General features: G+C 69.0%; 54 protein-coding genes (2 of these 54 only partly in view). 35 read left to right on the forward strand and 19 right to left on the reverse strand.

What is annotated here, in order from left to right; all coding sequences use genetic code 11:
• Positions 1 to 1318, reverse strand: the 5' portion of a protein-coding gene (locus tag AB0F51_RS02325) for a hypothetical protein (RefSeq protein ID WP_360272773.1). The gene continues 767 nt to the left of window position 1, outside the view; 1318 of the gene's 2085 nt are visible here — the first part of the coding sequence; it begins with the start codon at positions 1316 to 1318; its stop codon lies off the left edge, out of view.
• Positions 1319 to 1457: 139 nt separating this feature from the next.
• Here AB0F51_RS02325 and AB0F51_RS02330 point away from each other — a divergent pair, with 139 nt between their 5' ends.
• The gene (locus AB0F51_RS02330; protein WP_360272775.1) at positions 1458 to 2126 is read left to right on the forward strand and encodes a class I SAM-dependent methyltransferase; all 669 of its coding nucleotides are present in this window, start codon (positions 1458 to 1460) and stop codon (positions 2124 to 2126) included.
• Between the two features lie 148 nt (positions 2127 to 2274).
• On the forward strand, positions 2275 to 2706 hold the full coding sequence (locus AB0F51_RS02335) for a DUF805 domain-containing protein (RefSeq protein ID WP_360272778.1): 432 nt from the start codon (positions 2275 to 2277) through the stop codon (positions 2704 to 2706).
• A gap of 117 nt (positions 2707 to 2823) precedes the next feature.
• On the opposite strand, the gene AB0F51_RS02340 is transcribed toward AB0F51_RS02335, so the two are convergent.
• Together AB0F51_RS02340 and AB0F51_RS02345 are read right to left on the reverse strand one after the other, a co-directional pair.
• Positions 2824 to 4233 (reverse strand): metallopeptidase TldD-related protein, encoded by a 1410-nt coding sequence (locus AB0F51_RS02340; RefSeq protein ID WP_360272781.1) that lies wholly within the window; start codon positions 4231 to 4233, stop codon positions 2824 to 2826.
• Positions 4230 to 5747 carry a TldD/PmbA family protein gene (locus AB0F51_RS02345; RefSeq protein ID WP_360272784.1) on the reverse strand — a complete coding sequence of 506 codons (1518 nt, stop codon included), beginning with the start codon at positions 5745 to 5747 and terminating at the stop codon, positions 4230 to 4232. Before AB0F51_RS02345 ends, AB0F51_RS02340 begins: the two co-directional genes overlap by 4 nt.
• A gap of 92 nt (positions 5748 to 5839) precedes the next feature.
• Between AB0F51_RS02345 and AB0F51_RS02350 the strand changes: the two genes are divergently transcribed.
• The 8 genes from AB0F51_RS02350 (at position 5840) to AB0F51_RS02385 (ending at position 13600) form a co-directional block, all read left to right on the forward strand.
• Complete coding sequence (locus AB0F51_RS02350) at positions 5840 to 6397, forward strand: sigma-70 family RNA polymerase sigma factor (protein ID WP_360272787.1); 558 nt, start codon at positions 5840 to 5842, stop codon at positions 6395 to 6397.
• Positions 6394 to 7077, forward strand: coding sequence for a hypothetical protein (locus AB0F51_RS02355; RefSeq protein ID WP_360272790.1), 684 nt, complete (start codon positions 6394 to 6396; stop codon positions 7075 to 7077). Before AB0F51_RS02350 ends, AB0F51_RS02355 begins: the two co-directional genes overlap by 4 nt.
• A gap of 59 nt (positions 7078 to 7136) precedes the next feature.
• Positions 7137 to 7856 carry a hypothetical protein gene (locus AB0F51_RS02360; protein ID WP_360272793.1) on the forward strand — a complete coding sequence of 240 codons (720 nt, stop codon included), beginning with the start codon at positions 7137 to 7139 and terminating at the stop codon, positions 7854 to 7856.
• Positions 7857 to 7995: 139 nt separating this feature from the next.
• Positions 7996 to 8925: an ABC transporter permease gene (locus AB0F51_RS02365; protein WP_360272796.1), complete on the forward strand. Its 930-nt coding sequence runs from the start codon at positions 7996 to 7998 to the stop codon at positions 8923 to 8925.
• Entirely contained in the window at positions 8925 to 9923 is a 999-nt protein-coding gene (locus AB0F51_RS02370) for an ABC transporter permease (protein WP_360272798.1), read from the forward strand. The genes AB0F51_RS02365 and AB0F51_RS02370 overlap by 1 nt, the downstream gene beginning before the upstream one ends.
• Positions 9916 to 10917 (forward strand): ABC transporter ATP-binding protein, encoded by a 1002-nt coding sequence (locus tag AB0F51_RS02375; protein ID WP_360272801.1) that lies wholly within the window; start codon positions 9916 to 9918, stop codon positions 10915 to 10917. The genes AB0F51_RS02370 and AB0F51_RS02375 overlap by 8 nt, the downstream gene beginning before the upstream one ends.
• Positions 10914 to 11924: an oligopeptide/dipeptide ABC transporter ATP-binding protein gene (locus AB0F51_RS02380; RefSeq protein ID WP_360272804.1), complete on the forward strand. Its 1011-nt coding sequence runs from the start codon at positions 10914 to 10916 to the stop codon at positions 11922 to 11924. Before AB0F51_RS02375 ends, AB0F51_RS02380 begins: the two co-directional genes overlap by 4 nt.
• Positions 11921 to 13600 carry an ABC transporter substrate-binding protein gene (locus tag AB0F51_RS02385; RefSeq protein ID WP_360272807.1) on the forward strand — a complete coding sequence of 560 codons (1680 nt, stop codon included), beginning with the start codon at positions 11921 to 11923 and terminating at the stop codon, positions 13598 to 13600. Before AB0F51_RS02380 ends, AB0F51_RS02385 begins: the two co-directional genes overlap by 4 nt.
• A 15-nt stretch (positions 13601 to 13615) precedes the next feature.
• On the opposite strand, the gene AB0F51_RS02390 is transcribed toward AB0F51_RS02385, so the two are convergent.
• A complete protein-coding gene (locus AB0F51_RS02390; protein WP_360272810.1) occupies positions 13616 to 14113 on the reverse strand; it encodes an HAD family acid phosphatase in 498 nt (165 codons plus the stop codon).
• Positions 14114 to 14120: 7 nt separating this feature from the next.
• Positions 14121 to 14678, reverse strand: a complete 558-nt coding sequence (locus tag AB0F51_RS02395; RefSeq protein ID WP_360272813.1) for a GNAT family N-acetyltransferase — start codon at positions 14676 to 14678, stop codon at positions 14121 to 14123.
• A gap of 128 nt (positions 14679 to 14806) precedes the next feature.
• On the opposite strand from AB0F51_RS02395, the gene AB0F51_RS02400 reads away from it, so the two are divergent.
• From AB0F51_RS02400 to AB0F51_RS02415, 4 genes are all read left to right on the forward strand, one after another.
• A complete protein-coding gene (locus AB0F51_RS02400; protein ID WP_360272815.1) occupies positions 14807 to 15955 on the forward strand; it encodes a DNA repair exonuclease in 1149 nt (382 codons plus the stop codon).
• A complete protein-coding gene (locus AB0F51_RS02405) occupies positions 15952 to 18726 on the forward strand; it encodes an AAA family ATPase (protein ID WP_360272817.1) in 2775 nt (924 codons plus the stop codon). The genes AB0F51_RS02400 and AB0F51_RS02405 overlap by 4 nt, the downstream gene beginning before the upstream one ends.
• A gap of 42 nt (positions 18727 to 18768) precedes the next feature.
• The gene (locus AB0F51_RS02410) at positions 18769 to 19176 is read left to right on the forward strand and encodes a MerR family transcriptional regulator (RefSeq protein ID WP_360272820.1); all 408 of its coding nucleotides are present in this window, start codon (positions 18769 to 18771) and stop codon (positions 19174 to 19176) included.
• Positions 19177 to 19264: 88 nt separating this feature from the next.
• Complete coding sequence (locus AB0F51_RS02415) at positions 19265 to 20263, forward strand: aldo/keto reductase (RefSeq protein ID WP_360272823.1); 999 nt, start codon at positions 19265 to 19267, stop codon at positions 20261 to 20263.
• On the opposite strand, the gene AB0F51_RS02420 is transcribed toward AB0F51_RS02415, so the two are convergent.
• The 4 genes from AB0F51_RS02420 to AB0F51_RS02435 form a co-directional block, all read right to left on the reverse strand.
• The gene (locus AB0F51_RS02420) at positions 20264 to 20998 is read right to left on the reverse strand and encodes an anti-sigma factor (RefSeq protein WP_360272826.1); all 735 of its coding nucleotides are present in this window, start codon (positions 20996 to 20998) and stop codon (positions 20264 to 20266) included.
• Between the two features lie 5 nt (positions 20999 to 21003).
• Entirely contained in the window at positions 21004 to 21600 is a 597-nt protein-coding gene (locus tag AB0F51_RS02425) for a sigma-70 family RNA polymerase sigma factor (protein WP_360272829.1), read from the reverse strand.
• Between the two features lie 112 nt (positions 21601 to 21712).
• Complete coding sequence (gene fdhD / locus AB0F51_RS02430) at positions 21713 to 22540, reverse strand: formate dehydrogenase accessory sulfurtransferase FdhD (RefSeq protein ID WP_360272832.1); 828 nt, start codon at positions 22538 to 22540, stop codon at positions 21713 to 21715.
• Between the two features lie 17 nt (positions 22541 to 22557).
• Complete coding sequence (locus tag AB0F51_RS02435; protein WP_360272835.1) at positions 22558 to 23562, reverse strand: phosphotransferase; 1005 nt, start codon at positions 23560 to 23562, stop codon at positions 22558 to 22560.
• 67 nt (positions 23563 to 23629) lie between these two features.
• Between AB0F51_RS02435 and AB0F51_RS02440 the strand changes: the two genes are divergently transcribed.
• Positions 23630 to 24247, forward strand: coding sequence for a trimeric intracellular cation channel family protein (locus tag AB0F51_RS02440; protein ID WP_360274549.1), 618 nt, complete (start codon positions 23630 to 23632; stop codon positions 24245 to 24247).
• Here the strand turns inward: AB0F51_RS02440 and AB0F51_RS02445 are convergent.
• Both AB0F51_RS02445 and AB0F51_RS02450 read right to left on the reverse strand, forming a co-directional pair.
• Positions 24230 to 25138, reverse strand: coding sequence for a MerR family transcriptional regulator (locus AB0F51_RS02445; RefSeq protein WP_360272838.1), 909 nt, complete (start codon positions 25136 to 25138; stop codon positions 24230 to 24232). The two genes, AB0F51_RS02440 and AB0F51_RS02445, sit on opposite strands and share 18 nt — an antisense overlap.
• 40 nt (positions 25139 to 25178) lie before the next feature.
• A complete protein-coding gene (locus AB0F51_RS02450) occupies positions 25179 to 26378 on the reverse strand; it encodes an MFS transporter (RefSeq protein WP_360272841.1) in 1200 nt (399 codons plus the stop codon).
• A gap of 77 nt (positions 26379 to 26455) precedes the next feature.
• Here AB0F51_RS02450 and AB0F51_RS02455 point away from each other — a divergent pair, with 77 nt between their 5' ends.
• The 4 genes from AB0F51_RS02455 (at position 26456) to AB0F51_RS02470 (ending at position 29894) form a co-directional block, all read left to right on the forward strand.
• Complete coding sequence (locus tag AB0F51_RS02455; RefSeq protein ID WP_360272844.1) at positions 26456 to 27589, forward strand: ferrochelatase; 1134 nt, start codon at positions 26456 to 26458, stop codon at positions 27587 to 27589.
• Positions 27586 to 28386, forward strand: a complete 801-nt coding sequence (locus AB0F51_RS02460; protein ID WP_360272846.1) for an inositol monophosphatase family protein — start codon at positions 27586 to 27588, stop codon at positions 28384 to 28386. The genes AB0F51_RS02455 and AB0F51_RS02460 overlap by 4 nt, the downstream gene beginning before the upstream one ends.
• 277 nt (positions 28387 to 28663) lie before the next feature.
• A complete protein-coding gene (locus tag AB0F51_RS02465) occupies positions 28664 to 28963 on the forward strand; it encodes a DUF4193 domain-containing protein (RefSeq protein WP_012921380.1) in 300 nt (99 codons plus the stop codon).
• A 136-nt stretch (positions 28964 to 29099) separates the two neighbouring features.
• Positions 29100 to 29894, forward strand: coding sequence for a DUF427 domain-containing protein (locus AB0F51_RS02470; protein WP_360272849.1), 795 nt, complete (start codon positions 29100 to 29102; stop codon positions 29892 to 29894).
• Here the strand turns inward: AB0F51_RS02470 and AB0F51_RS02475 are convergent.
• A complete protein-coding gene (locus AB0F51_RS02475) occupies positions 29891 to 30166 on the reverse strand; it encodes a DUF4235 domain-containing protein (protein WP_360272852.1) in 276 nt (91 codons plus the stop codon). The genes AB0F51_RS02470 and AB0F51_RS02475 overlap by 4 nt on opposite strands.
• A gap of 39 nt (positions 30167 to 30205) precedes the next feature.
• Positions 30206 to 30661 carry a DUF3093 domain-containing protein gene (locus AB0F51_RS02480; protein WP_360272855.1) on the reverse strand — a complete coding sequence of 152 codons (456 nt, stop codon included), beginning with the start codon at positions 30659 to 30661 and terminating at the stop codon, positions 30206 to 30208.
• Between the two features lie 52 nt (positions 30662 to 30713).
• On the opposite strand from AB0F51_RS02480, the gene dut reads away from it, so the two are divergent.
• The 5 genes from dut (at position 30714) to AB0F51_RS02505 (ending at position 33546) form a co-directional block, all read left to right on the forward strand.
• Positions 30714 to 31166, forward strand: coding sequence for a dUTP diphosphatase (gene dut, locus AB0F51_RS02485; RefSeq protein ID WP_360272858.1), 453 nt, complete (start codon positions 30714 to 30716; stop codon positions 31164 to 31166).
• A 136-nt stretch (positions 31167 to 31302) separates the two neighbouring features.
• The gene (locus tag AB0F51_RS02490) at positions 31303 to 32007 is read left to right on the forward strand and encodes a DUF3710 domain-containing protein (protein ID WP_360272861.1); all 705 of its coding nucleotides are present in this window, start codon (positions 31303 to 31305) and stop codon (positions 32005 to 32007) included.
• Positions 32008 to 32061: 54 nt separating this feature from the next.
• Complete coding sequence (locus tag AB0F51_RS02495; RefSeq protein WP_360272864.1) at positions 32062 to 32451, forward strand: OB-fold nucleic acid binding domain-containing protein; 390 nt, start codon at positions 32062 to 32064, stop codon at positions 32449 to 32451.
• Positions 32444 to 33307 (forward strand): DUF3159 domain-containing protein, encoded by an 864-nt coding sequence (locus AB0F51_RS02500; RefSeq protein WP_360272867.1) that lies wholly within the window; start codon positions 32444 to 32446, stop codon positions 33305 to 33307. Before AB0F51_RS02495 ends, AB0F51_RS02500 begins: the two co-directional genes overlap by 8 nt.
• A 68-nt stretch (positions 33308 to 33375) precedes the next feature.
• Positions 33376 to 33546, forward strand: a complete 171-nt coding sequence (locus AB0F51_RS02505) for a hypothetical protein (protein WP_360272870.1) — start codon at positions 33376 to 33378, stop codon at positions 33544 to 33546.
• A gap of 35 nt (positions 33547 to 33581) precedes the next feature.
• Here the strand turns inward: AB0F51_RS02505 and dapA are convergent, their stop codons facing one another.
• Complete coding sequence (gene dapA / locus AB0F51_RS02510; protein ID WP_360272873.1) at positions 33582 to 34478, reverse strand: 4-hydroxy-tetrahydrodipicolinate synthase; 897 nt, start codon at positions 34476 to 34478, stop codon at positions 33582 to 33584.
• A 74-nt stretch (positions 34479 to 34552) separates the two neighbouring features.
• Between dapA and AB0F51_RS02515 the strand changes: the two genes are divergently transcribed.
• Positions 34553 to 35461, forward strand: coding sequence for a LysR family transcriptional regulator (locus AB0F51_RS02515; RefSeq protein WP_360272876.1), 909 nt, complete (start codon positions 34553 to 34555; stop codon positions 35459 to 35461).
• A 61-nt stretch (positions 35462 to 35522) separates the two neighbouring features.
• Complete coding sequence (locus AB0F51_RS02520; protein ID WP_360272879.1) at positions 35523 to 36794, forward strand: hypothetical protein; 1272 nt, start codon at positions 35523 to 35525, stop codon at positions 36792 to 36794.
• 12 nt (positions 36795 to 36806) lie between these two features.
• Here AB0F51_RS02520 and AB0F51_RS02525 read toward each other — a convergent pair whose 3' ends face one another.
• A complete protein-coding gene (locus AB0F51_RS02525) occupies positions 36807 to 37475 on the reverse strand; it encodes a TrkA family potassium uptake protein (RefSeq protein WP_360272882.1) in 669 nt (222 codons plus the stop codon).
• A complete protein-coding gene (locus AB0F51_RS02530) occupies positions 37475 to 38137 on the reverse strand; it encodes a TrkA family potassium uptake protein (RefSeq protein ID WP_360272885.1) in 663 nt (220 codons plus the stop codon). Before AB0F51_RS02530 ends, AB0F51_RS02525 begins: the two co-directional genes overlap by 1 nt.
• A 95-nt stretch (positions 38138 to 38232) precedes the next feature.
• Between AB0F51_RS02530 and AB0F51_RS02535 the strand changes: the two genes are divergently transcribed.
• The 8 genes from AB0F51_RS02535 to AB0F51_RS02570 all read left to right on the forward strand — a co-directional run bounded on the left by AB0F51_RS02535 (position 38233) and on the right by AB0F51_RS02570 (position 53542).
• Positions 38233 to 40260: an APC family permease gene (locus AB0F51_RS02535; protein ID WP_360272888.1), complete on the forward strand. Its 2028-nt coding sequence runs from the start codon at positions 38233 to 38235 to the stop codon at positions 40258 to 40260.
• Entirely contained in the window at positions 40257 to 41426 is a 1170-nt protein-coding gene (locus tag AB0F51_RS02540) for a TRAM domain-containing protein (RefSeq protein WP_360272891.1), read from the forward strand. Before AB0F51_RS02535 ends, AB0F51_RS02540 begins: the two co-directional genes overlap by 4 nt.
• 77 nt (positions 41427 to 41503) lie before the next feature.
• Positions 41504 to 46825 carry a hypothetical protein gene (locus AB0F51_RS02545; RefSeq protein ID WP_360272894.1) on the forward strand — a complete coding sequence of 1774 codons (5322 nt, stop codon included), beginning with the start codon at positions 41504 to 41506 and terminating at the stop codon, positions 46823 to 46825.
• A 10-nt stretch (positions 46826 to 46835) separates the two neighbouring features.
• Positions 46836 to 47768, forward strand: a complete 933-nt coding sequence (locus tag AB0F51_RS02550; RefSeq protein WP_360272897.1) for an LLM class F420-dependent oxidoreductase — start codon at positions 46836 to 46838, stop codon at positions 47766 to 47768.
• Between the two features lie 102 nt (positions 47769 to 47870).
• Positions 47871 to 49265, forward strand: coding sequence for an FAD-binding oxidoreductase (locus AB0F51_RS02555; RefSeq protein WP_360272900.1), 1395 nt, complete (start codon positions 47871 to 47873; stop codon positions 49263 to 49265).
• 230 nt (positions 49266 to 49495) lie between these two features.
• Positions 49496 to 52276 (forward strand): aconitate hydratase AcnA, encoded by a 2781-nt coding sequence (gene acnA, locus AB0F51_RS02560; protein ID WP_360272903.1) that lies wholly within the window; start codon positions 49496 to 49498, stop codon positions 52274 to 52276.
• Positions 52277 to 52360: 84 nt separating this feature from the next.
• A complete protein-coding gene (locus AB0F51_RS02565; RefSeq protein WP_360272906.1) occupies positions 52361 to 52951 on the forward strand; it encodes a hypothetical protein in 591 nt (196 codons plus the stop codon).
• A gap of 33 nt (positions 52952 to 52984) precedes the next feature.
• Complete coding sequence (locus AB0F51_RS02570) at positions 52985 to 53542, forward strand: HEAT repeat domain-containing protein (protein WP_360272909.1); 558 nt, start codon at positions 52985 to 52987, stop codon at positions 53540 to 53542.
• On the opposite strand, the gene AB0F51_RS02575 is transcribed toward AB0F51_RS02570, so the two are convergent.
• Positions 53539 to 54030, reverse strand: coding sequence for a hypothetical protein (locus tag AB0F51_RS02575; RefSeq protein ID WP_360272912.1), 492 nt, complete (start codon positions 54028 to 54030; stop codon positions 53539 to 53541). The genes AB0F51_RS02570 and AB0F51_RS02575 overlap by 4 nt on opposite strands.
• Before the next feature lie 250 nt (positions 54031 to 54280).
• On the opposite strand from AB0F51_RS02575, the gene AB0F51_RS02580 reads away from it, so the two are divergent.
• On the forward strand, positions 54281 to 55921 hold the full coding sequence (locus tag AB0F51_RS02580; RefSeq protein ID WP_360272915.1) for an alkaline phosphatase D family protein: 1641 nt from the start codon (positions 54281 to 54283) through the stop codon (positions 55919 to 55921).
• Between the two features lie 19 nt (positions 55922 to 55940).
• On the opposite strand, the gene AB0F51_RS02585 is transcribed toward AB0F51_RS02580, so the two are convergent.
• Both AB0F51_RS02585 and AB0F51_RS02590 read right to left on the reverse strand, forming a co-directional pair.
• Entirely contained in the window at positions 55941 to 56357 is a 417-nt protein-coding gene (locus tag AB0F51_RS02585) for an HIT family protein (RefSeq protein ID WP_360272918.1), read from the reverse strand.
• Positions 56357 to 57065, reverse strand: partial view of a Na+/H+ antiporter gene (locus AB0F51_RS02590; protein ID WP_360272921.1) — the final stretch only. Its footprint extends 1199 nt past the window's final position; the window shows 709 of its 1908 coding nt (coding positions 1200-1908); its start codon lies off the right edge, out of view; its stop codon occupies positions 56357 to 56359. Before AB0F51_RS02590 ends, AB0F51_RS02585 begins: the two co-directional genes overlap by 1 nt.

The following is a 57065-nucleotide window of genomic DNA, read 5'->3' on the forward strand; positions in this document are numbered from 1 at the left end:
CGGCGGTGACCGAACCCGCCAGCCTGTTCATCCGCTGGCGCCAGACGGCGACGACGGCCAACGCGGCGGCGATCGCGGAGATCAGGCCGAGTTGGACGACGTCCGCGACGAGCAGGCAGAACAAGAGGTTGACCATGGCAACGACCCCGGCCGCGGTCCAGGCCACAGCAGCCCGTACGCCGGTCCGATTGGGCATCAGCAGGACGGTGAGCGTCAAGGCGGTGGCGAGGGCGGTGTCCAGCCAGCGGCCGGCAGTGGGGAGCTGCGGCAGACAGGCTGCCACCGCGAAGGCGGCGGCCGCAGTACAGGTGGATTCGCCGAGAGCCGGTGGTAGGGCGCGGGGGAGTGGGACCGTGCGGAGTAGGAAGATGCCGGTGGCTCCGGCTAGGACGACGACGAGGGTGGTGAAGAGGACCGGGGAGAGTGCGGTCAGGGAGCCGTCGAAGAAGTCGCCGAAATCTGCGCGGGCCTGGGGTGAGTAGTGGGCAGCGAGGCTGAGGTAGATGCGGGCGGTGCCGGTGATCAACAGGGCCCAGAAGACCAGGGCTGCGCAGATGGTGCCGGTGAGGTGGACGACCTTCGTTCCCGCGGCGGACCAGTAGACGGTGATGGTCACCTGGAGGAGCAGGCCGAACAGGAAGAGGGCCAGGCCGGTCTGCCCGGCCAGGATGAAGGGCAGCGCGAACTGGCCGATGATGATGGTGGCGACACCGTACGTGACGACGGTGGGTGCGATGCGTGACATCAGAAGGTTGGCTGCGGCAACTAGTGCGGCGGCGAGGCCGATGTAGGCGAGGCCGTCGACGGCCTTGGCGGGGTCGAGGCCCAGTGCGTGGGCGCCGTACAGGTCGACGGCTAGTAGGCCGGTGCCGAGGATGGCGAGGGCTTCGGCTGTGCCGGCCAGTTTGTGGCGGGATGCCGGGACGGAACCGGCTAGGGCTAGGGCGGCCAGGGTGGCGATGATCGAGGCCTGGACCGGGATGGAGAGGCTGTCCCAGGTGACGGCGAGGAAGGTGACGCCGGCGGCTAGCAGGAGCAGTACACCGAGGCTGAGAAGGGTTGCCTGGGGGCTCAGGCGCCTGCGTGGCTGCTTGGGTTTCGGCGGTGCCGGTTGGCGCAGAGAGCTTTGGTATGTAGGCGGTGCTGCGCGCGTGGGTCTTGGGGCTGCTGTAGCAGGTCGTGGCGGTGTGGGCGGAGGCGCTGCGGGTTGCGGTGGTGTGGGTTGTGGGAGGGGGTTAGGGGGTGGGGGTAGGTGGACGTCTAGGTGGAGGGGGGTTTGGCAGGCGGGGCACTTGAAGGGGGTGGGGTGGGCGTTCATTTGGCGTCCTCCTCGATGGTCAAGCTCACTATCGCCAGGTGGAACGGGTGCACGCTTGAGTACGTCTACTCAATTCGTCGCGTAGGCTGCTGCGGGTCTGCCGGTTGATCAGAGCGGCGAGGCGAACACGGGGAGCAAGATGAAGACTGGATACGTGGAGCTCGCGAGGGCTCAGCAAGAGCGGTGGCAGGCGGCGTACGCACAGGATCCGAGCCTGCATGGCGCGGCACCATCGGCGGCCGCCCGCTGGACGGCCAAGCTGTTCGGTGCCGCAGGCATCGATGATGTCCTGGAGCTCGGCGCCGGGCAGGGACGCGACGCGTTCTACCTTGCCAGGCAGGGCTTCAGCGTCCACGCCACCGACTTCAGCGAGGCGGCTCTCGACCGGCTCCGCCTCGAAGCGCAGCGCGAGGGACTGGACGACCGCGTCACCGCGGCGCTGCACGACGTCCGCGATCCGCTGCCACCGGCCGACGCGACGGTCGGCGCGGTGTACGCCAACGTCGTCCTGAACATGGCTTTCTCGCGGGCCGAACTACGGGCCCTGGTCAACGAGATTCGCCGGGTACTCCGGCCGGGTGGGCTGTTTGTCTACACGGTGTGGTCGACCGATGACAGCCGTTTCGGCAGCTGCCAGGAAATCGGCGACGGTCTGTACGCCAAGGACGGATTCGCCGGCCGGTTCTTCGACCTCGCCCTGGTGCACGAACTGGCCGACCGCTGGGAGCTCGGCGGCGCCGACGCGTACACCGAGGACGGCCGCAGCCTCTGGCGAGTCACCCAGGCAAAACCCGCACCCACAACCTGAATCCGACCTAAAGCCAACTCTAGCTGCGGCGCGCCGTGTTGCGGTGTGGTCACCAAAGCGAAATGTTGCATTGACGAACCCGGTGTGTTCCGACAGGCTCGGTCCGCGTCTCACCTTCAAGCTATGGAGTCACCTCATGCATTGGTTTATGGACCCTCTCAAGAAGTACGCGCAGTTCAGTGGCCGGGCGCGGCGTAAAGAGTTCTGGATGTTCGTGCTGTTCAGCTGGATCATCAGCATGGTGATCGGCATCGTCGACCGGATTCTCGGTACGACGAACAGCACCGGCAACGGGCTGCTCGGCACGATCTTCAGCCTCGCCATCCTGATCCCGTCGCTGGCGGTCGCCGCCCGGCGTCTGCACGACACCAACCGTTCCGCGCTGTGGCTGTTGCTGATCTTCGCCATCGTGATCGGCTGGATCGTCCTCATCGTGTTCTACGCGCAGGAGGGCAACGCCGGCGACAACCAGTACGGCCCCGACCCGAAGGCCGCCGAGCGGTTCGGCGCCATGGGTGGCCACGGCGAGCCGGGCTACCCGGGGTACCCGCCGGCGCCGCAGGGCGGCCCGCAGGGCTGATCGACACCTGCTGATCCGCGAACCTGGTTGAGAGACGCCGGCTCGCGAGTCGTCTGGGTTTACAAAGGCCCGGCATCCCGTACTACGGGGTGCCGGGCCTTCGTGTTGGGCAAAAGGTCAGGAAGCCTGGCTGACGCTGGACATGTTGAAGTCGGGCACCAGCAGCGGCGGGGTCGCAGTACGGGAGAAGTCGTCGCCCCACTCGCGGGAGAACGACGGGACCGTGGCGCCGGCCGCCGTGAAGCGGGCCAGCAGGTCGACCGGGCTCTCGTTGAACCGGAAGTTGTTCACCGCACCCGTGACCTCGCCACCCTCGACCAGGTAGACCCCGTCGCGGGTCAGGCCGGTCAGCAGCAGGGTCTGCGGGTCGACCACGCGGATGTACCACAGACAGGTGAGCAGGAGGCCGTGGTCCAGCCCGGCGACCAGGTCGTCCGTCGTACCGGTGGCGCCGTCGACGGAGAGCACGTAGTTGTCGATCGACGGGGTCACCGCGGGCGCGCCGGTCAGGTCGGCGGTGAAGCGGCTCTGCATCAGGTTCTCGAGCTTGCCGCCGCGGATCCAGTCGGTCGCGCTGAGGGTCAGGCCGTTGTCGAAGACGCTCGACGAGCCGCCTGACGATCTCGCCACGGCGAACGGGAAGGTCTCCAGCCCGGACAGGTTCGGGTCGGAGCGCAGTCCGATCGGATGCGGAGACAGGACGTCACCGATCCGGGTCCCGCCGGAAGGCTTGGAGAAGACGCTGCGGCCTTCGTACGCGTCGCGGCCCTCGAGACGCCAGTACAGGAAGGTGACCAGGTCGGCGACCGCGGCAGGCGGGAGCACTGTCGGGTGCCGGCTTGCGTCGACCGAGACCGTCCGGCCGGCCCAGCCGAGCCGGCGGTTGAGCTCGGTGTCGATCGCCAACGGGTCGATGTCGCTGAAGTCGCGAGTGGCCGCACCGACCCAGGCCGACTGGCTCAGGTCGCCGGACTTGCCCGTTGCCGAGACGAAGCCGCGCGGCAGGCTCTGGCGCAACCGGAGTCCGGTGGACGACCCGACGTACAGGGTGACGACCTCGTGGTCGGCGAAGCCGTAGAGCCAGCGGTTCTCCTGGCCGGCCTTGCGGAGTGCCTCGCCGAGTGCGGGGGCGAAGTCGCCGTACACGTTGACGGAGGTCTCGTCCGGCTCTGCATCCCAGTCCGGGCTGACAGTGCCATCTACCAGCGGTCGTGCGTCCTCCGCGGGGCTGGACTCGCGTGCTGCCGCTACAGCCGCGGACACGAGCTCTCCGAGGCTGGAGTCGGTCGTAGACGAACGCCCGACCACGCCGGCCGCAGTACCCTCGCCTGCGCCGACAGTGGCGATCACGGTCACCGTGGAGCCGCGCATGGCGCCGTTGGTGGTCAGGGTGTTGTTGGCCCAGCGCAGGTTGGCACTGGAGGTCTCAGCGACCAGTACTACGCACCCCGACGCCCCTGCGGCAGCGGCCAGGTCCAGGCCGCGCTCGATGGTGTCCTGCGGGCTGAGCTGAATGGCGGTCGTCACCGGCCGGCCTCCTGCGTGGTGTTGAGAATGCGGACGTCACGGAACAGTGCGGACGGGCAACCGTGGCTGACCGCGCCACTCTGGCCGGGCTGGGCCTTGCCGCAGTTGAGGGCGCCGTGCAGCTCGTACGTCTGGGGGCCGCCGACTGCTTCCATGGAGCCCCAGAAGTCGGTCGTGGTCGCCTGGTAGGCGACATCGCGCAACTGCCCGGCCAGCTTGCCGTCGGTGATCTTGTAGAACCGCTGCCCGGTGAACTGGAAGTTGTACCGCTGCATGTCGATCGACCAGGACTTGTCGCCGACGATGTAGATCCCGTTCTTCACCCGGCTGATCAGCTCCTCGGTCGAAGGGCCGTCCGGCGCGGGCTGCAGGGACACGTTGGCCATCCGCTGGATGGGGATGTGCCCGGCGGAGTCGGCGTACGCGCAGCCGTTGGAGCGGGGTGTGCCGAGCAGGTCCTCGTTCACCTTCGCCATCCGGCGGTCGACCTGGTAGCCGACCAGGATGCCGTCCCTGACCAGGTCCCACTGCTGCCCGGCGACACCCTCGTCGTCGTACCCGACAGTGGACAGGCCGTGCTCCGCAGTGCGGTCGCCGGTGACGTGCATGATGGGGGAGCCGTACTGCAGGTTGCCCAGCTTGTCGATGGTGGCGAAGCTCGTACCGGCGTAGTTGGCCTCGTACCCGAGTGCGCGGTCCAGCTCGGTGGCGTGGCCGATCGACTCGTGGATGGTGAGCCACAGGTTGCTCGGGTCGATCACCAGGTCGTAGGTCCCGGCCTCGACGCTCGGAGCGCTCATCTTCTCGGCCAGCCAGCCGGGGATCTTGGCCAGCTCCTCATCCCAGTTCCAGCCGGTACCGGTCATGTACTCCCAGCCGCGACCGACCGGAGGCGCAGTACTGGCCATGGAGTCGAACCGGCCGGTCTCGGTGTCCACGGCGATCGCCTGGAGCTCCGGGCCCAGCCGGACGCGCTGCTGCGTGGTGGAGGTGCCTTCGGAGTTCGCGTAGAACTTGCACTCGTGTACCAAGGCGACGTGGGCGGTCACGTGCGAGACACCATCCGCCTGGAGCAGCCGGTTGCTGTAGTCGGTGAGGAGCGCGACCTTCTCCCCTCGCGGCACGGTGAAGGGGTCGACCTCGTACGACGAGATCCAGCTGACGTCGTCGTACACCGGCTCGTCCGCGAGCTCGATCGGCTCGGAGTTGATCGGCCGCGACACCTGAGCCAGGTGGACCGCCTGCTCGGCGACGCGGACCGCCTCGTCGGTGGTCAACGCGACACCGGCGGCGAATCCCCAGGTGCCGTCGTGGATCACCCGGACGGCGAGCCCGAGATCCTCGTCGTCACTGGCACTCTCCAGCACGGCATCCCGGAGCGTGATCGACTCCGACCGGATGCGCTCGAGCCGGAACTCGGCGAAAGTGGCCCCGAGATCCTTGGCCCGCTGCAAGGCAGCACCGGCAAGTTCGTGACGGGGAAGGTCTAGGAAGGAAGCATCGACTTCTGGCACAACCTCGACCTTATGACAGCCGACGCCGACACCCCAGACGATTTGATGGAACCAGAAGGATGTCCGAGGTGTAGAGACAGTGCGGGGATCGGATGGGAGGCGTAATCAGCGCAGGGGATGAGGCGGCGGTTCTGGCTCGGGTGCGGGGTGGGGAGACTGCCGCGTACGGCGAGCTGGTGGTGCTGCACGCCCCGGTGGCGAAGCGGGCCGCTGTTTTCCTGGGTGCCGGTGCGGATGCCGACGACGTCGTCCAGGAGTCGTTCGTCAAGGCGTACCGGGCGCTGGACACCTTCCGTGAGGGGGCGGCCTTCCGGCCGTGGCTGTTGCGGATCGTGGCCAACGAGACGCGCAACGTCCTGCGATCGCGAGGTCGCCGGGCGCGTCGGGAAGAGTCGGCGGTGCTGCACGACGCAGTGCTCGATCCGGCCGACCAGGCCTTGTCCAATGAGCGGAGAGCCGAGCTGCTGGCCGCAGTACAGGCGCTACCCGACCAGTACCGGCTGGTGGTGACCTGTCGCTATCTGCTGGAGCTGGATGAGCAGGAGACGGCCACTGTGCTGGGTTGGCCGCGGGGCACGGTCAAGTCGCGGTTGCATCGGGCGTTGGGGCGCTTGCGGGCGCAGTTGCCGGACAAGGAGGTGCAGCGATGAGCTCGTTGGAAGACGAACTCCGCGCACTCGGCCGCAGCGCTGTCGTTCCACCTGTCGCCGACGGGCTGGCCGCGGCGGTGCTCGAGCGAGTTGCGGAGCCTCCTGTACGCCGTACCTTCGTCGCGACCGTCAAGGAGAAGTGGCGCGCGTTGCTGGCGCTCGTGGCTCTGCTGTTGGCCGGTGCTCTGGTTGCGCCGCCAGTGCGAGCTGCAGTGGCGGAGTGGCTCAACATCGGGGGAGTGGGGGCCGTGCAGGTCCCCAGTGGACCGTCCAGCGCACCTGCTCCGCCGACGGTGGCTGGGCACATGACGTTGGCAGAGGCGTCGAAGGTTGCCGGCTTCACGCCGGTCGTCCCGGCTGCGCTGGGAACACCGACGGCGATAGAGGCCAAACCTGGTTTCGTAGCCATGAGTTGGCGGTCGGGCGGCGTACGGCTGGAGCAGTTCCAGGCGGAGCCGTCGCCGATGTACCTGAAGAAGTACTACTCGGAGCTGGAGTACCTGCCGGCCGCCGACGCGTTCTGGTTCAGTACGCCCCATGAACTCGTGCTGCTGAAGACCACCGGTGACGAGCAGCGAGTCAGGGTCGCCGGGCCGACGCTCGTCTGGGTGCGGGACGGTGTGACGTTCCGCCTCGAAGGCGTGCCGGACAAGGCGCGAGCGGTCGCTTTGACCAGGTGAAGCGGAACCAGCCAGCGGGCGGCGGTGTACCAGGGGCAGTCGAATGACAGGAGACCGCCATGAGGCGATGGGTACGCCGTACCGTCTTGCTGATCGTGCTGGGAATCGTCGGGGTGGGCGTGATGCCGGCTCATGCCGGCGGGCCGACCAGTGTGCTGCTGAGCGCGTCGGACGTGGGCAAAGTGGTTGCCACCGGCTACCAGGACAAGGCCTACGAGGAACTGCGACGTCTGCTCGACACTCAAGCGGCAGGGGAAGCCGGGCCACACGACATCGGGCCGGCCATCCGGGCGACCTGGCTCATCCACGACGTGACGCCGTGGCGGACCGACGTGATCTATCCGGATGCGCCGGGTGGACCGTGGATCTCGACTGTCCTGGATCTGGACAGCGCCGACGGGCTGACTGGCGCGAGGTTCTGGCACCGCGCCGCCGACTCCGTCCAGCTGATCAAGCTGCTGGTCTCACTCGATCTGCTCCACGGCAAACCAGCGAACGGCCGCCAGCCGACCACCGCACCAGCGACCACTGCACCGCCGACCACCGCACCAGCGACCACTGAGCCAGCGACCACTGAGCCGGGGGCCACCGCGCCGGTCGTCCCGGAGCCGGACGGGGCGGCCGCCGGCGACACGCCGGTCACCGCGCTGAAGATCGAGGAGAAGCCCCTGCTCGGATGGCGCTGGTCGATCCCCGGCTTCCTGCTGGGCGCAGCCGCCGCCTACCTGGCACTTCGCTACCTCCCCCGCCGCAACTGGCAACTGATCGACGAGGAGTAACTGCCTGGGAACAGCACCCCCGGGCAAACCCTTGTGCGTGGACTGACATTCTCATCATTCAAGATGTGGGCTGATGGTGGGAGACTCTGGCCTACCGTCGTTCGGCTGGCGTCTCAGTCCATCGTTGTCAGGAGTGCACGTGAGTTCCTCGGTCCCTGCGGCCGTCTCGCCGACCCGTCAGGCTCTGCGTCGCGTCCGGCGGGACCGGAGCGCGCGGGTGGGAGCTTGGCTGGTGTTCGCGCTGGTCCTGGTGGCGGCAGCAGCGCCCTTGCTGGTCAGGCTGGCCGGTCAGGATGCCTATACCTACAACATCAACCTGCTCGACCCTGCCCGCGGCAACGCGCCGCAGGGGGTGGCCGGTGGGGTCAGCGCCGACCACTGGTTCGGGGTCGAGCCGCTGACCGGCCGGGACCTGTTCTCGATCGTCGTCCTCGGTCTTCGCACGTCGCTGTTCATCGCCGCCGTGTGCACGGTGGTGACCACGGTGATCGGCACCCTGGTCGGGATCAGCGCGGCGTACTTCGGTGGCTGGTACGACGCGGTCGTGTCGCGGCTGCTGGACTTCCTGTTCGGCTTCCCGCAGCTCGTCTTCATGATTGCCTTGGGCATCATTGTGCCGGCCAGCTTCCCGCGCTGGTTGCTGCTGATCCTGGTGATCAGCGTGTTCGGCTGGGCCGGTCTGGCCCGGCTGATCCGCAACCAGGCCAGGTCGCTGGTCACCCGCGAGTTCGTCGAAGCCGCCCGCAGCGTCGGCTCCAGCGGCTGGCACGTGATCGCCCGCGAGCTGCTGCCCAACCTGCTCGGCCCGGTGCTCGTGGTCGCCACCATGGCCATCCCGGGCTTCATCGGGCTGGAGGCTGCTCTGTCGTTCCTGGGCGTCGGAGTTCCACCGCCGACACCGAGTCTCGGGCGGTCGATCTCGGACTCCATCGCCTGGGTCTATACCGGCGCTGACCCGTGGTTCTTGTTGTTCCCGGGCGCGATGCTGTTCCTCGCGGTTCTCGGCTTCACCTTGCTGGGCGACGGAGTACGGGATGCGTTCGACGTGCGGCTGCGGAGGGCGAACTGATGCCTGACCTCGTCTGGTTCCTGATCCGCCGGCTGTTCGCGACCTTGCTGGTGCTGCTCGCGCTCAGCTTCGCGGTCTACCTGATCTTCTACGCGCTGCCGGCCGATCCCGCCCGGCTCGCCTGCGGCAAACCCTGTACTCCGGACCGGTTGGAGCAGGCGCGGCACTTCATGCAACTCGACCAGAGCACGATCCAGCAGTACTTCGCGTTCCTGCGCGGTATCGTCGCCGGCCGGACCTACGGCGACGGCGCCGCGGCCGTGCAGTGCAACGCCCCCTGCTTCGGGTACTCGTTCCCGCTGGCCCGGCCGGTCACCACGCTGATTCTCGACCGGCTGCCGATCACCGCGTCGATCGCGCTCGGCGCCGCGGTGATCTGGCTCGTGGTCGGTGTCTCACTCGGCATCGGTGCCGCCCTCAAGCGTGGCAGGCTCTTCGACCGGCTGGCCGTCGGTGCGGCGCTGGTCGGCGTCGCGTCGCCGGCGTTCCTGGTCGGGCTGCTGGCCATCCTGGTCTTCGGGTTCTGGCTCAACATGGTGCCGGTCAACGGCTACGTCCCGTTCTCGGAGAGTCCGGTCGACTGGGCCTGGCACCTGATCACGCCCTGGCTGGTGCTCGCGGCGATCTCGTCCGCGTCGTACATCCGGCTGACCAGGGCGCAGATGCTGGAGGAGATGAACCTCGACCACGTCACGACCGCGCGGGCCAAGGGGGCGGGCGAGCGGCGGGTGGTCCTGGTTCACGGCCTGCGCGGGGTGCTGGTCCCGATCGTGACGATCTTCGGGCTCGACCTCGGCAGTCTGCTCGGCGGGGCGATCGTGACCGAGAAGGTGTTCAGCATGCAGGGACTCGGCGAACTGCTGATCAGCGGTGTCGGCCAGCTCGACGTCGCGGTCGTGGTCGGTGTGACGTTGTTCGCGGCGTTCCTGGTGATCATGGCGAATCTGCTGGTTGACCTGCTGCACGGCGTACTGGACCCGAGGGTGACCCATGGCTGACAAACCCGTCCTCGAGGTGCACGACCTGCACGTCACCTTCCGGACCGAAGGCGGCCTGGTCCCGGCGGTGGCCGGGATCGACTTCGCGGTCGCGCCGGGCAAGACGCTGGCGATCGTCGGCGAGTCCGGTTCGGGCAAGAGTGTCTCGTCGGCCGCGGTGATGGGTCTGTTGCCCAGCAACGCCGATGTCCGGGGTGAGGTGTTGCTGGCCGGCCGTGAGCTGGTCGGTCTGCCCGGCGAGGACCTGCGCAAGATCCGCGGTAACGACATCGCGCTGGTCTTCCAGGACGCACTCTCCGCGCTCAATCCGTACTACACCGTGGGCTGGCAGGTCGCCGAGGCGTACCGGTTGCACCACGACGTCTCCAAGAAGGAAGCCTTCCAGCGTGCCGTCCGGATGCTCGACCTGGTCGGCATCCCCGCGGCGGCCCGCAGGGCGAAGGACTACCCCCATGAGTTCTCCGGGGGAATGCGGCAGCGGGTCGTGATTGCTATGGCTTTGGTGAACGACCCGAAGGTCCTGATCGCGGACGAGCCGACGACTGCCCTGGACGTGACTGTCCAGGCGCAGATCATGCGGCTGCTCGAGGACGTCCAGACGGAGTTCGGGACCGCGCTGGTGCTGATCTCGCACGACCTCGGAGTGGTCGCGGAGGTGGCGGACGACGTACTGGTCATGTACGCCGGTCGTGCGGCCGAGCGTGGTTCGGTGAAGGACCTGTTCTACCGGGCGGCCCATCCCTACAGTCTCGGGTTGCTCGGCGCGATGCCGCGGGTCGACGTACCGCCGCGGCACCGGCTGACCACGATTCCGGGCAGTCCGCCGTCGCCCGGATCGGTCGAGACCGGCTGCCCGTTCCAGCCGCGCTGCGCGTACACCGAGCGGGTGGGGGAGCGTTGCATCACCGAGCGCCCCGAACTCACGCCGAGACCCGGCGAAGGCAACCACGAAGCCGCCTGCCATCTGGGCCGCCGGCCGGAGGTCGCGCCATGACCGACGAACTTCTGCGTCTGGACGGTGTGAAGAAGTACTTCGGCATCGGCGGTGTGCCCTGGCGCGCCTCGCAGTCGGTGAAGGCGGTCGATGGCGTCGATTTCGTCGTACGCCGAGGCGAAACGGTCGGCCTCGTCGGCGAATCGGGCTCCGGCAAGTCCACGCTGGCCAGACTCTCGACCCGACTCCTCGACCCGACAGCCGGCAAGGTGATGATCGGCGGCCAGGACGTCACCAAGGTGCGCGGTCGCAGGCTCCGGCCGGTGCGTCGCAAGATCCAGATGGTCTTCCAGGATCCACAGGCCTCGCTCAACCCGCGTCAGTCGGTCGGCACGATCCTCACCACGCCGTTCCGGGCGCAGGGCATCCGGCCGACCCGCGCGCAGCTGGTCGAGCTCCTCACCCAGGTCGGCCTGTCCGCGGAACACCTGGAGCGGTACCCGCACGAGTTCTCCGGTGGTCAGCGTCAGCGGATCGGGATCGCGAGAGCCCTTGCGGTGAAGCCCGATCTGCTGGTCTGCGACGAGCCGGTGTCCGCGCTCGACGTCTCGGTCCAGGCGCAGGTCCTCAACCTGCTGGCCGATCTGCGCGACGAGCTCGGCCTGTCCTACGTACTGGTCGCTCACGACCTGGCCGTGGTTCGGCAGGTGGCCGACCGGCTCGCGGTGATGTACCTCGGCACGATCGTGGAGGAAGGCCCGGCTGCCGAGGTCTACTCGTCGCCGGCTCATCCCTACACGCGCGCGCTGCTGTCCGCAGTACCGGTGCCGGAGCCGGGTGCGGTGCGCGACCGGATCGTGTTGACCGGTGATGTGCCGACGCCGATCGACCCGCCGTCCGGCTGCCCGTTCCGGACCCGGTGTTACAAGGCCGAGGACGTCTGTGCGACGAAGCCGGTGCTGGAGCCCGTGGGCGGCGGCACCGACCACAAGGCCGCCTGCTACTTCCCGGAACCGCCTGCCTCCCTGGAACTCTCGAGCCCCCCACTGTCTGAGAGGACACTATGAAACGCATTACCCGAGCGGTCGCCGTCGTGGCCTCGCTGGCTTTGGCGGTCACCGCTTGCAACGCCAATGACAAGACCGCTCCCAGCGGTGGCGGTACCGCGGCCGCCGAGCAGGGCGGCACGCTCCAGATCCTCACCACCAGCAAGGAGATCAGCTTCGACCCGGCCAAGAGCCAGAACCTCGGGACGAGCTCGATCCACCTGATCCTGCGCGGCCTGACCTCGTGGAAGACCTCGCCCGACAAGGCGGCCGAGCTGGTTCCCGACCTCGCCACCGACACCGGCCAGGTCAGCGACGGTGGCAAGACCTGGACCTACAAGCTGAAGCCGGGCCTCAAGTACGCCGACGGTTCGCCGATCGTTGCCGCCGACATCAAGTACGGCATCGAGCGCTCCTTCGCTCCCGAGCTGAGTGGCGGCCTCGGGTACCACAAGTCGCTGCTCGTCGGCGGCGACAAGTACACCGGTCCCTACAAGGGTGGCTCCCTCGCCTCGGTCGAGACGCCCGACGACACGACCGTCGTCTTCAAGCTCAACAAGCCGTTCGGTGACTGGCCCTGGATCGTCAGCATGCCCGCGTTCTCGCCGGTCCCGAAGAAGGCCGACACCGACCCGGCGCACTACGGCGAGAAGCCCGTTGCCAGCGGCCCCTACCAGGTGAAGTCGTACGCGCCCGGCGCGAAGCTCGAACTGGAGCGCAACCCGTCCTGGGACAAGGCGTCCGACCCGGCCCGGACCGGCCTGCCGGACTCGATCGTGTTCACCATGGGCCTGCAGGCCGATGTGGTCAACCAGCGGCTGATCGCGGACTCCGGTGACGACAAGTTCGCCGCCACCACCGGTACGTCGGTCCCGGCCGCGCTGATCCCGACCGTGTCGGGCAACCCGGCGGTCAAGGCGCGCGTCGCCACCTCGCCGTCCGGCGCGCTGCAGTACCTGGCGATGAACAACAAGCGCCCCGCCCTGTCGAACCCGGCCGTTCGCAAGGCGATCCAGTACGCCGTCGACAAGCAGGCCGTCCAGGTCGCCGAGGGCGGCCCGGAGTTCGGCGGAGAGATCGCCACCACGCTGATCACCCCTGGTATGGAGGGCTACAGCAAGTACGACCAGTACGAGGCTCCGCCGGCCGGTGACCCGGAGAAGGCGAAGTCCCTGCTGGCCGCGGCCGGCGTCAGCAACCTGAGCCTGGTCCTGGCGGTCGACACCGACCAGCCCACCGGCTCGGCGGTCGCGCAGGCGATCCAGCAGGGCCTCAAGCGGGCCGGGATCACCGTCGTCCTCAAGCCGCTCGGCAACGAGCCGTGGACCGAACTGGTCACCGGCGCCAAGGGTGACTACGACCTGGCCGTCTCGAGCTGGCTGCCGGACTTCCCGAGCGCACTCGGCAACATCCAGCCGCTGTTCGCGACCTCGGAGATCGGCAACGGCGGGTACAACATGTCCCGCTACTCCAACCCGGCCGTCGACACCGCGATCGCCGCGGCGACGGCCGAGCAGGATCGGGCCAAGGCCGCCGGGATGTGGGCCGCGCTGGACAAGCAGATCATGGCCGACGCGCCGCTGGTCCCGCTCATCTACGCGCGCAACGCGTTCCTGCACGGCTCGAAGGTGCAGAACTTCTACCTGCCCGCCTACCCGCCGTACCCGAACACGCTGATCATGGGCCTCAGCAAGTAACCGGCAACAGATAGCTCAGGTGCGGCCTTCCTTCTCCTGAGCTTCGAAGAGGGCCGGCTGGGTCTCGGCATCGAGTCCCCAGTCGGCCCTCATCACCGCATAACCGGCTTTCTCGGCCGCAGCGCAGACCTTCAAGTCGTCATCGACCAGTACTGCGACCCGCCGCTGCTGCGCGAGCGTCCTGAGCCGGGCCAGCTTCATCACCACTGACGGGCGCCGGTCGTTGTTGCCGCGCATCAGCAGCTTGCCCTCGGGGAAGCCGTTGTCCTCGAACCACTTCACCGTGTCCCGCCGCAGCCGCTCGGGCCGGCCGGTCAGGTAGACGATCTCGTGGTCCGCGGCCAGCGTCGTCGCCACCGCGAGACCATCCTCCAGCACGGCATCGTCCTTGGCGTGTGCGAAGAACGAGTCCCAGTCCTTCGGCTTGCGATTCAGGAACTTGATCCGCTTGCTGGTGTCGGACAGCGTCGCGTCGATGTCCAGTACGGCGTACGGGCGTTGGTCGTCAGGCACCCCGGCATCATCTCAGGGCGGCGGCCGCCCAGGTACCGCGGTCGAGCGCGTACTCGACCTCGCCGTACTCCGTGCCGGGCAGCGGGTCGTCGAAGTGCTCGTGGAAGACCCGGACGAACCGTAGCCCCGACTTGACCATCACCCGCCGGGACTTCGTGTTGACCGCCATCGTGTCGGCGATCACCCGCGCCATCCCGAGCTCGCCGAACGCCTTGTCGATCAGCGCGCGGGTGCCCTCGGTCGCATAACCCTGACCCCAGGCCGACCGGTTCAGCCGGTACCCGACGTCGACGGTGCCCGCCTCACCGGTCGGCTTCAGCCCGAACCAGCCGAGGAACTTCCCGCTCGACTTCTCGTGCGCGGCGAAGGTGCCGAGATCGGGGTGTGTCGCGTACTGCGCGAGGATCTCGGGCAGCACTTTCTGCTCGATCTCGTCCCGCGGCGTCGGCTCACCGGTGATGTACCGCATCACCTCGGGATCGGAGTCGAGCGCCACCAGCAGTTCGGCATCCCCGGCCGTGAACCGCCGCAGCACCAGCCGCTCCGTCTCGAGATAGGTGTCCATGCAGTGATCCTCGCGGCCCGCCGGAGCGGCTTCAACCCGATTTCGGTGTTCGGATGGCGGGCAGTCGGGGGGTTGTGGGTGTGTTGATTGGGCGCAGCCGAGTGGGGCGGGTTAGCGTTCTCAACGCGATGAACGACTCGATCACCTTTCTGCACAGCTCGGACTGGCAGCTGGGCATGATGCGCCGGTTCCTGGGGCCGGACGGTCAGGCTCGGTGGGCTCAGGCGCGGCTGGACGCCGTCATGCGGATCGGGGACGTCGCCAAGGACTCCGGCGCGGCCTTCGTGGTCGTCACCGGGGACGTGTTCGAGCACAACCAGGTCGAGCGGCAGACCATTCTGCGGGCCTGCGAGGCGCTGAAGCGGATCGAGGTACCGGTGGTGCTGCTGCCGGGGAACCACGACGCGCTCGAGCCCGGCTCGCTCTGGTCGTCGGCGCAGTGGTCCGGCCACGCGCCGGATCACGTGATCGTCGTGACCGACAGCAGGCCGTTCGAGATCGTGCCGGGCGTCGAGATCGTCGGCGCGCCCTGGCGCTCACGCCGCCCGGTCTCGGACCCGGCCGCTCCCGGGTACGCCGAGCTGAAACCCGCGCCCGCCGGCACGACGCGAATCTTGCTCGCGCACGGGCAGCTGACCAGCCTCAGCGGCGGGATGTCCGACGTACCGACCATTGATCAGGCAGCTCTCGAAGCAGCCGTTGCCGATGGGCGGCTGCACTATGTCGGTCTGGGGGATCGGCACTCGACCACCGAGGTGACCGAGCGGATCTGGTTCTCCGGGACGCAAGAGGTCACCGCGCCCGAGGAGACGCACCCGGGCAACGTGCTGAAGGTGACGCTGGGGCCGGCCAAGGCCAAGTTGCCCGCGACGATCGAGGTCGAGCCGATCCGGGTCGGCGCCTGGCACATGGTCGAGCACCACGCCGAGCTGTACGACGAGGAGTCACTGACCGCGCTGGAGGACTTCTTCGCCGAGCTGCCGGAGAAGGAGCGGACCTACGTCCGGCTCGCCGCCGACGGGTCGCTGCCGTTGCCGCTGCTGAGCCGGCTGGACGCGATGGTCGACGCGCAGGGCGAGGTGTTCGCCAGTGTCGAGCGGTGGGCGAAGTTCTGGACGGTCCGGCCGGCTCCCGACGCGGCGGACCTGGACGCGTTGCAGTTGAGCGGTCCCGCGCGGGCCGCGATGGAGGAGTTGCGGCAGGCGCTGGCCGGTGGCGACGAGGGTGCCGGTGCGGCGCTCACGTTGATGCACAGACTGGCCCGGGACGCGGGATGAGGCTTCACAGCCTGACGCTGCGGAACTTCCGTGGCGTCAAGGACCGTACGGTCGATCTCCCTGCAATCGGTACCACAGTCATCGTCGGCGACAACGAGGTCGGCAAGTCGAGCCTGGTCGAGGCGTTCGCGCTGGTCTTCGACTTCCCCGACGACTCCAAGTCGACCCGGATCCGCGACATCCAGCCGGTCGGCCAGGACGTCGCGCCCGAGGTGACCGTCGAGCTGACGCTGGGCGGGTGCGAGCTGACCTACACCAAGCGCTGGCTGAAGAACCGCTCCACCGAGTTGTCGGTCGTCGATCCGGCCGGCCGGCGGCAGACCTGGACCGGGCGCGAGGCGCACAACGAGGCCGAGCGGCTGTTCGCCGAGAATGTCGATCCGGTGTTGTGGCAGACGTTGATGGTCGGCCAGGGCCAGTCGCTGGTCCTGCCGACCCCGGCCGACGCCGAGCCACTGATCACCGCGGTGACCGCGGAATCCGGTACGCCGGTCGACGGCGCCTCGATGCCGTTGGTCAGCGCCGTGGAGCACGAGTACCTGCGCTACTGGACCCGCGGTGGCCGCCCGACCGGCGACTTCGCCAAGTCGGCGAAGCACGTCGCGGACGCCGAGCTCGCCGCCGAGCAGGCGCTCAAGGCGATGGACGAGGTGGTCGCCGACATCCGCCGCGCCGAGCGGCTCGCCCTCGACTTGGCCGATCTGTCCGCCCGGCTGGACCAGCACCTGCTGACCGTCGAGGAGTTGCGCGAACGGAAGAAGGCGACCGACGAGATCCTGCTCCGCCGCGACTCGATCCGGAGCCGCGCCGAGACTGCCCGCGCCCGGCTGGAGAACCACACCCGCACCAGGCTCGAGCGCGAGCGTCTGCTGGCCGAGGTCGAGCGGTTTACCAAGGCCGACGGCGACCTGGCCGAGCGGTGGAAGGAAGCCGACCAGGTCGCGCGGAAGGCGGCGGAGACCGTGCACGCGGCCGAGGCCGCGCTCGCGGAGGTCTTCGAGCTCCGGGACGAGCGGCGGGCCGAAGTCCAGGATGTGGAGCGGCTGGTCTCGTCGCTGATGGATCGCGCCGAGCTCGATCGGTTGCTCGGTCAGCAGGCCGAGCTGGTCGAGGTGCGCGGCCGGATCGCGGCAGCGGGGGCGGTGCTCGACGCGATTCTGGTCGACGACGAGCTCGTCAGCGCGCTGGAAGACACTCGCGCGAAGGTCGTCGAGGCTCGCGCCGCGCTGGCGGCCGGCGTACCGGAGGTGTCGGTACGGCGGCTTGGTGGCGAGGCTGTCGAGTTGTCGGGGACCGGGTTGGATGCCGGGTCCGGGCGCAAGGTGCCGTCGTCGCTGGATGAGGACGGCTCGGCGGAGTTGCTGGTGTCGGGCGAGCTGGTGGTCGGCGTACCGGGGCTGGTCGAGGTCAAGGTTCGTGCCGGTGGTGAGGCGGCGACGTTACGGGCAGCCGTGGACGAGGCGGTCCGGCGCGAGAAGGAGCTGCTGAAGAAGGCTCGGGTCAAGGATCTGCCGGCCGCGCGGGAGTTGCTGCGCAAGGCCGATCTGGCTTCGGCGGAGTTGCAGGAGGCCCGGCGTACCGAGCGGTCGTTGACGTCCGGCGGTGACCCGGCGGAGCGGATCGCCGTACTGACCTCGCGGCTCGGGTTTGTCGAGGGCGAGCCGGCCGAGGAGCCGCCGGCCAAGCAGGCCGCGGTCGAGGACGTCCCGGGGCAGATGTCGCTGTTCGAGCAGTTCGAACCCGACGAGAACGCTTTCGACTTCGCGGAGCTCGAGATCCCCGAGCCGATGGATGTCGGTGAGCTCGCGGTCGCGCAGCGACGGCTGGAGAACGCGCGGACCGGGCTGGCCGAGGCGGAGCGGTTGCTGGCGGACGCGGAGTTCGCGGCGGCTCAGGCGCGGAAGGCGGCTGACGAGGATCGGTCGGAGGCGCAGCAGGCGCGGGCGCGTTCCGAGTTGGCCGGGGAGCGGTTGGCCGCTGCGGTCGAGGCGTTGGAAGCCGCGCGGTCGGTGCTGGCCGACGACCAGGTTGACGCCGCTGAGGTTGAGGCGACGGCTGAGGTTGAGGCGGTGCTGGAGGAGCTGACCGCAGTACAGGAGCAGGTCGACGCTGCCGGAGCCGATCAGGTCGCGGGGGAGTTGGCCGATGCGCTGGCGGTCGCGACCCGGCTGCAGGGCGAGCGCGACGTACTGCGCGACTCGCTGCGGACGACCGAGGGACGGTTGGAGCAGTCCGGCCGGGACGGGCTGGCGACTCGGCGCGACGCGGCCGAGCTGGAGCTGGCCGCGATCCGTTCCGAGCACGAGAGCCTGAAGCGTCGCGCGGACGCGGCTCGCCGGGTCTACGAGACCCTTGGCCGGCATCGCGCGGAGGCGCAGACGAAGTACTCGGAGCCGTTGCAGAGCAGGATCGAGGCGCTCGGCCGCAGCGTCTACGGCCCGTCGTTCCGGGTCTGGCTGGACGACGACCTGGCCGTCGCCGAACGCGAACTCGACGGTGCCCGGCTCCGCGTCGACGCCCTCTCGACCGGCGCCCAGGAGCAACTCGCGATCATCACCCGGCTGGCGATCAGCCACTTGGTCAGCACCGGCGAAGGCAGCGTCCCGGTCATCTTCGACGACGCCCTCGGCTGGTCCGACAAGGCCCGCCTCCGCGACATGGGCGCCCTCCTCGGCCGCGCCGGCGACCACGGCCAGGTCATCATCCTCACCTGCATGCCCGACCGCTACGAATACGTCCCCCGAGCCACCTTCCTCAAACTCGAGTCCTGATCGGCTTGACCTGGAGTGGGGTCCAGGTAGTTGGGTAGGGGCATGACCTCGATCCAGGTGCCGGATGGTGGCGTGACGATTGGTGAGGCGGCTCGGTTGACCGGGTTGTCCATCGACACGTTGCGGTACTACGACCGCGAAGGGCTGCTCGGGGAGTTGCCGCGGGACGGTGGTGGGCGGCGGCGGTTCGACGAGCTCAGCATCGGGTTGCTGGACGTGCTGATCAGGCTGCGGCGGACCGGGATGCCGATCGAGCAGGTCCGGCGGTTCACCAAGCACGTGCGCGAAGGGGACCGGGATCGGGCCGGGCGGCTCGCGTTGCTGCGCGAGCACCGGGCGAAGGTGATCGCGGATCTGCGGCAGCTGGAAGCCGACCTCGAGGTGATCGACTGGAAGATCGCGGCCTACCAGGCCGCCGAGGACGGTCTCGATCCGCCGCCTCGCGACTGAACCGACCAACTGACTGATTGACGATCAGGCACACGCGTCCGCGTGCTGCCGTGGCTCCGCATGCCCTGCGGAGGACAAGGAGAAGACGATGACAGAGGTGACGCAACGACGGCTCGGACGCGGCGGACGTCGTACCGGCGCGTTGGGGATCGGGTGCTGGGCGATCGGGGGACCGTGGCAGTTCGACGGTCGGCCCGCGGGCTGGGGCGAGGTGGACGACGAGGTCAGCATCCGGATGATCCACACTGCGGTCGACGCCGGCATCCGGTTGCTGGACACGGCGGACGTGTACGGCGCCGGGCACAGCGAGCGGGTGGTGGGCAGGGCCCTGGCTCAGCTGCCGGCCGACCTACGGAGCGAGGTGGTCGTGGCGACGAAGTTCGGCAACCGCTTCGACGAGGCGACTCGGACGGGTGGCGGGAAGGACACGTCGCCGGGGGCGATCCGGGCCGCGTGTGAAGCGAGCCTGCGGCGGCTCGGCGTCGAGGCGATCGATCTGTACCAGTTGCACGACCGCGGCCACGCCCCGGTCGAGGACATCGTGGCGACGCTCGAGGAACTCGTTGCCGAGGGCAAGATCAAGGACTTCGGCACCAGCGACGACTCGCCGGAGATGATCGCGGCCTTCGGGAAGTCGACGGCGGTCAGCGTGCAGTCGCAGCTCAACGTCTTCGGGCACAACCCGGAGGTGCTGAAGGCCGCGCACGAGCAGGACTTCGCCGTACTGGCGCGGACTCCGCTCGCGATGGGCCTGCTGACCGGCAAGTACAACCTGGCGAACCGCCCGGGCGAGGACGACGTACGCCGGGACACCCCGTGGTGGACGTACTTCGACGACGAGGCGATGGCCGACTGGCTCAAGCGTCTGGAAGCCGTCCGCGAACTCCTCACCACCGACGGCCGCTCGCTGACCCAAGGCGCCCTCGCCTACCTGTGGGCCCTCGACGAGCGCATCGTCCCGCTCCCCGGAGCCCGCACCCCTGACCAAGCGGCCGAACACGCCGCCGCCATCTCCTACGGCCCTCTTCCAGACGCCACCCGGGAGGAAATCGACACTCTGCTGGCCGATTCCCCCGAGCGTCGGTGATCAGGCCATCGGAATGACGGTGGCGGTGCTGAGGGTGGGTTCGGTGGCTCCTGGCCTGTTCTCCACGGTGACCCCGAGGGCGATCTTGCCGACGATGCCGCCTTGGATGAGTTTGGGCTGGTCGGTGGTGGCCAGGCCTATCGAGTGCATGTCGCGGGACTTGTCCATCAGCCAGAGTTGGTAGGTCTTGTCCTCTGGGAGCTTGGGGAGGTTGTGGAGCAGGACGATGGCGCGGTCCTTGGCCGGGGACATCACGACGGTCGCCTGGCCGCCGCTCTTGAGGTTGCCGCGGACCGTCTGGGCGTCCGACTCGGCCAGGAGGGCGGCGAGTTGCTCGTTCTCCTGCTGGGTGCGGCGGTTGTCGCGGTACTGGTCGATCGCGATGCCGCCGGCCCCGGCGACGGCGAGGCCGGCCGCGGCGAGGCTGAAGAAGGAGCGGCGGTTGAACTTCCGGCGTACCTGGGCCGCCGGCTCGGGGGCCGGTGCTTCGGGTTTGACCAGCGGGTGGAGCTGCCGGGTAGTGGCGATCTCGGCGAGCACGCGCGCCTTCAACGCCGGTGGCGGTTCGGTGGCGACCGCCGTACCGAGTTTGTTGGCGGCTTCGCGCAGTTCGGCGACCTCCGCGCTGCAGGACGGGCAGTCGGCGAGGTGCGCCTCGAAACCAACTCGCTCGTCCTCGGGCAAAGCGTTCAGTACGTAGGGTCCGGTGAGCGCGTGCACTTCCGGTGTCGTCATGGCCCTCACCTCCCCGTCACTCCCAGGCAGTCGCGCAGCCGGATCAGGCCGTCGCGCATGCGTGCTTTGATCGTCGCCAGCTTGGCGTCCAGCAGTTCGGCCACTTCCCGGTACGAGTATCCGCCGTAGTAGGCCAGCGTCACCGACTCCCGCTGCAGCTCGGTCAGCGAGGACAGACAGTGCCGGACCTGCTCGACCTCGAGATTCGTGGTGACCGCCTCGGCCACTTCGTCGTACTCCGTGGTGGCGCTGGCCGCCGCGATCGCCTGCTCGCGGTCGGTGGACGACTGCTCGGAGCGGACCCGGTCGATCGCCCGGCGATGAGCCATCGTCAGCACCCAGGAGGTGAGCGAGCCGCGTTCGGCGTCGTACCGGGTGGCGGTGCGCCAGATCTCGACCATCACCTCCTGAGTGACTTCCTCGGACTGGGCCGGGTTGCGCAGGACCCGCCGGATCACGCCGTAGACGCGCGGCGCCATCAGGTCGTACAGCTGGGCGAACGCATCCGCGTCACCGCGGGCCACCCGCGCCATCAGGTCGGCCGGGCTGCCGGCGGCCGGATCGACCACCCGCGGCCACGGTAGGGCCGTTTCCTCGCTCACGGTGGCATCCTCGGGGTCGTCGGTGACTGTGGTCGGATGGTGTTCGGAGCGGCCCGGCCGCCGGATGGGTCAGCGCCTCGGGTCAGCGCGGGTCAGCTTGGGTCAGCTTGGGTCAGCGCAGGACGCGATCGGGCGCGCTGTAGATCACGCAGCGCTCGCCGCGGGTGAAGCCGACCAGGGTGACGTCGAACCGCCTGGCCAGGTCGACCGCCAGGCTCGACGGAGCGCCGACCGCGACGATCATCCCGATACCCGCGGCGACCGCCTTCTGGATGATCTCGTAGCCCATCCGCCCGCTCACGACCAGCACCAGACCGTTGCGGCTCTGCTGGTTGAGGACGGTCCAGCCGACCGCCTTGTCGACAGCGTTGTGACGGCCGACGTCTTCCCGTACGACGACCTGGCGGCCGTCGGCGGTGAAGAGCCCGGCCGCGTGGAGCCCGCCGGTCCGGCCGAAGGTGGGTTGCGCCTCGCGGAGGAGTTCGGGCAGCCGCAGTACGACGTCCAGCGGGACCTCCACCGGGTCGACCGGGGCGTAGTCGCGTTCGGCGAGCTCGTCCAGGCTCTGCTGGCCGCACACACCACAGGCGGCGGAGGTGACGCCGTACCGCTGGGGTGGTTCGCGGTCGGGCGGCCCGTCGAAGGTGACCGTCACGGTGTTGAACTGCTGCTCGCTGGTCAGCTTCACGTCCGTGCAGTAGGCGACCGTGGAGATCGCGCCAGGCCGTACTGCGAACCCCTCGCCGAGGCAGAAGCCGGCCGCGAGCTCGAAGTCCGATCCGGGCGTCCGCATCGTGACGACCAGCGGCTCAGGCGGACGGCCGGGCCACTCGAGCCGGAGTTCGAGCGGTTCCTCGGTGACCACCATGTCCTCACGCCGGGACGTCCGCGCACCGTCCTGCACCTCGACCTTGTACCTGGTGGTCGGCCCTTTGCTCATACTCCCAAGCTAGAGCGTCAGGCCCACTCGCGCCGTACGGCGAGCCAGTCGAGGAAGGCCCAGGCGTAGAGACGCTGGTGCCGGCGGATCTCCGGGGTGCAGCCGGGTGGTGGCGGCGCGTCGAGTTTGTTGAGCATGTAGACGGCGATGGTGGCCGCGTAACAGTCGAGATCCTCCGCCGGTACTGCGGACGTCAGCGGGCTCGCCTCGAGCGCGGCGAACGTGTCGATGCCGTCGCGGTGGGCCAACGGAAGGAGGCCGACCCAGTCGAACCAGACCGGGCCGAGACAGAGCCAGTTCCAGTCGAGCGTCCAGCAGGTGTTGTCCTGGTCGATCAGGAGGTTGTCGGGACGGATGTCGCAGTGGACCGCAGAGTCTCCGGACAGCGCCGTCGGATAGAGATCGACCAGGTCCTGGAGCTCCTGCAGGCGAGCGGGCAGCCAGCGCTGGAACCCGTCAGGGAGCGGTTCGTCGCCGGCCAGGATCTCGGCCGGCCGCCGGCGCGGGAAGTCGCGCGACTCGATCTGGGCGGTGAACGGTTCGAGATCGGCGTACGGGCTGGGGGTGAGGGCGGCGGCCATCGACTCGCAGGTGGCGGTGACGGTCGCGAAGTCCTCGGCGGTCCAGGGGAGGCCGGGCATCCGTCCCTCCACCCGCTCAGCCGCAACCGCGAACCACCGTCCGTGGGTGCGCGAGTCGGCGAGTTCGGTGGCGTGGGCGGTGGCGATGATGCGGGGGACGTGGATCGTGCTGGGCAGGCGCGGGACCAGCTCGGCCTCGCGCTGGTACGCCGTGTAGGGGTGCTGGGACTCATGGGCGGCCTTCACGAACACCTCGCGACCGTCGGCCAAGGTGACTGGAGCCGCGAAACCGCCGGTGAAGCCGGAGCCGACCGAAGGGCCGGCCTCGGCAATCTCGGTGCCCAGGGCAACGGCCAACGCAGTACGGAGGGCCTCGGGGAGCGCGCTCCAGGGCGGCCTCGCCGAGGTGGCGGTGTAGTCGACGACGGGCGGTCCGCTCATGGCGGAAGCGTAGGCGTCCCAGCCGGTGAGCGCTGCTGGTTCTGCCGATTCCACGCGCTACGGTTCGCTGGTGAACGGATGGGCTCTGCAGGTGCTTGATCTCGTCGGGATCTTCGTGTTCGGGATCACGGGAGCCTTGGTCGGGGTGCGGAAGAAGCTGGATGTGTTCGGCATCCAGGTGCTCGCGCTGGTGACCGGCCTGGGTGGTGGGTTCATCCGCGACGTGCTGATCGGGGCGACACCGCCGGCCGCATTGGTCGACTGGCGATACCTGGTGGTGCCGGTCACCGCCGGGCTGATCACGTTCTTCCTGCATCCCGGGATCGGTCGGGTCGAGCGGCTGGTGAACATCTTCGACGCGGCCGGGCTCGCGTTGTTCTGCGTCACCGGCGCCCGCAAGGCTCTGGAGTACGACCTGCCCCCGCTGTCGGCAGCCCTGGTCGGCACGATCACCGGGATCGGCGGCGGAGTCATCCGCGACCTGCTCTCCAACCGCGTCCCCGTCGTACTGCGCAGCGAGATCTACGCGACTCCTGCCTTCCTGGGCGCCGGCATCGTGGTGGTCGTCGACGCCCTGGGTTACAACGCGGCCTGGACCACCCTCGCGGCCGCGATCGTCTGCTTCGTCATCCGGCTGTTCGCGATTCGCCGCGGCTGGAACGCCCCACTACCCCGCATGACCTAGGGCTTCGATGGTCCACTCGTACGTCGGAGTGAGCGGCTCGGGCGGTGCCCATTCGTTGACGATGGCAAGCAGTTCCAGGTAGCGCGCCCAGCGCGGGTCGTTCGCTGTCCGGAGCAACTCGATCAGACGCTCACCTTCACCCGAGCCCGCGCCCGAGCCCGAGCCCGAGCCCACGGTCGCCTTGTACTCCGACAGAACCGCCTCGACGATCGGCCGAGCGGCAGGCGAGTCGGGCGCGATGCCTGCAGTCAGAGCGGGCCGGACCTGCGAGCGGATCCTGGCCACGAGGTCGGGCTGGAGATCGGCGGACTTGTAGTCGGCCACCAGCTGCCGTACGGCGTCGCGGAAACCGGGCTGCTGGGTGAGCTCGGCCAACTCGATCCAGGCTGAGAGCTGTTCGGGTGACGGGTGGTCCGGGAGTTCGGCAGTCAGCGTTCTCCGGAGACCGCCGAACAGCGGGTCGGGTCCGAGGACGCTGTCGAGGAAGTCGTCGAGCAGGTGCTGCCGTTCGGTTTCGGAGAGTCGGGCCAGGCGGTGCATGAGGTTCAGCTCCTCGGGAGTCGAGCCGCGCTCGGCCACCGCGGTGAGGATCGCGCGTCGCAACCGCAGGGTCCGGATCTGGACGGTCAGTGCCTCGGCGTGCGCCGCGGCGACGTCGGAGAGCGCTGACTCCTGGTCCAGAACCTTGCGGATGGTGTCCAGATCGAGTCCGAGCTCACGCAGTGAGCGGACCAGATCCAGGCGAGCGACGTCAGCGAGGCTGTAGCGGCGGTAGCCGGCGGGGCTGCGGTCGGTCGGCGGTACGAGCCCGCGATCGGAGTAGAACCGGATGGCCTTGACCGACAAGCCGGTACGCCGGGCCAGTTCACCGATCGAGTAGAGCTCGTTCATGCCACCACCCTCGCGTCTCCCATCGGGGGAGACTCAAGCCTCAATTGTGGGCGAAGCGGGTGCGCGGCCGCGCGAAGGTCACCGAGACGCTGGCGACCAGCGCGCAGGCGATGCCGATGGTGACCGGCACCCAGTACGCCGTCGACGCGCCCCAGAGGTCGACCGCGTGCCCGGCCGCGGCGTTGCCTGGGGCAACACCGAGTAGCAGGCCGGTGACGGTCCAGGTGATCGCTTCGGTCAGGCGCTGCGGCGGAACCCATTCCTCGACGCAGGCGGTGACCGCGACCATCGTCGGCGCGATCGTGAGCCCCGCTCCGAACAGGACCGCACCCAGCACGAGGATGTTCCCGACCCATGGCAGCGGAGCCAGCGTGATGGCCAGCGCGATGGTCCCGAGCAGCAACCGCCGCTCGACCGGCGCCCGCCAGTGCACGGACCCGTACCAGAGCCCCGCCAGCAGCGACCCAAGCGCCCACACAGCCAGTACGACGCCCGACATGCCCGGCTGGCCCACCTCGGCGGTGAACGCGACAGTGACCACCTCAGCGCTTCCCAGCGTGGCTCCCAGACCCAGCCCGATGATGCTGAGCAGGAGCAACGAGAGCCAGGGAAGGGGCGCCTTCTCCGTGCCGTCGGACTTGCCCCGGCCAGGCGGGTCGGAGGCCCGTAGCGCCGCCAGCCAGATGCCGCCGGCCAGACCGAGGACGCCGGCCGACGCCAGGGCGGCGTACGGGTTGACCTGGGTGGCGAGGGCTGTGACCAGGACCGGGCCGACGATGAAGACCACCTCGTCGCCGACGGCCTCGAGCGCGAAGGCGGTCTGCAGCGCCCGGCCCCGGCCGAGCAGATGGGTCCAGCGCGCGCGGACGAAGGAGCCGACCTGCGGACGGGTGCCACCGGCAACGAACGAGACCAGGTACAGCACCCAGGACGGCGCGTCGGCCCGGACCGCGACCAGCAGGCCGGCCAGCCCGATCGTGCAGAGCACCGTGCCGACGAGCAGCAGCACACGCTGGCCGAACCGATCGACGAGCCGGCCCTGGATCGGCCCGGTGAGCGCTCCCGCGACCACCGCGACGCCGGAGACCGCGCCGGCCAGCCCGTAGGAGCCGCTCTCCCGGGCGATCAGGATGACGATGCCGAGCCCGATCATCGAGATCGGCATACGCCCGACGATCCCGGCGACGAAGAAGGCACGGGCGCCGGGGCGGCGCATGAGGTGTACGTAGGGCTTCAGCATCGGAAATCGTGCTCACCCTAGCTGCCGGCCAGGGGTCCGTGCGCATCGTTTTGCGGCGCGCCTGGGATCATCGAGGTATGTCCGTCGAGCCGACGCCTGATCCATCCCCTGATCCGACTCCCTACGACGCCGTCCTGCTGCTCTCCTTCGGTGGCCCCGAGAAGCCCGATGACGTGCTGCCCTTCCTGCAGAACGTCACCCGCGGCCGGGGCATCCCCGACGAGCGGCTCAAGGAGGTCGGTGAGCACTACTACTCGTTCGGTGGCCGCAGCCCGATCAACGACCAGAACCGGGAGCTGCTGCAGGCCCTCCGGAGCTCGTTCGACGAGGTGGGCCTCGACCTGCCGATCTACTGGGGCAACCGCAACTGGGCGCCGTACCTGGTCGACACGCTGCGCCAGATGACGACCGACGGCGTACGACGGGCTGTGGTGATCGTCACGAGCGCCTACCCGTCGCACTCCGGCTGCCGGCAGTACCGGGAGAACCTGGCCGACGCGACCGCGGCGGTCGAGGGGGCGCCGGTGATCGACAAGCTGCGCCACTACGCGAACCACCCCGGCTTCGTCGGCTCGTTCGTCGAGTCGACCGCCGAGGCGCTCAGCAAGCTGCCTGAGGGCTCCGCGATCGCCTACGTGACCCACTCCATCCCGACCGCTATGAACGCGACTAGTGGACCCGACGGCAACGCGTACGTCGGCTGGCACGAGGACGTGGCCGCCGAGATCAGCGCGGAGATCGAGCGGCGTACCGGGGTCGAGCGCAGGACCGCCCTGGTCTACTGCTCGCGGTCCGGCCCGCCGCAGGTGCCGTGGCTGGAGCCGGACGTCAACGACCACCTGGAGGAGCTGGCAGCTGCCGGTGTGCCCGGTGTCGCCGTAGTACCGATCGGGTTCGTCAGTGACCACATGGAGGTCATCTACGACCTCGACACCGAGGCACTGGCGACTGCGAAGAAGCTCGGCCTCCCGATGGCGCGTGCTGCGACTCCCGGCACCGGGGAGCAGTTCGTGACGATGCTGCGTGACCTGATCGTCGAGCGAGCCGCCGCAGAGCGCGGTGAGCAGCCGCAGCGGCCCTGTGTCGGCAAGCTCGGCCCGGGCTGGGACGACTGCCGCCCCGACTGCTGCCCCGCCCTCCGCCGCCCTGGAGCGCCCCACAAGCCAGCTGCCCCCAACCCAGCCGCACCGGCCGCGAAGGAATCTGCATGAACTCCGAGAACCCCCAGGACCTGCTGAAGCTGGCGGTCGAGGTCGCCGCCGAGGCGGCCCAGCTGATCGTCGAGCGCCGCCGGGGCACGATCACGGTGGCCGACACCAAGAGCACCGCGACGGACATCGTCACCGCCGTCGACCGGGAGTCGGAGGAACTGATCCGGGCCCGGGTGCTGGCCGCCCGGCCGGACGACTCGTTCCTGGGCGAGGAGGGCGATGACGTCATCGGCTCCAGCGGCGTGCGCTGGGTGGTCGACCCGATCGACGGCACGGTCAACTACCTGTACGACATCCCGACGTACGCCGTCTCGATCGCGGTCGAGTACGACGGCCGGACGGTGGCCGGTGTGGTCGTGGACGCGCCCAAGGGGGAGATGTTCACCGCGACGCTGGGTGGCGGGGCTTATCTGGACGGCAAGCCGATCCAGGTCTCGGACTGCCCGGACCTGAGCAAGGCGCTGGTCGGCACCGGCTTCGGGTACGACGCGCCGCGGCGGGAGGTGCAGGCCGAGGTCGTGCAGTCGCTGATCGCGAAGGTCCGCGACATCCGCCGGATCGGGGTGGGCGCGATCGACCTGTGTTACGTCGCCTGCGGCCGGCTCGACGCGGTCTACGAGCGCGGCCTGAACCCGTGGGACTACGGCGCGGGCGCGCTGATCGCGGCCGAGGCCGGCGCGACCGTCGGCGGCCTGCACGGAGCGCCGGTTTCGCCGGAGATGTCGATCGCGGCCACCCCGGCCGTGTTCAGCGCGTTGCACGATGCGCTCGCTGCCGCCAACCCGCTCAGATCGTAAAACTGCTCGTTACTGCTCATTGCGCACACTAATGAGCATTCGACTGTTCGGTCCTGTCTCAATCCGCGACACGCGGGCAGAAAGGTGGACCCCGGCGCGCGTGAAGGCCTGTCGATAGGGCACAATCCCTGCCTCGGGGGCGGTATTGATGCCGCTGCCAGCCTGTCTGTCAAGGGTTTCGGGCGACGAGAGCTTCCAGGACGGAATTTCTCGGCCGCTTTACCCGTTCAAGGGCTCAGCAGGCAACACCACGGGTACGAAGAGGGCAGGGAACACCATGGCGACTGATTACGACGCCCCGCGCAAGACGGACGAGGACTCCAGCGAAGAGTCGATCGAGGAACTGAAGACTCGCCGTCACGACAAGAACTCCGGCAAGGTCGACGAGGACGAGGCCGAGGCCGCCGAGAGCTTTGAGCTGCCCGGCGCCGACCTGAGCCACGAAGAGCTGGCGGTACGGGTCCTCCCGCGCCAGGCCGACGAGTTCACCTGTTCGAGCTGCTTCCTGGTTCACCACCGCAGCCAGCTCGCGAACAGCAAGAACGGACAGCTGATCTGCCGCGACTGCGCTGCCTGAACCACAGCGCCTTCGCCCTGCTCGGCTGAGTCCGTACCGGCTTACGGGACCGTCCCCTGATCGAGGGGACGGTCCCGTTGTCATGTCCTCTTACCGATGCCGCGGCGGGTGCTTAGCCTGAGGTATGAGCAAGCGGATGAGTGAGCTGTGGGCGGCCGGGCTCGGACTGCTGCGCTACGAACCGACCGAGATGCGGATCCGGGCGAGCTCCGGCAGCCGCGAGCTGGTGGACACCACTCGGGCGGTCCTGGTCTGGGAGCCCCGGCGAGTAGTGGCCTCGTACGCCGTACCGGTGGCTGAGCTGCGCGTCGAGCTCACTGAGTCCTCCGTGGAGCCTGTACCGGCGCCGGACGGCATCTTGCATCCCGGCATCCCGTTCCTGGCGCACTCGTGTCCTGGCCAGGTAGTGGACGTCGCCGGGCTGGCAGGTGCCGGGTTCCGGCCGGACGATCCGGAGCTGGCCGAGTACGTAGTACTGGACTTCAGTGCCATCGACGAGTGGTACGAGGAGGACGAGCGGCTGGTTGGGCATCCCCGGGAGCCGCACCACCGGGTGGCGGTCCGGCCGAGCTCGCGGACGGTACGGCTGGAGCTCGACGGAGTAGTGCTGGCGGAGAGCAGCCGGCCGACCCTGGTGTTCGAGACCGGCCTGCCGATGCGCTTCTACCTGCCGCGTGAGGACGTGGTCGCCGAGCTGCTGCCGAGCGAGCGGCGTACTACCTGCGCCTACAAGGGGCATGCGCGGTACTACGCGGTCGAGGGCAGCAAGGACCTGATCTGGAGCTACCCGGAGCCTCTCAAGGAGGTCCGGGAGATCGCTGGGCTACTGGCCTTCTTCGACGACGTGCTGGACGTCTACATCGACGGGAAGCTGAGGGAGCGGCCGACCGGCCCTGTCGCAGAAGCCCTGCGACAGGAGTTCGGTATCTAGTCCTGCTTGTCGTAGCCGGGCGGGAGCGTCCCGGTCGACTTGACCCAGTACTTCGCCGCGCGCTCCTCGGCGAACCGCTTGGCGGCGGCGGCCGAGGCGCCACTGGCCACGGCCCAGGTGACGATCTCGATGTAGCCGGCCTGGTTGCCCTTGGGTGGTTTGCCGCCCGACCCGATCTTCCAGGCCGTCGTCACCGCCTTGTTGGCGACCAGCGACACCACGATCGTGAACGCCATCAGAACGAGCTTCCAGCCGATCTTGGCTCCGACCACGACTACCTCCTAGCTACTGCTGACTGCGATCCCCGTCACTCAGGATCTTGCCACGCTGTCGGCCGTGAGGGCGGCTGCAAGCCGGTCGGGATTCCTGGTGGCGATCAACCAGTACGGCGCTGGGTCCTGCGGATCGGTGATCTCGACCCGTACTGCGCCCCGCACGTAGCTGCGCAGTACCAGGTAGGCGGCGGGGTCGCAGTCTCGCCCAAACGCGGTGCGGACGGCTTCACCCGTGAGGGCCTCCGCCTTGCCGAGGTACTCCCGCTCGATGACGGCCCGGCCGGCCCGGAGCTTCTCGGAGTCGACAGCAACCACAGCACCGCCGTACCGGATGAACAGGGTGGTCAGGAGGACCGCGGCGATCCCGGCGACCGCTAGGCCCGCGCCGACGCCGGCGGGGACGGCGATGATGACGTACAGCGTGATCACCGCGGCAGCCGCGATGATCCACCAGCGCACCGGCACGCTCAGCCGTTCCCGATAGTGCTCCACGGCACCAGCCTGGCACGTGGACCGTCGGACCGCGTCGATAGGGTCACCTCCCATGACTGAGGTACTGATCCAGCGGCTCGACGAAGACCTGCCCGTACCGGCGTACGCGCATCCCGGGGACGCGGGAGCCGACCTGGTGGCGGCCAGTGACGTGACCCTGAAGCCGGGGGAGCGGGCCCTGGTCGGTACCGGTATCGCCATTGCGTTGCAGGACGGGTACGCCGCGTTCGTGCACCCGCGGTCCGGACTGGCCGCGAAACACGGGGTGTCGATCGTCAACGCACCGGGCACTGTGGATGCGGGCTACCGTGGCGAGATCAAGGTGTGCCTGATCAACCTGGATCCCGCCACCGAGGTGACCGTCAAGCGGGGCGACCGGATCGCGCAGTTGGTCGTCCAGCAGGTCGAGAAGGTCCGGTTCGTCGAGGTACGGACGTTGCCGGGGTCGGCTCGGGGCGAGGGCGGGCACGGCTCGACCGGTGGCTTCGGTGGTGTGACACGCTGATCAGGTGCACGCCGTTGACCTGCGGCATGCGCGAGACTACGGCGGGCCGCGACAGGTGTCGGGCCAGCTGTACGACGAACGAGCCTGTGATCTCACAAGGCTGTGTCATTGACAAAGACGTAGAGGGGCAAGAGCAGTGATCTTCCGTCGCAAGGGCAAGAACGACGAGGCCGAGACGACCGGCGGTTTCTTCGGCGACGAGGAGGACGCCGCCGACACCGCAGACGGCGGTGCTTCTGACGAAGGGGCCGAGGCCGGTACGCCGGTCGGTCGCAGCGCCGGCCCGTTCGACTCCACCGAGGTCGACGCGGCGACGCTGGAGGCCGAGGACCGGATCGATCTCGGCGCGCTGGTGATCACCGGGATGCCCGGGATGGAGCTGCGGCTGCAGGTCGACGAGGCCAGTGGCGAGGTGCAGGCGGTCCTGCTGGTGCTGGAGGACTCCGCGCTCGAGCTGCGCGCGTTCGCCGCCCCCAAGACGAGTGGCATCTGGGCCGAGGTCCGGCGTGAGATCGCCGCCGAGGCGACCCGGATGGGTGGCACCGCCTCCGAGACCGAGGGGCCGTTCGGTACCGAGCTCGTGCTCGTCGTACCGGTCGAGGACCCCGAGGGCCAGATCTTCAGCCAGACCTCCCGGGTGATCGGCATCGACGGTCCGCGCTGGCTGCTGCGGGCCACGGTGCTGGGCCGCGCCGCGGTCGAGCCGGAGGCCGCGCCGCCGATGGAGCACTCGCTGCGCAACGTCGTCGTGGTCCGTGGCACCGAGCCGATGGCTCCGCGCGAGTCGCTGGCGCTGCGGCTGCCGGCCGGCGCCCAGGCGGCCACCGAGGAAGAGGCCTGACGCGAATGTCCGGATACCGGCCGAGCTCCCGCCCGAGCGGATTACACTGGTCCCATGGGTAGCGAGAAACCCGGGGGGCTGTGGAAGCGCGCCTTCAGGGGCCTGGCCGGCGACCGGGACCAGCAGGACGCCGAAGTACTGCAGGACTACGCGCACGACTGTGGCGCGCGGTCCATCACCGGCTGCCAGGACCGGGAGCTGGTGACGCTGTACGGCACGCTGCGCACGATCACCTTCAGCCCGCGCGGCGGCGTACCGGCGCTGGAGGGTGAGCTGTACGACGGCACCGGCACGGTGAAGCTGGTCTGGCTGGGCCGGCGCAAGATCGCCGGCATCCATCCTGGCTCGGAGCTGATCGCGTCCGGGCGGATCGGTGTCGTGGACGGGGACCGGGTGATGTTCAACCCGCGGTACGAGCTCCGTCCGATGGCCGCGCATGGCTGACCCGCGCGGCACCCATCGCGACCAGCTCGACGAGGACCTGAACGAAAAACTCGTCGAGATTCTGAAACCGGAGATGGAAGCGGCCTCGACCGTGCCGCCCGCCACCGACGATCCGGCAACTGCCTCGGCCCCGGCCTCGGCTTCTGGGCAGGCCCCGGCGGAAGCTGACGATTCGACGGGGGAGAGGCCGGCCAAGCCGGCTCCGAGCAGCGACAAGGACTTCTTCCACGCCCTCGGCGGCTGGGGAGCACTGCTCGACATCGGCCTGCCGTGGATCGCGTTCATGGTCGTCTACGCGGCCTCCGACCACGACCTCAAGCTCGCTTTGATCGTCGCCGTCGCCTGCGGTGGCGCGGTGGCCCTGCTCCGGCTGGCCCGCAAGCAACCGCTGCGCAACGTGATCGGCGGCTTCATCGGAGTCGCTTTCTCTGCCTGGGTCGCGCACCGCAGCGGCAAGGCCGAGAACGTCTACCTCCCCGGCATGATCCTCAGCGGTGTCTATCTGGTGATCTACGGGCTGTCGATCGCCGTCCGCTGGCCGCTGTTCGGGGCGATTTACGGCCTGATCACGCAGACCGGCGGCGCCTGGCGTCGCGATCCCGACATGTTCCGGGGTTTCAACCGGGCGACCATGGTCTTCGCCGGTCTGTTCGCGGGCCGGCTGGTGGTCCAGATCCCGCTGTACCTGACCGAGCGGCTGAACGCTCTGGGGATCGCGAAGATCGGCCTCGGCCTCCCGCTCTACGCCCTGGCGCTCTGGCTCGCGTACTCCGTCCTGCGCGGCTCACTCCCGCCGGACAAGTGGGACGACACCCGCGACCACGTCACCGGCATTCTCCGGGGCGTGAAGAAGTAGCGATTTCCCCTCCCAGTGAAACGTTGTGGGCTCGTTGCCCGATACAACTATCTGGGAGGGGTGATCAGATGGGGGAGACAGCGCGACGGCTGCTCGCGTTCCTGCGCATCGTGGAGCGCGGCCCGGCGCCGTTCGGCGAGCTGGGCGACGACGCCGTACTGGACGCCTGGTTCGGGCGCCAAGCGCCGGCCCGGACGCCCGATCCGGCCGTGTTGCCGGAAACCTCGGCGCCCAGCTAGACCCGCCCAGCTACACCTCGCGAAGCGAGGCCCGGCTAGGCGGGCAGGGCGATGGTTTGCAGAGCTTTCGCCAGTTGTTCGCGGTAGACCGGCGCGGGCTCGACGAGAGGGAGCCGAACGGTCGGGTGCGGGATGATGCCGAGCTCGGCCAGGGCAGTCTTGGCCATGGTCGCGCCTTGGGCGGTGCCCATGATGGTGTCAGTCAGGCCGAGCAGTGAACGCTGAATCGCCCGCGCCGCGTCGAGATCACCGGCGTTGACGGCCCGGATCAGGTCGGCGTTCTGGCCGGCGGCGACGTTGCCCACCACGCTGACCACGCCGACCGCGCCGGAGGCGAGGTACGGAAGGTTGAGTTCGTCGATCCCGCAGTAGTACGCGAGCGACGTACCGGCCATCACGGTCATCGCCTCGAAGAGGTCGCCCTTGGCGTCCTTGACCGCGCGGATCCTGGGGTGGGCGGCCAACTCGATCAGGGTGGACTGCTCGATCGCGATGCCGGCCCGCGGCGGGACGTCGTACAGCATGACGGGGAGTTCGGTGGCGTCGGCGATCGCGAGGCAGTGGGCGGTCACGCCGGCTTGGGTCGGCTTGTTGTAGTACGGGCAGACGAGCAAGAGCGCGTCGGCTCCGGCGGCCTCGGCCTCGCGGGCGCGGCGGACGCTGGAGGCGGTGTCGTTGGTGCCGATGCCGGCGATGACCCGGGCCCGGTCGCCGGCCCGGGCCGCGACCGTGCGGATGAGGTTGTTCGTCTCGGCCTCGGTCAGGGTGGGGGACTCGCCGGTCGTGCCCGCGACGACGATGCCGTCGCAGCCGGTGCTCAGGAGGTGGTCGACCAGGTTGCCGACCCCGGACTGGCTGATCGAGCCGTCGGGTTCCATCGGAGTGACCATGGCGACGAGGTTGGTGCCGAAGAGGTGCGCTGCGGACGTCATGGGGATGAGCCTGCCGTGACGTGAGAGCTGCGGTCCAGCGATGGTTTTTTGGCGATAGTGCTTAGCTGTGCTTCATGATCGAGGTTGGAGCACTACGGGCATTGCGGTCAGTGGCGGCTCTCGGGACGCTCGCGCGGGCTGCTGAGGAGCTGGGGTTCACCGCATCGGCGGTGTCCCAGCAACTCAAGCGGCTCGAGCGCCAGGTCGGCGTACCGGTGCTTGCTCCGTCGGGGCGTGGGGTCGTGCTGACACCGGCCGGGCAGGCGATCGTCGACTCCGCGCCCGATGTCTTCCAGGCCTTGGAGCGTTGCGCCGAGGCCGCCGCGTCCGTCGCGGAGGGCGCGCCCCGCGGCGTACTGCGAGTCGTCGCGTTCTCCACCGCCATCCGCGGGCTCCTCGCGCCGACCCTACTGCCGCTGTCGACGCGCTGTCCGGACCTGCGCCTTCAGATCACCGAACAGGATCCCGACGAGGCCCTGCGCAGTGTCGACGCCGGTATTGCGGACCTCGCTCTGCTCCACGACGCTGACGGACTCCCGGTCTCGCTGCCGGGCTCACTGACTCAGCGCCACCTGCACACCGACCACGGTGACGTCGTCATGAGCCGGGCGCATCCGCTCGCTCAGCTCGACACCCCGCTGACCGCTGCCGAGCTGACCCGCCACGCCTGGGTGACCAGCCCGCCGGGCACGGTTTGTCACCAGTGGTTCCGGCGGCTGTTCGCCGATGGGGCTGAGGAGCCCGACGTACGGCATCTGGTCGACGACTTCGCCACGCAGCTGTCCCTGGTCGCGTCCGGTGATGTGATCGCTCTGATCCCTCGTCTGGCCCGTCCACCGCTGGGGGAGGAGCTCGCCTCCCGACCGCTGCGGCGGCAGCCCAGGCGCGAGGTACACGCGGCCTGGCGGCGTAGTGCCGATGCCAGTCCGGCGATCCAAGCGGTGCTGGCGGAGCTCACCTCCGCGGCTGACTCGCTCGGTTAGCCCTCGGGATGGGGAACAATCGGGCCCGTCGGGGGTCCGGGTGCGAGGCAAGGAAGTGGTTGTGGGCGTCACCGGTCTGATCATCATGCTGCTGGTAGGTGCGGGTGTCGCCATCACGGTGGTCCTGCTGCTGCGCCGGCAGCGGTACATCAAGTCGCTGCACGACCGTGGCTGGGCGTTCGTGAACAGCCCGACCTTCGACGCGGTGGCCAGACTGCACAACCCGCCCTTCGGCATCGGCTTCCACCGCAAGCCGGACGACCAGATCACCGGTTTCACCACCTCCGGCAGGCCGTTCCAGGTCATCGAGTACCGCTCGGAGCACTGGTCCGGCTGGGTCGGGATGGTCACCCTGTCCCGCCGCCTCCCCGAGCTGTGGATCACCGGCGGCCAAACCCAACCCCGGTACGGCGTTGCCGTGGCCGGCGTGCCCTCGCCGGCTCAGCTCGGCCCGGGCTGGCAGCTCGGCGCGATGAACCCGGCGTTCGCCGCGGAGGCCGTGACGCCGCAACTGTGCGAGCGGCTGACGGCGATGGCAGCTGGACAGCCCGGTGTGAACCTCAGCATCGACGGCGATCAACTCGTGGTCCTGGATCCGCCACGCAAGGATCCCGACCTGCTCGCCCCCTGGCTGGATCAACTCGACACCATCGCCGCGGCGATCGACGCGACACCGCTGGACCACTGGACAGAGCCGGAACGACCCCCAGGATTGACTTTCTACCATCACCCCGACTGGTACTGGATCGGCGTCGACGACAGCCTGCTGCAAGGCACTCCGGTGACGAGGTCCGGCCATGATCACAGCACCAGCGAGGTGATCCGGGGTCGCGACGGTGACGGGCCGCCGTTCGTCGCCTTCACCCATCACTGGAAGACCACTCGCACCGAGACCACCACCGACAGCGAGGGCCGGACGCACACCAGGACCATCACCGAGAACCACAGCGAACCGATCCTTGGATTCCAGCTCCCGACCCGGATGCCACCGCTGCGGGTCGGGAAGCGCGGCTTCGGCGGCGGCATCAGCTTCGAGAGCGGCGCCTTCAACGAGCAGTTCGCGGTGCACGCCCAGGACACGAAGTACGCCTACGACGTGATCCACCCGCGGCAGATGGAGTACCTGATGGCCAACTCACCGGCAGCCTTCGAGCTCGCCGGCGACTGGGCCTGGTTCTCACCCGGCGTCCACAGCCAGCCGATGGTCGCCCACAGCTCGCTCTTCCTCCGCGGCTTCCTGGCCCGCATCCCGCGCTTCGTCTGGCGCAACCTCGGCCTGGCGGAGGCGCCGTACCCGCCTGTCGAGACGGGTGCGGTGCCAACCAGTCGGTAGGCCGCGGACGAACTACTTGCGGTGGTGCGGGGACAGCATGTCCTCGAGCTGTTCCTCGGTTTCGTCGGCGGCGACGAAGAGGAGCTCGTCGTTGAGCTCGAGGGTGCCTTCCGGGTCGGGGCGCAGGACGCGGCCCTCGCGGATGATGGTGACGAGGGCCGTGTCGACCGGCCAGTCGATGTCGCCGACTCGCAGGCCGATCATCGGGGAGTCCTCGGGCAGGGTCAGCTCGACCAGGTTCGCGTCGCCCTGGCGGAAGGTGAACAGCCGGACCAGGTCACCGACCGAGACCGCCTCCTCCACCAGTGCCGACATGATCCGCGGCGTGGACACCGCCACGTCGACACCCCAGGCCTCGTTGAACATCCACTCGTTGCGCGGATGGTTGACCCGGGCAACGGTCCGCGGGACGCCGAACTCGGTCTTGGCCAGCAGCGACACGACCAGGTTGGTCTTGTCGTCACCGGTGCTGGCGATCGCCACCTGGCAGCGCTGCAGGGCGGCCTCCTCCAGGGAGGACAGCTCGCAGGCGTCGGCGAGCAACCACTCGGCCCGGGGTACCGACTCGGCCTTGATCGCTCGCGGGTCCTTGTCGATCAGGAGGACCTCGTGGCCGTTCTCCAGCAGCTCCGCAGCGATCGATCGTCCGACGTTGCCAGCGCCGGCGATGGCTACCCGCATCACAGCTCCTCAGGCTTGGTACCGAGTTGGGACTCGATCGCCGCGGCGTCGCGCTCGAGCATGACGACGTGGACCAGATCGCCTTCCTGGATCACCGTGTCGGGCTTGGGCATCAGGCCCTCGCCGAGCCGGGTCAGGAACGCGACCTTCGCGCCGGTGGCCTTCTCGATGTCCAGCGCGAGCCGGCCCACCCAGCCGGAGTTCACGTGCACCTCGGCCAGCCGGACCGTACCGGACGGGTCGCGCCACTCGGGCTCCGAACCGCTCGGCAGCAACCGCCGGACCATCTGGTCGACGGTCCACTTCACCGTGCCGACCGTGGGGATGCCGAGCCGCTGGTAGACCTCGGCGCGGCCCGGGTCGTAGATCCGCGCGACGACGTTCTCGACGCCGAAGTTCTCCCGGGCGACACGCGCGGCCAGGATGTTGGAGTTGTCACCGTTGGAGACCGCCGCGAACGCCTCGGCGTCCTCGATCCCGGCCTCGGTCAGTACCTCGCGGTCGAACCCCATCCCGGTGACGGTGCGGCCGGCGAAGTTCGGGCTCAGCCGGCGGAAGGCGTCGGCGGACTGGTCGATGATGGCGACCGTGTGGCCGCGCTTCTCCAGCGTGCGGGCCAGTGTCGACCCGACGCGGCCGCATCCCATGATGACGACGTGCACTCCGTGATCACTCCTTGCCCCGGTGGGGCCGCTGGCATCGGTCTCGGCAGGGATAGACGCTACACCGGACCGGGGCTCCCTCTAACATCACCGGTGTGACCCCCGCACTAGGCGACATCGGCAAACGCATCCTGATCGGACGCAAGCTGCGCAGTACGCAGCTGGGCGAGACGCTGCTTCCGAAGAAGATCGCGCTCCCCGTGTTCGCCAGCGACGCTCTGTCGTCAGTCGCCTACGCCCCGGACGAGATCTTCCTGACCCTGTCGCTGGCCGGTCTGGCGGCGTACTCGTTCTCCTGGAAGATCGGCCTGCTGGTCGCGCTGGTGATGCTGATCGTGGTCGCGTCGTACCGGCAGAACGTGCACGCCTACCCGTCCGGCGGTGGCGACTACGAAGTGGCCACGGTCAACATCGGCCCGACTGCCGGGCTCACCGTGGCCAGCGCGCTGATGGTCGACTACGTCCTGACCGTCGCGGTGTCAATCTCGTCCGGCGTCCAGAACGCGCGCTCCGCGCTGCCCTTCCTGGCCGGGCACGAGGTGTCCCTGGCGGTCGGGCTGGTGCTGATCCTGACCGCCTTGAATCTGCGAGGGGTCCGCGAGTCCGGTGCGCTGTTCGCGATTCCGACGTACATCTTCATGGCAGCCGTCATCGGGATGGCGATCTGGGGGCTGGTCAGGCTGGCCGCCAACAGCCTTCCGCAGGCCGCCAGCGCCGGCTTCGACATCCATCCCGAGCCGGGCCACGAGGTCTTCAGCGGGGTGGCGGCGGCGTTCCTGCTGGCCCGCGCCTTCTCGTCGGGCTGTGCGGCCCTGACCGGGGTCGAGGCGATCAGCAACGGCGTACCGGCGTTCCGCAAGCCGAAGAGCAAGAACGCCGCCACCACGCTGCTGCTGCTCGGCGCGATCGCGATCACGATGCTGATGAGCATCCTGTACCTGGCCTCGAAGATCCAGCTCCGGTACGCCGAGGATCCGGCCACGCAGCTCTACCAGGACGGCAAGCCGGTCGGCGACTCGTACAACCAGCAGACGGTGATCGCCCAGATCGCCGATTCGGTCTTCTCCAGCTTCGCACCTGGCTTCTACCTGGTGATCGCGGCGACCATGCTGATCCTGGTGCTGGCGGCCAACACGGCGTTCAACGGCTTCCCGGTGCTCGCGTCGATCCTGGCCAAGGACGGCTTCCTGCCCAAGCAGTTGCACACCCGGGGTGACCGGCTCGCCTACAGCAACGGCATCATCTTGCTGGCGCTGGCCGCTGTCGGCCTGATCATCGCCTTCGACGCCCAGGTGACCAAGCTGATCCAGCTCTACATCGTCGGCGTCTTCGTCTCGTTCACGCTCAGCCAGTTCGGCATGATCCGGCACTGGACCCGGCACCTGAAGACCGAGACCGACGGCGCCAGGCGGCGGCAGATGATGCGGTCCCGCAGCATCAACGCGGTCGGCCTGACGCTGACCGGGGTCGTGCTGATCATCGTGCTGATCACCAAGTTCACCCACGGCGCCTACATCGCGATCATCGCGATGGCCGTGCTGTTCCTGATGATGAAGGGCATCCGCCGGCACTACGACACGGTCGGCCGGGAGATGGCGGTGGACGCCAGCGACCAGCTGATGCTGCCGGCCCGGGTGCACTCGATCGTGCTGGTCTCCAAGCTGCACAAGCCGACTCTGCGGGCACTGGCCTTCGCCAAGGCGGCCCGGCCGTACATGCTCGAAGCGGTCACCGTCGACGTCGACCGGTCCGAGTCGGAGGCGCTGCAGGCCGAGTGGGACGCGCGGGACATCCCGGTACCGCTCAAGCGGCTGGCGTCGCCGTACCGGGAGATCACTCGCCCCATCGTGCAGTACGTTCGAGACATCCGGCGGCAGTCGCCACGGGATGTAGTCATGGTTTACATCCCCGAGTATGTCGTCGGGCACTGGTGGGAGCACATCCTGCACAACCAGAGCGCACTACGGCTCAAGGGCCGGCTCTTGTTCACACCTGGTGTGATGGTTACGTCCGTTCCGTACCAGCTGATCTCGTCCCAGGCGGCTGAGGAGCGGCAGGATCGTGTAGACCGCGTAGCCGGCCAAGTACGGCGCGGCGCGCGCAAGAGTTCAGGAGACCGGTGACGGCAGAGCAGATCGTCGGGACGCTACTGGAGCTGGAAGTGGGGCCAGTAGCCCACGGCGGGCACTGTGTCGCGCGCTACGAGGGCCAGGTGGTCTTCGTGCGGCACGCGCTACCAGGGGAACTGGTGCACGCCCGCGTGACCGAGCAGAACGCCAAGTACCTGCGGGCGGACGCAGTACAGGTACTGACCCCTTCACCGCAGCGGATCGAACCGCCCTGCCCGTACGCCGGGCCGGGCCGGTGCGGCGGCTGCGACTTCCAGCACGCCAACATCGTCGAGCAGCGCCGGCTGAAGGCGACCGTGGTGTCGGACACGCTGCGGCGGATCGGCGGGATCGAGCGCAACATCGTGATGGAGTCGCCCGGCGACGACGGCCTCGGCTGGCGGACCCGGATGCGATACGCCGTCGTCGACGGCCGGCCAGGCATGTACGCGCACCGCTCGCACGACCTGGTCCCGATCGACAAGTGCCTGATCGCCCACCCGGACACACCCGACGTACTGCACGAGCAGTGGCCGGACGCCTCGTCAGTGAAGGCAGTGGTGTCGTCGGAGGGCAAGACGGCCGTACTGACCGACGACAACTCCGGTGGTCGGGTTGTGGAGGTCGTGCGCAACAGGCGGTTCCGGGTAGAGGCCGACGGGTTCTGGCAGGCTCACCCGGCCGCTCCCGAGATGCTGGTGGACGCAGTACTGTCCGGGCTCGAGCCGCGCGAGGGTGAGACGGCCATGGACCTGTATTCCGGAGTGGGGCTGTTCGCGGCCTTCCTGGCGGAGGCGGGGTGCGCAGTACTGGCTGTGGAGGGCAGCAAGGCCGCGGTGAAGAACGCCCGGCGGAACCTGCACGACCTGCCGGCTGTGACGCTGGAGGCGGGTGACGTCGCCAAGGTGCTCAACAACGCGGCCCGGCAGGGGCTGGAGTCGGTCGACCTGGTCGTCCTCGACCCGCCGCGCGACGGAGCGGGCAAGGACGTCGTACGGCGGATCGCCGCGCTCACGCCGCGCAAGATCGCCTACGTCGCGTGCGACCCGGCAGCGCTGGCACGGGACCTGAAGACGTTCGGGGGGCTCGGGTACGACGTGGCCTCGCTGCGGGCATTCGATTTGTTCGGGATGACGCATCACATAGAGTGCGTGGCTGTACTCGAACCGCGAGCCGCTTAGCGCTGCGTGTAGCCGTCGGCGGTCTCGGGTAGCGTGCTGGCTTGGAATCGCTGGACTGGCACTGAGCAGGAGACCCGATGCCGCTCGTCGACCTGGACGACCCGGAGGAGTTGCGCGCCCGCTGGAGCGCGCTTGCCGCCGTCGCCCACGCCACCGGCTTCGACCGGCGCTGGTACGCCGACGAGCACGGCTGGTACCACCAGGACGAGACCGGCAGCGACCTGCGGATGGTCCGCCTCGACGGCGGGCGGGCAGTGCTGTTCGGATTCCACACGCAGCACACGCAGACCGCTGAGGCCGACCTGCTGGCAGGCGCGCCGGACTGGATCGGGCAGCCGGAGGTCAAGCGACGGATCGCTTCTGGTGACCTGGGATTTGTCTACGGGAGCTTCAACGGGACGTGGGCGCGGGCGTCGTACCCGGGTGACCCGTGGCAGCCACTGGACGACGGCTTCCTCCCGATCGGCGAGTGGATCACCTCCGACGAGGAGGCCGCCCGCGAAATGATCGAGTGGGCGGCGGAGTGGGCCGACTACCTCGGCGGGCTGGACGAACTCCTCCCGGTCGGCGTCCAGTTGATCCGCACGGCGGCGACTACTGGCATCACCCCGGAGTCCCTGCTCGAACTCTTCGACAGCCTGGGCATCGGACCGCACTCACCCCAACACCCAGACCTCCAGGCAGCCCTGGCGGCCGCAGCCGCCTTCGACAGCACCACCACCCACCCGACCGCACCTGCTCCTGGTGGCGTGGCTGGGCCGGCTGCGGGACCGGCCGGCGCCTATCCGGCCGGCGCCCATCCGGCTGGCGCCTATGCGGCTAGCGGCCATGCGGCGAGCACCCCGATGGCCGGCGACTACTCGGCCGAGGACTATGTCGTCGGCGCTCCGGCAGGCGGCGACCCTGTGGTCGGCGCTCCAGTGGCTGGCGCGGCCGGGGCGGCTGCTGGTGGCGTGGCTGCTTATGTGGGGGAGAGCGGCTCGCCAGAGGTCTCGGCGGACGAGGATGCGCCGACCGACGGCGGTGGGTTCGAGCCGATCGACGAGGACGAGGAGTCCGTCGTCGTACCGCCGGGCATCAGCCCGTTCACCGGCCAGCCGATCGGCGACGACGCCAACCTGATCATCGGCGGAAGCGAGCCCTTCACCCCCGAGCCTCCGTTCACCCCCGAGCCACCGTTCCGCCCAGACTCACCCTTCGCCCCCGACCCGCTACCGCAACCACCGGAACCGCCGTACGCACCCCAGCCGGAAGACGACCCGCCGTACCAGCCAGAAACCGCCGAGCCCCGAGCGGACACCTACGGCGTGGTCGCCAAAAAACCCCGCCTCTTCCGCCGCCGCAAACACGAATCCCCAGAACCCACACCCGCGCCCGCACCCAACGCTGCACCCCCGCCCGCCGGTACGCCGTACACCGGCGGCCCGCCTCCCGCCACCGCGCCATATCCCGCGCAGCCCACCGCTGCACCGCACGGCCCCTCCGCCACGCCCTATGTGACAGGCCCCGCATCGCCTTATGCGACGGGCCCCACCTCGCCGTACGCCGGAGGACCGACCGGAGCCGACGGCCAGTACGCCGAGGACACCCCGGCCTCTGGCACGCCGTACTCCGCCCCAGCTCAGCACGACCCGTCGTCCCCGCCGCTAGACCGCCCTCTACCGTCCTCCGAGCCCCCACGCGTCGGCGGCCCGGTAAACGACGGCGAGGACTTCTACGCCAGCCTGTTCGCAGACGCACCAGCAGCAGCAACCTACGTCCCAGACGTAGTCCGCAACGCCCCCACCACCCAACCACCCTGGTCCCCCAACGACGCCACCAGCGAACTAACAGCAATCCCAGCCGCCCCCACCCCAGCGGCCTCCGTCACCCCGGACGACGACACCGGCGTAATCACCCCCATCCCCGAGGACACCCCGCCCGCTTCATCCCCCACCGAAGCGCCAGCCACCCCGACCAACACACCCAGCGAGCCCCACGACCAACCCCGCCCCCCGCTCGAGACCCCCCACGACCCGTCATCGCCCACCGCGCACGAGCGCACCCCCGATCCACACGACCAAGCCCCCACCCGCGAACCAGCAATCCCCTCCCCGTTCGCACCCACCCCCGAGCCACCGGCCCCCACCGCGCACGAGCGCACCCCCGACCCACACAGCCAAGCCCCCACCGCACTCAACCCCACCCGCGAACCAGCCCCACCCTCCTCCCCGTTCGCACCCACTCCTGACCCGTCGACGTCCACCGCGCACGACAGCACCCGCGACCCACACGGCCAGGCGCCCACCGCCCTCGACCCGACCCGCGAGCCGGTCGCGCCCTCCTCGCCGTTCGCACCCACTCCCGAGCCGTCGACGCCCACCGCGCACGAGAGCACCCGCGAGCCACACGGCCGAGGGCCCACCGCACTCGACTCCACCCGCGAGCCAGCACCGACCACGTCGCCGTTCGCGCCCACTCCCGAGCCATCCGCGCCCGCGCAGCAGCACCACGAGCTCAAGTCGCCCTCGGACTCACCCGAGACACCCTCCAACCCGTTCGCCCCGACCTCAGCGTCGTACGAGCCGGAGCCCGGTGACCCTGACGCGACTCCGGAGCTGTTCGACGCCCCCACGGGTCCGCTCGAGCCGATCACGGAGTACGACGAGCTCGCGGACGCAGAACCGGAACCGGCGCCAGAACCACCCCCAGCCCAACGGGAATGGATCGGCGGCGCCTGGATCAACGGCGAGTGGGTAGAAGACGTAGCCGCCTACCTAGCAGCCCAAAACGCCGCAGGCCCCACCCAGCCCTCCGCCCCGGCCGAGCAACCACCCGTCGAACACCTCCCCACCGAGGAACTCACCAACCAGGCCCCGCCAACCGAAGAGCTCCGCCTGGACGACCGCGTCCAGGAGCCTTTGCCCGAAGACCTCCGCGCCGAGGATCTCCGCGCCCAGGAGCCTCCCACCGAGGACCTCAGTACCGAAGACCTCAGTACCGAAGACCTCAGTACCGAAGACCTCCATCACCAGAACCCGCCGGCCGAGGACCTCCGTACCGAGGATCCCCGCACCCACGAGCCTCTGACCGAAGACGTACGTGCCGAGGACTTCCGCGCCCAGGAGCGTGCCGCGGAAGCGGCGCCCGCCGAGCAGCTTCGCGCCGAGGATCTCCGTGCCCAGGAGCGTTCCGCCGAGGCGGCTCCCGTCGAGCAGCTTCGTGCTGAGGATCTCCGTGCCCAGGAGCGTTCCGCCGAAGCGCGCCCCGTCGAGCAGCTTAGCGCCGACGAGCCTCCGACCGAGGAGCGCTACCTCGCCGAGTTCGACGCCTCCACAGAGGCGGGCTCCGCGGAGGTAGCTTCCGCTCACGAGTCGCCGGAGGAGCCTCCGACGGGGGAGCGGTTCCTCGATCTCGCCGAGTTCGATGACTCCGCCGAGGTGTCGTCCGCGGACGCGGCTTCCGCGCCGGAGTTGTCGGGGGAGGAGCCTGCTGCCGAGGAGCGCTACCTCGAGCGTGCCGAGGTTGACGCCTCCGATGAGCATGAGTCCGCGCAGGTGGCTTCCGTTCTGACTGATGAGGAGGCTTCTGCCGAGGAGGGCGTGCTTGGGCTCGGCGAGTCTGGGGGGCTCGAGGATGAGGCGTCTGGCGAGGCGGCTGGTGGCGAGTCGGAGCAGGTCGTCGTACGGGACGATGCGTTGCGGAATGGCTCGCGGGAGTCGGCGGGCGGTGACGTCTCCGGTGAGATGGAGGACGGTCGGGGGCAGGGTGAGGATGAGGCTCCGACGGCTGAGATTGCTGCGATTGTGGAGGAGGATCCGGAGGACGAGTACTACGCCTCCGGGAGTTCGCCGTTCGCGCCGCAGGGTCGGGAGTTGCCGCCGAATGGGTTCAGCAGCCTCGGGCCGCTCGGTGAACCCGACTATCGGATGGGCGAGGACGAGTTCCACGACCAGATCATCGGCGCCGGCGACTGGACGGCCGACCAACTCGGCGACCTTCCCGCCGCTGAAGTAACCGCTCAGATCGACGCGATCCAGGACCCTGAAGCAACTTCGGATTCCGAATCGGATCAGTACGCCGACGCGCGGCCGGCGACTGACACGCGCGATCTTGAGGGTGGCGAGGTCCAGGGAGGTCCGCTTCAAGGCGGCTCCCAGCCCACATCACCCGCGCTGGACGCAGCCCGACCCCAAGCCGAGCAATCGCGCACCGCTCAACCGCAGGCCAGCCAGCCGCACGTTGAGCCATCGCAGGCCGAGCACCTGCAAGCCGAGCAACTGCAAGCCGAGCAACTGCAAGCTGGCTACTCCGCGCCCGGACAAGCCCGGGATGGAGGGATGGAGGCGGGTGCCTCGCACAATGGTCGGTTCCCGGCCGGCGAATTCCCGGCTCGTGAGGCGTCGGGCGACGCTCGCTCGGGCGGTGAGTTGTCGGGTCGTGAGGGGCCGGGTGACCCGCGCTCGGCTGGTGCGCTCTCGGGTGGCGAGGCCCTGGAGAGTGCGCGCTTGGGCGGCGCGTTGTCGGATTCTGAGCTTCGGGGCGGCGAGCGTCCGGATGACGAGCTGGCAAGTGGTGAGGTCGAAGCGAGTGAGGGCAGTGCCGACGCTGGCGGGGCTGTGGATGCGGGTGGGTTTGCGAGGGCTGGAGCGGCTGCGGCAACTAGCGCGGGGGCGTGGTCGGCTGCGGGTTCTGCTGACGGCGCGGCTGCCGACGCTGATGGGTCTGCGGAAGTTGGAGCGGCTGCGCGAGGTGGCGCGGGGGCGTGGTCGGCTGCGGGGGCCGCCGGCGGTGCAGCTGGGGGTGAAGGTCAGGTTGAGGGTGAGGGGGGCGTGGGGGGTCGGGGTGCGGTTTCGGAGAAGTTGGTGGTGCCGGAGTCTGGGGGTGCAGTTGCTATTCCGGGGTTGGGGGTTGTGGGTGGGGATGGGCCTCGGGTTGAGCCGGTGCCTGGGTCTCTTGAGGAGGCTATGCGGGCTGAGGTTGAGCGGCCGCGGCCTCGGCCTAAGGAGACTGCCGCGTTCCGGGCTTTGCGCGACTGGTGTCGGGCCCGGACCAAGATCGTGCCTTCCGGGTTCACGATTCAGGTGCAGGTGCTTGATCCGGCCGCGCCGAGTTACCGGTTCGATCTGGAGCCGCCCGCGGTGGACGACCCGCAGTACGGGGATGAGCTGCTGACCGAGTTGCTCGGTGACCTCTGGGTCGCTGAGTCGCAGGGTGAGCAGGGTGGCTGGTTGTTCGCGCGGATCGACGCGGCCGGGCGGACGTTGCGGATCGACCGCTGGTACGACAGCGTGCCCGACTGGTGGGACAACCCGGTGGAGTCGCGGCTCGACGTTCACGGGCTGGTCCGGCGGCTGAACGACCGCGGCCCGGACTGGCAACCGTCGTACCTGGAGAAGCTGTACACGACCGCGAGATAGCGTTATCCGCATGTTGCTCAGGATCTTCATCGAACCCCAGCAAGGTGCCTCGTACGACGACCAGCTCGCGGTGGCCCGCAAGACCGAGGAGTGCGGTTTCGACGCGTTCTTCCGGTCGGACCACTTTCTCGCGATGATGGGCGGCGACGGCCTGCCCGGCCCGACCGACTCGTGGATCACGCTGGCCGGCCTGGCCCGCGAGACGAGCCGGATCAAGCTGGGCACGCTGGTCAGCTCGGCGACGTTCCGCAATCCCGGCGTGCTCGCGATCTCGGTGGCGCAGGTCGACCAGATGAGCGGCGGCCGGGTGGAGCTCGGGCTCGGCGCCGGCTGGTACGACGCGGAGCACGCGGCGTACGGGATCGACTTCCCCGACACGCCCGGCCGCTTCGACCGGCTGACCGAACAGCTGGAGCTGATCACCGGGTTGTGGACGACGCCGGCGGGGGAGAAGTACAACTTCGACGGCAAGCACTACCAGCTCACGGACTCCCCGGCCCTGCCGAAGCCGCAGCAGGACCCGCACCCGCCGATCATCGTCGGCGGCGCCGGCAAGAAGCGCACGCCCGCCCTCGCCGCGCAGTACGCCGCTGAGTTCAACGCCGGCTTCAAGACGGCCGAGGACACCAAAGTCCTGTTCGACCGCGTCCAGGAGGCGTGCCGCGCGATCGGCCGCGACCCGCAGACGCTGGCCCTCTCCACCGCCCACACCGTTGTGGTCGGCAAGGACGACGCCCAGGTCAAGGCCCGCGCAGCCGCCATCAACCGCAACCCCGACGACCTCCGAACCACCGCCATCATCGGCACCCCCGCCGAGGTGGTAGACCGCCTAGGCCAGTACGCCGAAGCCGGCTCCGACCGCCAGTACGTCCAAATCCTCGACCTCACCGACCTCGACCACCTCGACCTGATCGCCTCCGAAGTGCTCCCACACGTCTCCTGAGCCCCGGTTCAGGACAGCTGCACCCAGGGATCTGAAGGTTGCCTTAAGCCCCCAGCGGGACGATGCTGCCGACAAGGGGAACTTTCAGGGGAGGGCGCGGCGATGACTCAACTTGCGGGCAGTGGAATCGGCGATCTACGCCGAACGATGGGCGGACCGGTGCTCGGTCCGGACGATCCCGGGTACGACGATTCCCGGCGGCTGTGGAACGCGGCGATCGACCGGCGTCCGGCGGTGATCGCCCGGTGCCAGAGCGCAGCGGATGTCAGCCGCGCGGTGCTGTTCGCTACCGAGCACGGACTGGAGATCGCCGTCCGTGGTGGCGCACACAGTCCGGGCGGCTCGAGCGGCGTGGACGACGGACTGATGATCGAGCTCAGTCTGCTGAACCAGGTCACGGTCGACCCGGTGGCCAAACGAGCCAGGGTAGGCGGTGGTGCGCTGCTCGGGCAGCTGGACGCGGCGGCCCAGGAGCACGGTCTCGCAACACCCGCGGGCATGGTCAGCCATACCGGTGCCGGTGGCCTCACCCTCGGCGGGGGAATGGGCTGGCTGACTCGCAAGCACGGCCTCAGCATCGACAACCTCGTCTCGGTCGAGGTCGTCACCGCGGACGGCCAGATCCGGCGAGCCTCCGAGGACGAGAATCCGGACCTGTTCTGGGCGGTCCGTGGTGGCGGCGGCAACTTCGGTGTGGTGACAGAGTTCGAGTTCCGGCTGCACGAGGTCGGCCCGATGATCCAGTTCGGCATGGCGTTCTGGCCCCTCGACCAGGGCACCGAGATGCTCCGGATGGCCCGCGCAGTGGTCGCGAAACTCCCCGACGAGGTCAACGTCGTGATCGGAGCGGTGAACGCCCCACCCGCGCCGTTCGTCCCGGCGCAGCACCACTTCCAGCCGGGCTATGCGCTGATCGTCACCGGCTTCGGCTCGGCGGAGGAGCACGCCCAGGTGATGGACGAGATCCGCTCGACCTTGCCGCCGTTGTTCGAGTTCGCCGACACGATGCCTTACGTGGTGCTGCAGCAGATGCTGGACGAGCAGAACGCGTGGGGCCGGCACGCCTACGACAAGGGCTTCTATCTGGACGACTTCACCGACGAGGCGATCGAGGTGATCACCGAGCAGGTGCCGTTGAAGCTGTCGCCGCTGTCGGTGGTGTTGTTCTATCGCCTCGACAACGCCTATTCGAAGGTTCCCGAGGACGCCACCGCGTTCAGCGGCAGCCGGAGGCCGGGCTATGCCGGCTTCATCGTCGCGGTCTGTCCGACCCCGGAGCTGTTCGAGCAGGATCGGGCCTGGGCGCGGTCCTTCTGGGCGGCGATGGTGCCGTTCAGCCGGGGGATCGGGGCCTATGTGAACGCGATCAGCGATGAAGGCGTGGACGACCGGGTGCGGGCGTCGTACGGCGACAAGTACGACCGGCTGGCCACGATCAAGGCGAAGTACGACCCGCAGAACATCTTCCACCGGAACGCGAACATCCGACCGGCCTAGCTTCGGACGGCTCCGACCCGGCCACCGGGCTCACGATCGAGTGAGCCCGGTGGCCGCGTCCACGTCGCAGGACAACGGGGTCGGGTGATCGCGCAAGTGACTCGATGTCGTGTATCTTGATGTCGAGAGAGTTTGCGGGCCCGAGGTTAGGGCAGCCTGAGCTGTTGGGTGCGGGGTGGACTCGGCAGGATGGGTTCAGCGGATACAGGACCGGATAGAGGAGCAGGTTGATGGCCAGCGTCGACAGCTTCGGTGCCAAGGGTGCACTCGAGGTCAACGGACAGTCGTACGAGATCTTCAGGTTGGCGGGTATCGAGGGCGCTGAGACGCTGCCGTACTCGCTCAAAGTGCTCCTCGAGAACCTGCTGCGCACCGAGGACGGCGCGAACATCACCGCCGAGCACATCACCAAGCTCGGCAACTGGGATGCCAACGCGGCGCCCGACACCGAGATCCAGTTCACCCCGGCGCGAGTGATCATGCAGGACTTCACCGGTGTGCCGTGTGTGGTCGACCTGGCCACCATGCGGGAGGCCGTCGCCGAGCTCGGCGGTGACCCGACCAAGATCAACCCGCTCGCGCCGGCTGAGCTGGTCATCGACCACTCGGTCATCATCGACGTGTTCGGTCGCCAGGACGCGTTCGAGCGCAACGTCGAGCTGGAGTACGGGCGCAACAAGGAGCGGTACCAGTTCCTGCGCTGGGGCCAGTCCGCGTTCGACGAGTTCAAGGTCGTCCCGCCGGGCACCGGCATCGTGCACCAGGTCAACATCGAGCACCTGGCCCGCACGGTGATGGTCCGCAACGGCCAGGCGTACCCCGACACCTGTGTCGGTACCGACTCGCACACCACGATGGTCAACGGCCTCGGCGTCCTCGGCTGGGGTGTCGGCGGTATCGAGGCCGAGGCCGCGATGCTCGGCCAGCCGGTGAGCATGCTGATCCCGAAGGTCGTCGGCTTCAAGCTGACCGGCTCGGTACCGGCCGGCGCGACCGCGACCGACGTCGTGCTGACGATCACCCAGATGCTGCGCAAGCACGGTGTGGTCGGCAAGTTCGTCGAGTTCTACGGTGACGGCGTCGCCGCCGTACCGCTGGCCAACCGGGCCACCATCGGCAACATGAGCCCCGAGTTCGGCTCCACCTGCGCGATCTTCCCGATCGACGACGTGACGCTGGAGTACCTGCGCCTGACCGGCCGCGCCGACGACGAGGTCGCGCTCGTCGAGGCCTACGCCAAGGAGCAGGGCCTGTGGCACAACGCCGCGGTCGAGCCGCGCTTCTCGGAGTACCTCGAGCTTGATCTGTCCACCGTCGTGCCGTCGATCGCCGGCCCGAAGCGGCCGCAGGACCGGGTCGCGCTGAGCGAGGCCAAGGAAGGCTTCCGCGGCGCCCTGGTCGACTACGCGACCGAGGAGCTCGAGGTCGACCCGTCCGAGCTCGGCAGCTTCCCGGCCAGCGACGCCCCGAACGGCCACGGCAACACCGACGACGAGCCGCACGTCCCGCACGGCTCGAGCACCGGCGGCCGGCCGTCGAAGAAGACGAAGATCAGCCTGAACGGCCAGGAGGTCGAGCTCGACCACGGCCACGTCGTGATCGCCAGCATCACCTCCTGCACCAACACCTCGAACCCGTCGGTGATGCTCGCCGCCGCGCTGCTGGCGAAGAACGCGGTCGACAAGGGCCTGACCAGCAAGCCGTGGGTCAAGACGTCGCTGGCGCCGGGCTCGAAGGTCGTCACCGACTACTACGACAAGGCCGGCGTCACGCCGTACCTCGAGAAGCTCGGTTTCCACCTGGTCGGGTACGGCTGCACCACCTGCATCGGCAACTCGGGCCCGCTGCCCGAGGAGGTCTCGGCCGGGGTCCAGGAAGCCGATCTCGCGGTGGTGTCGGTACTGTCCGGCAACCGCAACTTCGAGGGCCGGATCAACCCGGACGTGAAGATGAACTACCTGGCGTCGCCGCCGCTGGTGATCGCCTACGCGCTGGCCGGCACGATGGACTTCGACTTCGAGACCGATGCCCTGGGCAAGGACACGGACGGCAACGACGTGTTCCTGCGCGACATCTGGCCGAGCGCCGACGAGGTCGAGCGGGTGATCGCCTCCTCGATCAGCAAGGAGATGTTCACCAAGGACTACGCCGACGTCTTCGCCGGTGACGAGCGCTGGCAGTCGCTGCCGACGCCCGAGGGCAAGACGTTCGACTGGGATCCAGAGTCGACCTACGTGCGCAAGCCCCCGTACTTCGACGGGATGGCCAAGGAGCCGTCGCCGGTCACCGACATCGCCGGCGCGCGGGTGCTCGCCAAGCTCGGCGACTCGGTCACCACCGACCACATCTCCCCGGCCGGTTCGATCAAGGCCGACAGCCCGGCGGGTAAGTACCTGGCCGAGCACGGGGTCGACCGCAAGGACTTCAACTCGTACGGTTCGCGCCGCGGCAACCACGAGGTGATGATCCGGGGCACGTTCGCCAACATCCGGCTGCGCAACCAGATCGCACCCGGCACCGAGGGCGGCTTCACCCGCGACTTCACCAAGGACGACGCGCCGGTCACCTCGATCTACGAGGCCTCCGAGGCGTACGTCGCGGCCGGTATCCCGCTGGTCATCCTGGCCGGCAAGGAGTACGGCTCGGGCTCGTCGCGCGACTGGGCCGCGAAGGGTACGGCGCTGCTCGGCGCGAAGGCGGTCATCACCGAGTCCTTCGAGCGCATCCACCGGTCGAACCTGATCGGCATGGGCGTCCTGCCGCTGCAGTACCCGGAGGGTGAGAACGCGGAGACCCTCGGCCTGACCGGCGAGGAGACCTTCGACATCACCGGCGTGACCGCGCTGAACGACGGCACGATCCCGCGCACGGTGCACGTCAAGGTCACCGGCACCGACGGCTCGGTCAAGGAGTTCGACGCCGTGGTCCGGATCGACACCCCGGGCGAGGCCGACTACTACCGCAACGGCGGCATCCTGCAGTACGTACTGCGTTCCCTGATCACCAGCTGATCTGCCACTGAGCAGACACCGGTACGGCGTACTCTGGGCAGCCACCCGAGTACGCCGTACCGGGTCTTGTTTTCTGGGGGAATCGTGCGTTTCGTAGTGCTGTTGGTCGCGTGCGCCCTGCTGGTCGCGGGGTGTGCGGGGGAGGAACCGACGACCTACGGGCCCACCACGGCCGGGCCGATCACGCGGCCGAAGACCGCCGCGCCGGAGCCCGCTCCGAGCCAACCGGAGATCGAGGAGCCGACCGAGACTGCCGCCAAGACGCTGTGCGAGCTGTTCAGTACGGCGGAGATCAGCGCGCGACTCGGCCTTCCGGTGCGCGAGGTCGTCGCCGGCAAACGCGGCCCGTACTCCGTTTGCACCTGGACCACCGTCAAGCCGGTCGAGGGCGGCGGGATCGTCAGCATCACGCGCGGCGATGCCAATCAGTACGCGGCGTTCTCCCAAGAGATGATCGCCGAGGCGAAGTCGAAGAAGGCGCGCGGGCGCAAGCAGCTTGAGGGCGTCGGCGACGAGGGGTTCGCGATCGGCGCCTCGGTCAGCGGAGTACCGATCTGGTACGCCGCCGTCGTGCACGCCGACCGGCTGACCGGGGTGCAGCTCTCCGGTGCGGGCAGCAAGTCCAGTGTCGGCACGATCAAGGCGTTCATGATCGAAGTGCTTGCCCGCGGCTGAAAAACTGTCGGTGGCATCGGGTTGACTGTCCGGATGAAGGAGCGCGAGCACCCACGAGAGGTGATCGCCGCGGCCTGCGTGCAGTACGGCGAGGACGTGGTGATCGACTGGTGTGTCGCGTTCCTCACTGGTGAGATCTCGGGCGGGGACGCCTTTGGCGCCGACCTGCCGAAGCTGGTGGCGATCACCGGCACCGCGAATCCCGGCGGTTGGCCGCAACCCGTCGACCCGGTGAACTACTACTGGATCAGGGTGTGGGCGGCGCGCGCGTTCCTCTACATCTGGCGTGCCGACGTGGTCGACGCGTTGCTGACGGCTGCCGACGATCCTGCGTGGCGAGTGCGCGAGCATGTCGCCCGGGTCGCGGCTCAACGCGAGCTCGGTCAGCTGATCGACGCTTTGCTCCCGATGCTGGACGACGAACTGCCGCGGGTGCGCGCCGCCGCAGTACGGGCGGTGGGTGCGGCGGGGGAGTTCGAGCATGTCGAGGCGGTGGAGCGGCTGCGGGATGACCCGGACAACGCAGTACGGGTAGCAGTCGAGCGCGCTCTCGAGAAGCTCGCCAAGCGACTGGACCGGCCGCTCGACTAGGCACCCGGCGAGGCCAGGCTGCACCGGCAGGCGCCGGCAAGGCCGGGGCGGCACCCGTAGGCGCCGCCCCGGCTGTCAGCTACGTGCTCAGGTGCCGGAAAGCGGGTAGATGCGCGGCCGTAGCCGCCGTTGTAGACGTGGACACAGTGGGTGCCGCTGGGGCAGCCCGCGGTGTGCCACCGGTAGTAGGCGTCGATGCCGACCGCCTGGTACCAGTCGTTGACCGCAGCCGTCACCGGCCAGGCTGCCGACGTGTGGTCGAGGAAATAGACCTGCGGGTCACGGTATGCGCCGTAGCTCCAGCGGTGGTCGCACCACTCACGGGCGGTTCCGTAGCTGAGGCACTCAAGCACCTGCTCCTGCTTCTGGCCCGGCTGCTTGGTGGGCGGCTGCTGACCCTTGTCGAGTACTCCGGTGACGCCGCTGCGGCGGAGTTTGTCCCGGAGCTGGTCCGGTGTCACTCCTACGGCCGGGTCGTAGATCGTCACGGTGACAGTGCCGTCCTTGGCCTTGCCGGTGACGTAGACGGTGTCGCTGTGGTCGTCGTCGGCGGTCGCCGCGGCCGGGCGGGCCGCGCTCAGACTGGTCGTCTGGTCGTTCGCCGACGGTCCGGGGAAATCCCGACAGGCAGTAGGCCCGGCAGCTCGGTTGATGCCGGAAGTTCAGTCGTCAATCGCTGTCACTCAGACGTCATCTGGATGTCAATCGTTGGCTGCTCGGGGCGGGAAGCGTCGTCGTATGCAGACCTCTCGTAGAACCGTCCTGAAAGCCGGGCTGGCCTCTGGCGTGGCTGTCGCCGGATTGTCGAGCCTGACCGCGCCGACCACCGCGGCCGCCACCCCGATCCCGCGCAACCCGTTCATCCTCGGCGTCGCGAGCGGCGATCCGTGGCCCGACGGGTTTGTGCTCTGGACCCGGCTCGCGATAGACCCGCTGGCCGAGAGTGGGCTCGGCGGCATGCCGACCCGCTCGTATGCCGTCCAGTGGCAGGTTGCGACCGATGAGCGGTTCCACCACGTCGTCCGGGCCGGTGTCGCCGCGGCGCGACCGGAGTACGCGCACTCGGTGCACGTTACCCTCGAAGGCCTCCGGCCGGGACGCGAGTACTGGTACCGCTTCCGCGTTGGCAACTGGGTGTCACGTATCGGCCGGGCGCTCACCGCACCGGCTCGCGGGACGACTCCGCGCGAACTGCGGATGTCGTTCGTGTCCTGTTCGCAGTTCGAGCACGGCTGGTTCACGGCGTACCGGCGGCTGGCCGAGGACCGGCCGGAGCTGGTGCTGCACCTGGGCGACTACCAGTACGAGTACACGAAGAACGCCTACGTCGCCCCGGGCGGCAACGTGCGCGACCACGAGGGACCGGAGACGACGGACCTGGCGTCGTACCGGCAGCGGCACGCGCAGTACAAGACCGACCTGGACCTGCAGGCGGCGCACGCCGTCGCGCCGTGGCTGGTCGTCTGGGACGACCACGAGGTCGACAACAACTGGGCCGACGAGACGCCGGAGAAGCCGGAGGACGGCTTCCTCGCGCGCCGGGCGGCCGCGTTCCAGGCGTACTACGAGAACATGCCGCTGCGGGCGAGCTCCAAGCCGCGTGGCATTGACATGCAGCTCTACCGGCGGGTGAAGTGGGGTGAGCTGGCAACCTTCCACATGCTCGACACCCGGCAGTACCGCGACGACCAGGGCTGCGGCGACGGCTACAAGGACTGCCCGGCCGCGACCGACCCGAAGCGCTCGATCACCGGCGACCGGCAGGAGAAGTGGCTGATCGACGGCTTCCGGCGCTCGGAGGCGCGCTGGGACGTGCTCGGCCAGCAGGTGTTCTTTGCCCAGCGGGACAACACCGAAGGCCCGCTGAAGCTGACCTCGATGGATGCCTGGGACGGGTACGTCGCCTCCCGCGAGCGGATCACCCGCGGCTGGGTCGACGCGGGGGTGCGCAACCCCGTCGTCCTGACCGGTGACGTGCACGCGCACTGGGCCTCGGACCTGAAGCTGAACTACGACGACCCGACCTCGCGGACGGTCGGCTCGGAGCTGGTCTGCTCGTCCATCACCAGCGGCGGCAACGGCGCCGACTCGGCGTCCGGTTCGCACCCGTGGCTGCGCTGGAACCCGCACCTGCGGTTCCAGAACAACCTGCGCGGCTACGTGAACACCACGATCACCCGCGAATCCATGGTCGCCGACTTCCGCTGCGTGCGCGCGGTCGGCACGAAGGACGCCGAGGTCTTCACCCGCGCCCAGTTCACGATCGAGGACCGCAAGCCCGGCCTGCACCAGACGGCCGACACCCCACCGACCGCCGCAGCTGCTCTGCGCACTACCCCCAGCATCAACACCGTCGCCTGGGAAACCGACCGGCCGTAAGGACCAGGAACTCCAGAGCTCACTCGGCGAGTGCGCTCTGGAGTTTCTCCGCGTACTGCGCTGCGTCGGCGTCGTCGGCGTACTTCGTGCGCGGCCAGAAGAACCCGCGCAGCCCGTCGCCCTTGGTCCGCGGGACGACATGGACATGCAGATGCGGCACCGACTGCGAGACGACGTTGTTGACGGCAACGAAGGAGCCCTGCGCGTCGAACGCAGTACGGACCGCGGCCGCGACGGAGCGAGCGGCGCCGAACAGCGGCAGGGCCAGTTCGTCCGGCAACTCGATCATGGTCGCGATGTGTTCGCGCGGTACGAGCAGCGTATGGCCTTTGAACACCGGCCTGATGTCGAGGAAGCCGAGCACCTCAGGGGTGTCGTAGACCAGGTGGGCCGGGGTCGAGCCGGCGACGATCGAGCAGAAGAGACAGTCCGCCATCAGCCCAGCTTCTCGTCTACGAAGCACCAGCGCCAAGTCTCACCCGGTTCGAAGCTGCGCATCACCGGGTGCGTGGTCTCGTCGAAGTGCTTGCTGGCGTGCCGTCCGGGCGAGGAGTCGCAGCAGCCGACGTGGCCACAGTGCAGACACAGCCGCAGGTGGACCCAGGTGCTGCCCTCGGCGAGACACTCCTCGCAGCCCTCGGGGGTCTTGGGTGTGAGGACGCAGGGGGTCGAGGCCAGGTGCTCGCAGTCGCCGGTGGGCGACGGGGGAGCGGTGAGGTTCTCCGACTGCCCGCCGACATCGTCGGCCTCGGCCCGGTCCAGGATCGACTCCTCGATGTCGAGCGCGATCTGGGCCCGCTGCAGCACCTCGTCGGCGACCAGGCCGTCGTCGCGGACCTTGAGGATGTGCGCCCGCTCGGTCTCCAGCATCGCCATCCGCAGCCGGCGATAGGCCTCGCTCGGCGTCTCCAGGTCCGTCTCCGGCCGGCCGAGCCGTTCCCAGGCGGCGAGCGCACGGGCTTCACCGCGCTGCCGCAGCAGGCTGACGACCTCCGGCGGATCGTTCGGCGTGACGAGCTCGTCGAGCGTGACCTCCGCCGCGCGATGAGCAGCTTGCAGTACTGCGGCCTCCTGCAACGCATCCTCGGCCGGGTCAGGCCCGGGCAACCCCATCCGGCGTACCAGCCAAGGCAGGGTCGAGCCC

This window comes from Kribbella sp. NPDC023855, from assembly GCF_040639475.1.
GTDB lineage: Bacteria > Actinomycetota > Actinomycetes > Propionibacteriales > Kribbellaceae > Kribbella.

Coding starts and splice junctions, on each gene's coding strand:
- AB0F51_RS02330 (WP_360272775.1), top strand. CDS start 1,458: ATGAAGACTGGATACGTGGAGCTCGCGAGGGCTCAGCAAGAGCGGTGG.
- AB0F51_RS02335 (WP_360272778.1), top strand. CDS start 2,275: ATGGACCCTCTCAAGAAGTACGCGCAGTTCAGTGGCCGGGCGCGGCGT.
- AB0F51_RS02350 (WP_360272787.1), top strand. CDS start 5,840: ATGGGAGGCGTAATCAGCGCAGGGGATGAGGCGGCGGTTCTGGCTCGG.
- AB0F51_RS02355 (WP_360272790.1), top strand. CDS start 6,394: ATGAGCTCGTTGGAAGACGAACTCCGCGCACTCGGCCGCAGCGCTGTC.
- AB0F51_RS02360 (WP_360272793.1), top strand. CDS start 7,137: ATGAGGCGATGGGTACGCCGTACCGTCTTGCTGATCGTGCTGGGAATC.
- AB0F51_RS02370 (WP_360272798.1), top strand. CDS start 8,925: ATGCCTGACCTCGTCTGGTTCCTGATCCGCCGGCTGTTCGCGACCTTG.
- AB0F51_RS02375 (WP_360272801.1), top strand. CDS start 9,916: ATGGCTGACAAACCCGTCCTCGAGGTGCACGACCTGCACGTCACCTTC.
- AB0F51_RS02380 (WP_360272804.1), top strand. CDS start 10,914: ATGACCGACGAACTTCTGCGTCTGGACGGTGTGAAGAAGTACTTCGGC.
- AB0F51_RS02385 (WP_360272807.1), top strand. CDS start 11,921: ATGAAACGCATTACCCGAGCGGTCGCCGTCGTGGCCTCGCTGGCTTTG.
- AB0F51_RS02395 (WP_360272813.1), bottom strand. CDS start 14,678: ATGGACACCTATCTCGAGACGGAGCGGCTGGTGCTGCGGCGGTTCACG.
- AB0F51_RS02400 (WP_360272815.1), top strand. CDS start 14,807: ATGAACGACTCGATCACCTTTCTGCACAGCTCGGACTGGCAGCTGGGC.
- AB0F51_RS02405 (WP_360272817.1), top strand. CDS start 15,952: ATGAGGCTTCACAGCCTGACGCTGCGGAACTTCCGTGGCGTCAAGGAC.
- AB0F51_RS02410 (WP_360272820.1), top strand. CDS start 18,769: ATGACCTCGATCCAGGTGCCGGATGGTGGCGTGACGATTGGTGAGGCG.
- AB0F51_RS02415 (WP_360272823.1), top strand. CDS start 19,265: ATGACAGAGGTGACGCAACGACGGCTCGGACGCGGCGGACGTCGTACC.
- AB0F51_RS02420 (WP_360272826.1), bottom strand. CDS start 20,998: ATGACGACACCGGAAGTGCACGCGCTCACCGGACCCTACGTACTGAAC.
- fdhD (WP_360272832.1), bottom strand. CDS start 22,540: ATGAGCAAAGGGCCGACCACCAGGTACAAGGTCGAGGTGCAGGACGGT.
- AB0F51_RS02435 (WP_360272835.1), bottom strand. CDS start 23,562: ATGAGCGGACCGCCCGTCGTCGACTACACCGCCACCTCGGCGAGGCCG.
- AB0F51_RS02445 (WP_360272838.1), bottom strand. CDS start 25,138: ATGAACGAGCTCTACTCGATCGGTGAACTGGCCCGGCGTACCGGCTTG.
- AB0F51_RS02450 (WP_360272841.1), bottom strand. CDS start 26,378: ATGCTGAAGCCCTACGTACACCTCATGCGCCGCCCCGGCGCCCGTGCC.
- AB0F51_RS02455 (WP_360272844.1), top strand. CDS start 26,456: ATGTCCGTCGAGCCGACGCCTGATCCATCCCCTGATCCGACTCCCTAC.
- AB0F51_RS02460 (WP_360272846.1), top strand. CDS start 27,586: ATGAACTCCGAGAACCCCCAGGACCTGCTGAAGCTGGCGGTCGAGGTC.
- AB0F51_RS02465 (WP_012921380.1), top strand. CDS start 28,664: ATGGCGACTGATTACGACGCCCCGCGCAAGACGGACGAGGACTCCAGC.
- AB0F51_RS02470 (WP_360272849.1), top strand. CDS start 29,100: ATGAGTGAGCTGTGGGCGGCCGGGCTCGGACTGCTGCGCTACGAACCG.
- dut (WP_360272858.1), top strand. CDS start 30,714: ATGACTGAGGTACTGATCCAGCGGCTCGACGAAGACCTGCCCGTACCG.
- AB0F51_RS02495 (WP_360272864.1), top strand. CDS start 32,062: ATGGGTAGCGAGAAACCCGGGGGGCTGTGGAAGCGCGCCTTCAGGGGC.
- AB0F51_RS02500 (WP_360272867.1), top strand. CDS start 32,444: ATGGCTGACCCGCGCGGCACCCATCGCGACCAGCTCGACGAGGACCTG.
- AB0F51_RS02505 (WP_360272870.1), top strand. CDS start 33,376: ATGGGGGAGACAGCGCGACGGCTGCTCGCGTTCCTGCGCATCGTGGAG.
- dapA (WP_360272873.1), bottom strand. CDS start 34,478: ATGACGTCCGCAGCGCACCTCTTCGGCACCAACCTCGTCGCCATGGTC.
- AB0F51_RS02515 (WP_360272876.1), top strand. CDS start 34,553: ATGATCGAGGTTGGAGCACTACGGGCATTGCGGTCAGTGGCGGCTCTC.
- AB0F51_RS02525 (WP_360272882.1), bottom strand. CDS start 37,475: ATGCGGGTAGCCATCGCCGGCGCTGGCAACGTCGGACGATCGATCGCT.
- AB0F51_RS02545 (WP_360272894.1), top strand. CDS start 41,504: ATGCCGCTCGTCGACCTGGACGACCCGGAGGAGTTGCGCGCCCGCTGG.
- AB0F51_RS02550 (WP_360272897.1), top strand. CDS start 46,836: ATGTTGCTCAGGATCTTCATCGAACCCCAGCAAGGTGCCTCGTACGAC.
- AB0F51_RS02555 (WP_360272900.1), top strand. CDS start 47,871: ATGACTCAACTTGCGGGCAGTGGAATCGGCGATCTACGCCGAACGATG.
- acnA (WP_360272903.1), top strand. CDS start 49,496: ATGGCCAGCGTCGACAGCTTCGGTGCCAAGGGTGCACTCGAGGTCAAC.
- AB0F51_RS02570 (WP_360272909.1), top strand. CDS start 52,985: ATGAAGGAGCGCGAGCACCCACGAGAGGTGATCGCCGCGGCCTGCGTG.
- AB0F51_RS02580 (WP_360272915.1), top strand. CDS start 54,281: ATGCAGACCTCTCGTAGAACCGTCCTGAAAGCCGGGCTGGCCTCTGGC.
- AB0F51_RS02585 (WP_360272918.1), bottom strand. CDS start 56,357: ATGGCGGACTGTCTCTTCTGCTCGATCGTCGCCGGCTCGACCCCGGCC.